Origin of the sequence: Streptomyces sp. NPDC001594, from assembly GCF_042893675.1 — a bacterium.
GTDB lineage: Bacteria > Actinomycetota > Actinomycetes > Streptomycetales > Streptomycetaceae > Streptomyces.
Genome location: NZ_JBIAVB010000007.1, coordinates 112,119 through 168,120, shown reverse-complemented (window position 1 = coordinate 168,120; position 56,002 = coordinate 112,119). Strand labels below are relative to the sequence as shown.

Sequence of the window (56,002 nt, the reverse complement as noted above, 5' to 3'; positions counted from 1 at the left end):
CTCTACGCCTCCGACGTCCCCGCCCTGATCACCGACCCCCGCGCCGACGCACTGCGCGCCTACCTCGCCGGCCTCGGCTCCGCCCGCATGGTCCCGCTCGTCGCCCGCGGCAAGGTGCTCGGCGCCGTCGCCGTCACCCGGCTGCGCAGCCGCGAACCCTTCGACGCGCAGGACTGCGTCCTCGTCGACGAACTCGTCGCCCGGGCCGCCCTCAACATCGACAACGCCCGCATGTACACCACCCAGCGGCACGCCGCCCTCACCCTCCAGCGCAGCCTCACCAACAGCGCCCTCCCCGAGGTCCCCGGCCTCCAGCTCACCGGCCGCTACCTGCCCGCCAGCGACCACGACGTCGGCGGCGACTGGTACGACGTCATCCAGCTGCCGCGCGGCCGCACCGGCCTGGTCATCGGCGACGTCATGGGCCACGGCATCCACGCCGCCGCCGTCATGGGACAGCTGCGCACCGCCGTGCGCACCCTCGCCCGGCACGACGTGCCCCCCGCCCGGATGCTCCGCTCCCTGGACGCCGCCGTCCGCGACCTCGGCGAGGACGAGATGGCCACCTGCGTCTACGCCGTCCACGACGCGGCCACCGGCTGCTGCGTCATCGCCCGCGCCGGGCACACGCCGCCCGCCGTGGTCGCCGCCGACGGCACCGTCGCCTTCCTCCAGGGGCCGCCCGGCACCCCGCTGGGCACCGGCGGCCAGGACTTCCGCACCGAGACGGTCCGGCTGCCCCCGGGCACCCTCCTCGCCCTCTACACCGACGGGCTGATCGAGGCCCGCGACCGGGACCTCGACGAGGGCATGGACCGCCTCGCCCGCGCCCTGCGGCAGCCCGCCCTGCCGCTGGAGGAACTGTGCGAGGGCGTCCTCGCCCGGCTGCTGCCCGCCGCCCCCCAGGACGACGTCGCGGTCCTGCTCGCCCGCACGACCTAGGCCGGGCGGCTTCCTACCAGGCCAGGTCCCCCAGCGCGTCCAGGTCCAGGCCCGGCGGCAGCTGCGGTTCCCCGCCCGCCGCGGGGGACAGCTCCGCCCAGATGACCTTGCCCCGTTCCGTGTAGCGGGTGCCCCAGCGCTCCGCGTACTGCGCGACGAGGAACAGCCCGCGGCCGCCCTCGTCGGTGGTGGCCGCGTAGCGCAGGTGCGGGGAGGTGCTGCTGGCGTCGGAGACCTCGCAGATCAGGTTCCGGTCGTGCAGCAGCCGGACCCGGATCGGCTCGTTCCCGTACCGGATCGCGTTGGTGATCAGCTCGCTCAGGACCAGCTCGGCCGTGAACGAGAGCTCCTCCATCCCCCACGCCTCCAGCTGCCCGGCCGCCGCCCGGCGCACCCGGGAGACCGCCGAGGGGTCGTCGGGCACCTCCCATTCGGCGATCCGGTGCGGATCCAGCCGCCGGGCCTCGGCGATCAAGAGGGCGATGTCGTCGCTGGGCGCCGGGAACAGCATCGCCGCCAGCACGTCCGCGCAGGCCTGCTCGGGGCTGCGGCCCGGCCGGGCCAGGGTCCGGCCCAGCAGCTCCAGCCCGGCGTCGAAGTCCCGGTCCCGGTCCTCCAGCAGCCCGTCCGTGAACAGCACCAGCCGACTGCCCTCGGGCAGCGCCAGCCCCGCCGCCTCGAAGGGCATCCCGCCCACCCCGAGCGGCAGCCCGGTCGGCAGCTCGGGGAACTCCACCCGCCCGTCGGGGTGGACCAGGGCCGGCCCCGGGTGGCCGGCGCTGGCCATCACGCAGTGCCCCGACACCGGGTCGTAGACGGCGTACAGGCAGGTGGCGCCAGTGATGCCGGCCGGCTCCTCCACCCCCTCGCCGGACTCCTCGCCCCCTGCCGGCTCGACGCCCTCCAGCTGGTCGATCCGGTCGATGAGCTCGTCCAGGTGCCCCAACAGCTCGTCCGGGGGCATGTCCAGGGTCGAGAAGTTGTGCACGGCCGTCCGCAGCCGCCCCATCGTCGCCGCCGCGTGCACCCCGTGTCCCACCACGTCACCCACCACCAGCGCCACCCGCGCCCCCGGCAGCGGGATCACGTCGAACCAGTCCCCGCCCACCCCCGCCTTCGCCGGCAGGTAGCGGAACGCGGTCTCCACCGCGCTCAGGTCCGGCAGCACCCGGGGCAGCAGGCTGCGCTGGAGGGTCACGGCGGTGGCGTGCTCGCGGGTGAAGCGGCGGGCGTTGTCGATGGAGACGGCCGCCCGCGCCCCCAGCTCCTCCGCGAAGGACAGGTCCTCCTCGTCGAAGGCCTCCGGGGTGTCCGCCGCCCGCCAGAAGTTCGCCATCCCCAGCACCACGCCCCGCGCCTGCAGCGGTACGGAGATCAGCGAGTGGAACCCGTACTCCAGCGCCACCCGCGTCCCGGCCGCGTCGGCCGCCCGCCAGCCCATCGCCGCGTTCAGGTCGGCGGCGAGCACCGCCTGCCCGGCGTCCAGGGCCTCCGCCATCGGGGCGTTCGGCACCGCGAAGAAGATCGTGTCGCCGACCGGCTGGAGCGGCTGGTCGGTGCGCACCCCCGTCATCGCCGCCCGCTGCATCCGGGCGTGCATCCCCGCCACCGGCGTGGGCTCGTCCCCGCGCAGCACCGGCTCCAGCAGCTCGACGGTGACGAAGTCCGCGAAGCGCGGCACGGCCACCTCCGACAGCTCCTCAGCGGTGCGCACCACGTCCAGGGTGGTGCCGATCCGCACCCCAGCGTCGTACAGCAGCTGGAGCCGTTCCCGGGCCACCTCGGCGCGGCCGGAGAGCGCGGCGAGCTCGGTGGTGTCGCGCAGGGTCATCACGCTGCCCGAGGGCCGTCCGGCGAAGGGCGCGGTGGGCCGTACGTTGACGGCCAGCAGCCGGTCGCCCGCCAGGTGGACCTCGTCCGTCGCCACCCGCCCGGACAGCAGCAGTTCCGCGGTGCGCGGATCGAGGCCCAGCTCGCCGACGTCCCGCTGTTCGGCGTCGGGCGGCAGGTCCAGCAGCCGGCGGGCCTCGTCGTTGGCGAGCAGCAGCCGGTGGTCGGCGCCCATGATGAGCACCCCCTCGCGCACGGCGTGCAGCACCGCCTCGTGGTGCTCGTTCATCCGGGCGAGTTCCGCGGCCCCCAGGCCCCGGGTCTGGCGCCGCAGCCGCCGGCTGACCAGGCCCGCCCCGGCGGTGCCCAGCAGCAGGGCGCCCACCGCCGCCCCGATCAGCAGCGGGAGCTGCCCCTCGACCACATGGCCCACGTTCTCGATCTCTATGCCGGTGGAGACCAGCCCGACCACCTTGCCCCGGTCGTCCCGCACGGGAACGACCGCCCGGACCGCGTCACTGGGCGCCCCCCGGAACACCTCGGTGAAGGGCTGCCCCGCGACCGCCCGGGCGAGGTCGCCGGTGGCCCGCTTGCCGATCAGGTCGGGCCGGGCGTCGGTGTAGCGGACGCCGTCGGTGGTCAGGACGGCGACGAAATCGAGCCCGGAGGCCTTGCGGGCGGCGTCGGCCAGCGGCTGGAGCTCGGCGGTGGGGTCCGGGGAGGCCAGGGCGGCGGGCAGCCCGGGGGCGTGCGCGAAGGCCTCGGCGGCGGCCAGCGAGCGGTTGCGGGCGTCCTTCTCGCCGTCGTAGCGGGCCTGGAAGAACAGGGCCAGCGAGGCCGCCGTGATCAGCAGCAGCACGATGAGCGCCTGGAGGGAGAAGACCTGGCCGGCGAGACTGTTCCGGGCCAGGGAGAGGCGCGCGAGCAGGCTCGCCGGCCGCGTCTCCCTGTGCCGACCCGAACGTCCGGTCATGAGCCATTTCTAACACTGTCACCGGTTGTGGGAGCGTTGGCCGCCGCCGTGCGGTACGCGCGCGGGCTGCGCCCGAAGGCCGCCGCGAAGCGCTGGCGGAAGGTGACCTCGCTGGCGAACCCCGCCCGGCGGGCCACCTCGGGCACCGGGTGGTCGGTGCGCTCCAGCAGCTTGCGGGCCTCGTCCAGCCGGCGGCTCAGCAGCCATTGGTGGGGCGTGGCGCCGGTGGAGGCCGCGAAGTGCCGGGCGAAGGAGCGCGGGGACATCCCCGCCCAGCGGGCCAGCGTGGCCACGTCCAGCGGCTCGTGCAGCCGGCGCAGGGCCTGCTGGCGTACGGCGGCCAGCGCCTCGGCGGTCCGGTCGGCGGCCGGGACGGGCCGGTCCAGGTACTGGGCGTGGTCCCCGGCGCGGAACGGGCCCGTCACCATCGAACGGGCGACGGCGGCGGCGGCCTCCGCCCCGTGGGCCTCGCGCACCAGGTGCAGGCACAGGTCGATGCCCGAGGCCACCCCGGCGGAGGTCCACAGCCCGTCGTCCTCCACGAACAGCGGGGCCTCCTCCACCAGCACCGCGGGGTACCGGGCGGCCAGCTGCGGGGCCAGCCACCAGTGCGTCACCGCCCGCCGCCCGTCCAGCAGCCCCGCCTCGGCGAGGACGAACGCCCCCGCGCACAGCGCCGCCACCGGCGTGCCCCGGGCGTGCACCCGCCGCAGCGCGGCCAGCACCGGCCCCGGCGTCGGGTCGGAGGGCTCCGCCAGCGCCGGCACCACGACCAGATCGGCCTCGTCGAGCCACTCCAGCCCCCGGTCGGGGGCCAGGGTGAGCCCGCCGGGCAGGGCGATGGGGCCGGGCTCCAGCGCGCAGCGGCGCAGCTCGAACGGGGGCACCCCGCTGCGGCTGCGGTCGGGTCCCCAGACCTCCGTGACGACGGCGAGGTCGAAGGCGCGGATCCCGGGCTGGGCGACGATCGCGACGCGGTGCATGCGGCCACTCTGCCAGAGCCCGTCCCGGGGTTCCTGCCAGGCTGGCAGGAACCCATCGTTTCGGGTCCCCGCCGCCCCTGGGGCGCCCGGCTCCCGCCGGACATGATCGAGCCATGACCGAGAACGCGATCGAGATCGCCCCCGACAGTGCCCTGATCGTCATCGACGTGCAGAAGGGCTTCGACGACTCCTCCTTCTGGGGCCCGCGCGACAACCCGGCGGCCGAGGGGAACATCGCCGCGCTGATGGACGCCTGGGAGGAGTCCGGCCGCCCGCTGGTGCTGGTCCGGCACGCCTCCCTGCGGCCCGGGTCCGTCCTCGCCGCGGACAGCCCCGGCCACGCCTTCAAGGACTTCGTCGCCGAGCGGGCCGGCCGGGAGTCCCTCCTGGTCACCAAGACGGTCAACTCGTCCTTCTACGGCACGCCGGACCTGGGGGAGTGGCTGACCGCCCAGGGCATCCGCCAGCTGGTGGTCGTCGGCATCCAGACCAACATGTGCGTCGAGACCACCGCCCGGATGGCGGGGAACCTGGGCTACGAGGTCCTCGTCCCGCTGGACGCCACCCACACGTTCGACCTCACGGGTCCGGGCGGCCTCACCCTGACCGCCGCCCAGCTGGCGGCGGCCACCGCCGTCAACCTCCACGGCGGCGGCTTCGCCCGCGTGGTCAGCACGGCCGAGCTCCTGACGGCGGCCGAGGCGTCGTAGCGGCACCGCCCCGAAATGCCGGGGCCCGGCACCCCACTAAGGGGTACCGGGCCTCGGGAGCGGCGGGCGGCCGGGTCAGAGGACCTCGGCGGCGATGTTCTCCGCGACACGCTCCAGCAGCGGACCGGCGTTGGGGATGGACTTCGCCGGGTCGGGCTCCAGGTCCGTCAGCGGGTACGCCTTGCGGATGCCCGCGGCCTCCAGCGCCTCCTGCCCCAGCAGCAGCCGCCCGCACACCGCCACCACCGGCTTGCCGGCGGCCCGCGCCGCGGCCGCGACACCGGCCGGGGCCTTGCCGTGCAGGGTCTGCTCGTCCAGGGAGCCCTCACCGGTGATCACCAGCGTGGCCCGCTCCAGCGCCGGGGCGAAGCCGAGCACCTCCAGCATCAGCTCGATGCCCGGCCGGAAGCTCGCGCCCAGCAGCAGCGCGCCGTAGCCGATACCGCCCGCGCCGCCCGCACCGGGGGAGGCGGCGAGCTCGGCGGCCTTGGGGCCGATCGCCTTCTCCAACACCCGCGCGTAGTGGCCGAGCGCCGCGTCCAGGGTCGCCACGTCCTCCGGCGAAGCCCCCTTCTGCGGGCCGTACACCGCCGCGCAGCCCTTGGGACCCGTCAGCGGGTTGTCCACGTCGCTGGCCAGGACGAAGTCCACGTCCGCGAACCGCGGGTCCACGCCCGACAGGTCCGCCGACGCCAGCGAGGCCAGCGCCCCGCCGCCCGGGCCCACCGGCTCGCCGTCCGCGTCCAGGAACACCGCGCCCAGCGCGGCGAGCATGCCCGCGCCGCCGTCGGTGGTGGCGCTGCCGCCCACACCGAAGACGATCGAGCGCGCGCCCGCGTCCAGCGCGGCCTTCAGCAGCTCGCCGGAGCCGTACGTGGTCGCCGTCAGCGCGGCGAAGGTCCCCGCCGGGAGCAGCTGCAGCCCGGAGGCCTCGGCCATCTCGACCACGGCGGTGCCGTCACGGAACGCGAACGCGGCCGTGACCGGCTCGCCGAGGGGACCGGTGACCCGGACCTCCCGGCGTTCGAACCCGGCCGCCACGGCGGCCGCGACCGTGCCGTCGCCGCCGTCCGCGACGGGGAGGGTCTCGACCTCCACGCCCGGTACGGCCCGGCGGAGCCCGGCCGTCACCCGCTCCGCGACCTGAACGGCCGTGAGCGAGCCCTTGAATTTGTCCGCGGCGATGAGCACGCGCGCGGCCTCAGTTACTGCTCCGTCCGTCACCTTGCTAATCCCTTGCTATCGAACAGTGCAGTCGCGCCGCCATGAGCTTATCCGGAGGATCCTCCTATGCCCATGAGTGGCCTGGGCCACATGCGGCGCGTCATGCACCTAAATAGGGATATATGCCTGCATAGTGTGGCCGCATGAGCGCGGAATCACTGGAACAGGCCCGTCCGGACGCCCCCGGCGCGGGGCCCGGCGGCGGCCCGCCGGACGACCGGCCCGACGGGGCGGTCGTCACCGTCGGGGTGGTCGCCGTGCTGGCCGTCGTCGCCTGGGCCGCGCTCGGCAAGGGCTCGTTCGACAGCGCCTCCGGCTCCGCCCTGGCCTGGGTGCTCGACAACTTCGCCTGGCTCTTCGTGATCGCCGCCGACCTCTTCCTCGTCCTGTGCGTGGTCCTCGCCCTCAGCCGCTTCGGCCGCATCCGGCTCGGCGCCGACGACTCCGAGCCCGAGTTCGGCAACCTCGCGTGGATCGCGATGATGTTCAGCGCGGGCATGGGCATCGGCCTGATGTTCTACGGGGTGGGCGAGCCGCTCACCCACTACCTCGCCCCGCCCCCCGCCAGCGGCGCCGCCCCCCGCACCGGCGACGCGGCCCGCGCGGCCCTGGACTACTCGTTCTTCCACTGGACCCTCACCCCCTGGGCCATCTACGGCATCGCCGGCCTCGCCCTGGCCTACGCCACCTTCCGCAAGGGCCGCGGCAACCGCCTCAGCTCCGCCTTCGTCCCCCTCATGGGCGCCCGCCGCGCCGCCGGATGGCCCGGCAAGGCCATCGACCTGCTCGCCGTCTTCGCCACCGTCTTCGGCACCGCCACCAGCCTCGGCCTCGGCGCCCTCCAGGTCGCCAAGGGCCTGAACCTCACCACCGGCGTCCAGGACTCGACCACCCTCGAGCTGGTCATCATCGGCTCCCTCTCCGCCGCGTTCGTGCTGTCCGCCTTCTCCGGCCTGCACAAGGGCGTCAAATGGCTCAGCACCCTCAACGTGGTGCTCGCCGCCGCCCTGATGCTGTTCGTCTTCGTGCTCGGCCCGACCGTCTACGTCCTCGACGTCATCCCGGCCAGCGTCGGCAGCTACCTGCACGAGCTGCTGCCCATGGCCAGCCGCACCGGCGCCTTCACCGACCGCGCCTGGCTCGGCGCGTGGACGATCTTCTACTGGGCGTGGTGGCTGTCCTGGGCGCCCTTCGTCGGCACCTTCATCGCCCGGATCTCCCGGGGCCGCACCATCCGCGAGTTCCTCGTCGGGGTGCTCCTCGTCCCCTCCGGCGCCACCGTCGTCTGGTTCTGCGTCATGGGCGGCACCGCCATCCGCCTGGACTCCACCGGCGCCGCCGACCTCGCCGCCAAGGCCAAGGAGGGCGCCGAGGCCTCCCTCTTCGGGATGCTCGACGCCCTGCCGCTCGGCACCCTCACCTCCTGGGTGGCCATGGCGCTGGTGATGACCTACTTCATCACCAGCGCCGACTCCGCCTCCCTGGTCATGGGCTCCCTCACCAGCCGCGGCTCCCTGCACCCGCCCACCTGGCTCGTCGTCACCTGGGGCGTGCTGATGGCCGCCGTCGCCGCCGTCCTGCTCGTCGCGGGCGGCCTGAAGTCCCTGCAGACCGCGACCATCCTCGTCGCCCTGCCGTTCGTGATCGTCATGCTGCTGCTGTGCTGGGCGCTCCTGCGCGAACTGCGCGAGGACCCCGGCGCCGGACCCGCCCGCCACCCCGCCCTGCACGGGCTGCGGGACGCCGTCCGCGCCATGGTGGGCGAGGCCGTCAGCGAGAGCGGCCCGGCCCGCCACCCCCGGCTCCGGCGCGTCGCCGAGACCCGGGCGCGGGACCGCGAGGACGGGCCGGACCCGCAGGGGTGAACCACCCGGAACGGGCCCCGGGCGGGCCCGTTAGGGTGGCGGCGTGACCACCACGGATGACTACGCCACCTACATCGCGAGCCTGCCCCGGGTGCTGGCCGGCGCGGCCGCCCTCTTCCGCGACGAGCGGGGCCGCGTCCTGATCGTGGAGCCCAACTACCGCGAGGGCTGGGCCCTGCCGGGCGGCACGGTCGAATCCGACCGGAACGAGTCCCCGCGCACCGCGGCCCGCCGGGAGAGCGCCGAGGAGATCGGCCTCGACCTGCCGCTGGGCCGGCTCCTCGCCGTCGACTGGAGCGTGGGCCCGGGCCGCCCGCCGCTGGTGGCCTACCTCTACGACGGCGGAGTGCTCGACGCCGAGCAGCTCGCCTCGATCACCCTCCAGGAGGCGGAACTGCTCTCCTGGAAGCTCGTCGAGCCCGCCGAACTCCCCGCCTACCTCCTCGGATCGCTCGGTCTGCGCACCCAAGAGGCCTGCCGCGTGCTGGAGTCGGGCGAGGGCACCGTGGAACTGGAGAACGGCCGGCCTGTCCCGCACTCCTCCACCCAGGGCAGAATCAACCGATGATCACGATGTACGCCTGGCCGAGCACGGCCGACGGTCCCGACGCACTTCCCATGGTCCACTTCACCACCGAGGAGCAGTCGGGCGGCGAACTCTCCCCCGAGGGGATGCCGGTCTGGCTCTTCGACACCGCCATCCGCGAGGGCGGCTGGGCCTCCTTCGAGGACTTCGAGGCCTGGTCCGCGCCGGCCGAGGGCTGGCAGGCCTTCTACCGGCGCGAGGACGACGTCCTCGCCGTCACCGGCCCGGGCCCCTGCGAGGGCTGGTACCAGGGCCGGCTGGGTGCCGACGACGAGTGGGTGAAGGCCGCCGCGACCCAGCAGAGCGTGGTCCTGCTCGCCGCGCCGGTCCAGCACCCGTCGCTCTACGCCTACGCCGTCGAAGCGGGCGCGGGCTTCGCCCTCCTGGTCCCCCTGGCGGTGGTCTAGGGGGCTGGGGCCTACCGGGTCCCGGCGCCGCGGCTCTCGAACTCCAGCAGGCGCACCTTGCGCTCGATCCCGCCGCCGTAGCCCGTCATCGAGCCGGAGGCGCCGATCACGCGGTGGCAGGGCACGATGATGCCCACCGGGTTCTTCCCGTTGGCCAGGCCCACCGCGCGGGAGGCGCCCGGCTTGCCCAGCTCCTCCGCCAGCCGCCCGTACGACCAGGTCTGCCCGTACGGGATCCGGACGAGCTGCTCCCAGACGCTGCGCTGGAACGCGGTCCCCTCCAGCTTCACCGGCACGGTGAACTCGGTCAGCTCCCCGGCGAAGTACGCGGCCAGCTGCCGCAGCACCTCCGGGAACGGCTCCTCGTCCGCCGCCACCCGCTCGCCGAAGGACTCCTCGTCCGGGCGGTGGCGCTGGCCGGTCATGTACAGCCCGCTGAGGACCCCGTCGGTGGCGACCAGGGTCAGCTCCCCGTACGGGCTGGCGACAACGGTGTGCTGCCTGCTGCTGTTCACGACTGTGCTCCTTCTCCTGCTGCGGGCATGCGGTTGATCGCGTGGTCGTCGGTCGCCCAGAGGTACTGGACGGCGTAGGCGCGCCAGGGCCGCCAGCCGGCCGCCCGGGCGGTGAGCGCGGCGGGCGTGGACGGCAGCCCCAGACCCCGGGCGGCCTTGCGGACGCCGAGGTCGGACGGCAGGAAGGCGTCGGGGTCGCCCAGGGCCCGCATCGCGATGACCTCGGTGGTCCAGGGCCCGAAACCGGGCAGGGCGTTCAGCCGGGCGCGGGCCGCCTCCCAGTCGCTGTCGATGCCCAGCGGCAGCGAGCCGTCCGCGAGCGCCGCGACCAGGGTGGTGAGCGTGGTGCGGCGGCTGCGCGGCATGGACAGCGCCTCGGGGTCGAGGCCCGCCAGCGCCTCCGGCGAGGGGAACAGGTGGCTCAGCCCGCCCTGCGGGTCCTCGACGGGCTCCCCGTAGGCGGTCACCAGGCGGGCCGCGTGGGTTCGCGCGGCGGCCGTGGACACCTGCTGGCCGAGCACCGCCCGTACGGCGAACTCCGCCGCGTCGACGGTACGGGGCACCCGGCGCCCCGGGGCCTTGTCCACGAGCGGGGCCAGCAGCGGGTCGGTGCGCAGCTGGTCGTCGACGGCCTCGGGGTCGGCGTCCAGGTCGAGCATCCACCGGCAGCGGCTGATGGCGATGGTCAGGTCCCGCAGGTCGGTCAGGGCGAGCCGGCAGCCGATGTGCTCGGGGCCGGGGGTGAGGGCGACGATCCCGGAGCCGTGCGGCAGGCGCAGGGTCCGCCGGTAGGCCCCGTCGCGCCACTCCTCCACGCCGGGGACGGCGGTGGCGACGAGGTGCCCGAAGAGGTTGTCGGGAGTGAGCGGGGCCCGGTAGGGCAGCCGCAGGCTGAGGGTGCCGGGGACGCGGGGCTCCCGCCTCCCCGCCCGGGCGGCGCGGGCCCGCAGCTCGCCGGGGGTGAGGGCGAAGACCTCCCGGACCGTCTCGTTGAAGTTGCGGATGGAGGAGAACCCGGCGGCGAAGGCCACGTCGCCCATCGGGAGCTCGGAGGTCTCGATGAGCAGCCGGGCGGTCTGCGCGCGCTGGGCGCGGGCCAGGGCGAGGGGGCCGGCGCCGAGCTCGGCGTTCAGCTGCCGCTCGACCTGCCGGGCGGAGTACCCGAGGCGCGCGGCGAGCCCCGGGACCCCTTCGCGGTCCACGACCCCGTCCTGGATGAGCCGCATCGCACGGGCGACGGCGTCGGCGCGGGCGTTCCACTCGGGGGAGCCGGGGCTGGTGTCGGGCCGGCACCGCTTGCAGGCCCGGTAGCCGGCCTGCTGGCAGGCGGCGGCACTGGGCAGGAAGCTCATGTTCTCGACCTTGGGCGGCACGGCCGGGCAGCTGGGCCGGCAGTAGATGCCGGTCGTCCGGACCGCGGTGAAGAACCACCCGTCGAAACGGGCGTCCTTCGACTGCACGGCCCGCACGCAGCGGTCGGTGTCGGTGTACATGGCTCCAGCATCCCGGCAGGCCGGGCAGCGGGCTGGCGGTTTTCCGACATCAAGCCTAACCGTCCCGGGGGCGGGTGTGCCGCTGCGCGGGGCCGTCCCCTACCCGCCCTTCCACCGTTCCCAGGGGCTCCGCCCCTGACCCGATACCGGACGCTCCGCGCCCGGTGCGCTCAAACTCCCCCAGACCCCCGCGCAGCCCCGCGTGGGAACGGAGAAGGCCCCGGGGGCCAAGTGGCACCCCGGGGCCTTCGAGACACACGCGCGGCAGCGCTACGGCAGCTGCGCCGCACGCGCCTCGCGCCGGTTGTGGCGGAACGTGTTCGCGCGACGGGTCGTCGCGAACAGCGGAATCGTCGCCGCCAGGGCGATCTGCAGCGCGCACCCCGTCTGGAGCAGCAGCTGCCCGCCCGGCGCGTCGAACGCCCACGCCGCCAGGAGCCCCATGGCCCCCACGATCCAGCTGAGCATCGCCGCCGCGAGAGCCCCCCGCGGCTTCGGGTACTCGACCCGGCTCACCATCAGCCAGGCCACGCCCACGATCGCCAGCAGGGTCGGCACGAACGGCAGCTCCAGCAGCACGATCGAGACGACCGTCAGCGCGCCGAAGGGGCTCGGCATGCCCTGGAACATGCCGTCCTTCATCGTCACGCAGCTGAACCTGGCCAGCCGCAGCACGACCGCCAGCAGCACCACGATCGCCGCCAGCGCCGACACCTTCTGGTGCGCGTCGTCGGCGACCATCCCGTAGACCAGCACGAAGTACGCCGGCGCGAGGCCGAAGCTGATCAGGTCGGACAGGTTGTCCAGCTCGGCGCCCATCGGGGAGCTGCGCAGCTTGCGGGCCACGATGCCGTCGAAGAGGTCGAAGACCGCCGCGAGGAGCATCAGTATCACCGCGGTCGCCGCGCTGTGCCGGGCCATGCCGGACTCGCCGCTGCCGGTGAGGTGCGGGATGAGGATCCCGGTGGTGGTGAAGTACACCGCCATGAATCCGCACGTCGCGTTGCCCAGGGTGAGCGTGTCCGCTATCGACAGCCGCAGCGAGAGCGGCATGTCGTCCTCGGCGGACTCCTCCGGGGCGGACTCGGGCACCCAGCCGGTGGCAGGAGTCTCGGGGTCAGTCACGGTCAATTCGGGTCACCCCCGCGGTGGTGGCCTGACCGACCTCGACCGCGACCTCGACGCCCTCCGGGAGGTAGATGTCGACGCGGGAGCCGAAGCGGATCAGACCGATGCGTTCGCCCTGCTCCACCTTGGTACCGGCCGGCAGGTACGGGACGATGCGACGGGCGACGGCGCCGGCGATCTGCACCATCTCGATGTCGCCGAGCTCGGTGTCGAAGTGCCAGACGACGCGCTCGTTGTTCTCGCTCTCCTTGTTGAACGCCGGGACGAACCCGCCGGGGATGTGCTCCACGGACGTCACCGTGCCCGCCAGGGGCGCGCGGTTGACGTGGACGTTCAGCGGGCTCATGAAGATCGCGACGCGGGTGCGCCCGTCCTTCCACGGCATGATGCTCTGCACCACACCGTCGGCCGGCGAGATGACGCGGCCCTGCGCGATCTCGCGCTCGGGGTCGCGGAAGAACCACAGCATGCCCGCCGCGAGAGCGGTCGTGGGCACGGCCACGGCGGCCCATCGGCCGGACTTGCGGGCCCGGGTCAGGCTGAGGGCCGCGGTGGCAACGGTCGGCAGAAGCCACGGCGATGCTCCGCGCGCGAGGCGTACGCCGAGTCGGCTGTCGCGAGGTGCAGAGGTTTGGCTGTGGGGCATGGATGACCTTCGTAGCGGGTGATTGCCGCGCCGCAAACGGGGGGACGGGACGGCGGCTTTACTGGAATGCTATCGGTTGCGCGCAACAACTGGGCAAGCCAGAAGCCGAGTCGATGGCCCCCAGCCAGTGACTGGCAGTGATCCTCCCACGGAAAACCGTGGGAAGAATCACTGCAAAAGGGACTTTCAGCCCTGGACTCGGTACTCCTCGAGCAGGCGGCGCCCGATGATCATTTTCTGGATCTCGGCGGTACCCTCACCGATCAGAAGCATCGGGGCCTCCCGGTAGAGGCGCTCGATCTCGTACTCCTTCGAGAATCCGTAGCCGCCGTGGATGCGGAAGGCATCTTCGACGACCTCCTTGCAGTATTCGGAGGCGAGGTACTTCGCCATGCCGGCCTCAAGGTCGTTTCGTTCCCCAGAGTCCTTTTTGCGTGCTGCGTTCACCATCATGGCATGGGCCGCTTCGACCTTGGTAGCCATCTCGGCCAGCTTGAACTGGATGGCCTGGTGCTGGGCGATGGCCTTGCCGAAAGTGTGACGTTGCTGGGCATAAGAGACACCCAGCTCGAACGCACGCTGCGCGACGCCGCAGCCACGGGCCGCCACGTTGACGCGGCCGACCTCGACCCCGTCCATCATTTGGTAAAACCCTCGGCCGGTCTGGCCGCCGAGTACCCGATTGGCCGGAATGCGCAGTCCGTCCATGATCAGCTCGGTGGTGTCGACGCCCTTGTAGCCCATCTTGTCGATCTTGCCCGGGATGGTCAGGCCCGGACGGACCTCACCGAAGCCCGGCTCCTTCTCGACGAGGAAGGTGGTCATCGACTTGTGCGGGGCCGTGCCCTCGGGGTGTCCTTCGTCACTCCGCACCAGGACGGCCACGAGGGTCGACGAGCCGCCGTTCGTCAGCCACATCTTCTGGCCGTTCAGGACGTACTCGTCGCCGTCCTTCACCGCCTTCGACGTGATCGCCGACACGTCCGAGCCCAGGCCCGGCTCCGACATCGAGAACGCGCCGCGCACCTCGCCCAGCGCCATGCGGGGCAGGAAGTGGTCCTTCTGCTCCTGCGTGCCGTGCTGCTTGAGCATGTACGCCACGATGAAGTGGGTGTTGATGATGCCCGAGACGGACATCCAGCCGCGGGCTATCTCCTCGACGCACAGGGCGTAGGTGAGGAGCGACTCGCCGAGACCGCCGTACTCCTCGGGGATCATCAGGCCGAAGAGGCCGAGCTCCTTGAGGCCGTCGACGATCTGCTGCGGGTACTCGTCGCGGTGCTCCAGCTCGGTCGCGACCGGGATGATCTCCTTGTCGACGAACTCCCGGACGGTCTTCAGGATCTCCTGCTGGACGTCGGTGAGTCCGGCGGTCTGGGCGAGTCGGGCCATGGCTACTTCTCCTGCGTCTTCAGCTCCGGGCGGCCGGGCTGTTCGCCGCCGCGCGCCTTGATGTACGTCTCGGTCGGGACCATCACCTTGCGCCGGAAGACGCAGACGAGGGTGCCGTCCTGCTTGTAGCCCTTGGTCTCCACGTACACGATCCCGCGGTCGTCCTTGGACTTCGACGGGGTCTTGTCGAGGACCGTGGTCTCGCCGTAGATCGTGTCGCCGTGGAAGGTCGGCGCCACGTGCCGCAGGGACTCGATCTCCAGGTTGGCGATGGCCTTCCCGGAGACGTCCGGCACGGACATGCCGAGCAGCAGGGAGTAGATGTAGTTGCCCACGACGACGTTCTTGCCGAAGTCGGTCGTGTTCTCGGCGTAATTGCTGTCCATGTGGAGCGGGTGGTGGTTCATGGTCAGCAGACAGAAGAGGTGGTCGTCGTACTCCGTGACCGTCTTCCCGGGCCAGTGCTTGTAGACGGCCCCGACCTCGAACTCCTCGTACGTGCGTCCGAACTGCATGGCCCTACGCCTCCGGGATCTCGAACTTGGTGGTGCGCTGCATGCCGGCGGCGCGGCCCTTGCCCGCGATGACCAGGGCCATCTTGCGGCTGGCCTCGTCGATCATCTCGTCGCCGAGCATGGCCGAGCCCTTCTTGCCGCCGGCCTCGGAGGTGCACCAGTCGTACGCGTCGAGGATCAGCTCGGCGTGGTCGTAGTCCTCCTGGGAGGGGGAGAAGACCTCGTTGGCCGCCTCGACCTGGCCCGGGTGCAGCACCCACTTGCCGTCGAAGCCGAGGGCCGCGGCGCGCCCGGCGACCTCGCGGTACCCGTCCACGTTCTTGATCTGGAGGTAGGGGCCGTCGATCGCCTGCAGGTTGTTGGCGCGGGCGGCCATCAGGATCTTCATCAGGATGTAGTGGTAGGCGTCCGCCGGGTAGCCGGGCGGCTGCTCGCCCACGACCAGCGACTTCATGTTGATGGAGGCCATGAAGTCGGCCGGGCCGAAGATGATCGTCTCCACGCGCTGGGAGGCCTGCGCGATCGCGTTGACGTTGTTGAGGCCCTGGGCGTTCTCGATCTGCGCCTCGATGCCGATCTTGCCGACCTCGAAGCCCATCGTCTTCTCGATCTGCGTCAGCAGGAGGTCCAGCGCCACGATCTGCTGGGCGTCCTGGACCTTCGGCAGCATGATGCAGTCGAGGTTCTGCCCGGCGCCCTCCACGACCGTGATCACGTCGCGGTAGGTCCAGTGGGTGGTCCAGTCGTTGACGCGCACCACGCGGGTCTTGCCGGTCCAGTCGCCGTTGTTCAGCGCGTCCACGATGGTGTGGCGGGCGCCTTCCTTGGCGAGCGGGGCGCAGGCGTCCTCCAGGTCGAGGAAGACCTGGTCGGCCGGCAGGCCCTGGGCCTTCTCCAGGAAGCGCGGGTTCGATCCCGGCACCGCGAGGCAGGAGCGGCGCGGCCGCAGCCGGTTCACGGGAGACGTGGGCGTGGTCATGCGGGGACCTCCAGAGGGTCGAGCTTGTTCGCTTTCCGGATCTCGTCGACGATACGGCCGATGATCTCCGTGATACCGAAGTCCTTGGGTGTGAACACGGCGGCCACTCCGGCCGCCTTGAGGGCGATGGCATCGGCGTTCGGAATGATGCCGCCGAGGACCACGGGGATGTCACCCGCCCCCGCCGTACGCAGGCGTTCCAGGACGTCCGGGACGAGCGCGCTGTGCGAACCGGACAGGATGGACAGTCCCACGCAGTGCACGTCCTCGGCCAGCGCCGCCGTCGAGATCTCCTCGGGCGTCAGCCGGATGCCCTGGTAGACCACCTCGAACCCGGCGTCGCGGGCCCGGACGGCGATCTGCTCGGCGCCGTTGGAGTGCCCGTCCAGACCCGGCTTGCCGACCAGCAGGCGCAGCCGACCGGAGCCCAGGTCCTCGGCGGTGCGGGCGACCTTCTCGCGGACCAGGGCCATCGGGGTGCCCTCCTCGGCGGTGACCGCCACCGGGGCCGAGGAGACCCCGGTCGGGGCGCGGAACTCACCGAAGACCTCGCGCAGGGCGTTGGCCCACTCGCCGGTCGTGACACCGGCGCGGGCGCACTCCAAGGTGGCCTCCATCAGGTTCTCGGTCCCGGCGGCGGCCTCCTTGAGCCGGTCCAGGGCCTGCATCACCGTCGGGAAGACGAAGGGGTCGCCGTTCCCCTGGCGGTCCGAGGACTCCTGCCGCTCGGCCCGCCAGCGGACGATCCGCTCCACGGTCAGCGCCTCGGTGGCCGGGTCGACCGTCATGATGGCGCCGTCCAGGTCGGCCGTCAGCGGGTTCTCCTCGGACTGCTCGAAGCAGTTCACCCCGACGATCTTGTCCTCGCCGGACTCGATCCGGGCGCGCCGCTCGGCGTGCGAGGCGACCAGCTCGCCCTTCAGGTACCCGGACTCGACGGCGGCCATCGCGCCGCCCATCTCCTGGATCCGGTCGATCTCGGCCAGGCAGTCGGCGACCAGGGAGTCGACCTTGGCCTCGATGACGTGGGAGCCGGCGAAGATGTCCTCGTACTCCAGCAGGTCGCTCTCGTGGGCGAGGACCTGCTGGATGCGCAGCGACCACTGCTGGTCCCAGGGCCGGGGCAGGCCCAGCGCCTCGTTCCAGGCGGGCAGCTGCACCGCGCGGGCGCGGGCGTCCTTGGAGAGGGTGACGGCCAGCATCTCCAGGACGATGCGCTGGACGTTGTTCTCCGGCTGGGCCTCGGTCAGGCCGAGGGAGTTGACCTGGACGCCGTAGCGGAAGCGGCGCTGCTTGGCGTCCTCGATGCCGTAGCGCTCCCGGGTGACCTGGTCCCAGATGCGGCCGAAGGCGCGCATCTTGCACATCTCCTCGATGAAGCGGACGCCCGCGTTCACGAAGAAGGAGATCCGGGCGACCACCTCGCCGAAGCGCTCCTCGGGCACCTGGCCCGAGTCGCGCACCGAGTCCAGGACGGCGATCGCGGTGGACATCGCGTACGCGATCTCCTGGACCGGGGTGGCCCCGGCCTCCTGCAGGTGGTAGCTGCAGATGTTGATCGGGTTCCACTTCGGGATGTGGTTGACCGTGTACGCGATCATGTCCGTCGTCAGGCGGAGGGACGGTCCCGGCGGGAAGACGTGCGTCCCGCGCGAGAGGTACTCCTTGACGATGTCGTTCTGGGTGGTGCCCTGGAGCTTGGCGATGTCCGCGCCCTGCTCCTCGGCGGCCACCTGGTAGAGCGCCAGCAGCCACATGGCGGTGGCGTTGATCGTCATCGAGGTGTTCATCTGCTCCAGGGGTATGTCCTGGAACAGCCGCCGCATGTCGCCCAGGTGGGAGACCGGGACCCCGACCCGGCCGACCTCGCCGCGGGCGAGGATGTGGTCCGGGTCGTAGCCGGTCTGCGTCGGCAGGTCGAAGGCCACCGACAGGCCGGTCTGTCCCTTGGCGAGGTTGCGGCGGTACAGCTCGTTGGACGCCTCGGCCGTGGAGTGGCCGGCGTACGTCCGCATGAGCCACGGACGGTCCTTCTGGCGCTCTGTCATCTCAGGCGATCCTTATGGCCTTTGAGCGGACTCAGACGTTGCGGAAGCGGTTGATGGCGTCGAGGTGCTTGGCGCGCAGCTCGTGGTCGCGCACGCCGAGGCCTTCCTCGGGGGCGAGGGCGAGGACGCCGACCTTGCCCTGGTGGAGGTTGCGGTGGACGTCGTAGGCGGCCTGGCCGGTCTGCTCCAGGGAGTAGACCTTGGAGAGGGTGGGGTGGATCTTGCCCTTGGCGATCAGGCGGTTGGCCTCCCAGGCCTCGCGGTAGTTCGCGAAGTGCGAGCCGATGATCCGCTTCAGCGACATCCACAGGTAGCGGTTGTCGTACTCGTGCATGTAGCCCGAGGTGGAGGCGCAGGTGGTGATCGTGCCGCCCTTGCGGGTGACGAAGACGGAGGCGCCGAAGGTCTCGCGGCCCGGGTGCTCGAAGACGATGTCGATGTCCTCGCCGCCGGTCAGCTCGCGGATGCGCTTGCCGAAGCGCTTCCACTCCTTGGGGTCCTGGGTCTGCTCGTCCTTCCAGAACTTGTAGCCCTCGGCGTTGCGGTCGATGACCGCCTCGGCGCCCATGGAGCGGCAGATCTCGGCCTTCTCGGGGGAGGAGACGACGCAGATCGGGTTGGCGCCGCCGGCCAGCGCGAACTGGGTGGCGTAGGAGCCGAGGCCGCCGCTGGCGCCCCAGATCAGGACGTTGTCGCCCTGCTTCATCCCGGCGCCGTTGCGGGAGACCAGCTGGCGGTAGGCGGTGGAGTTCACCAGGCCGGGGGAGGCGGCCTCCTCCCAGCTGAGGTGGTCGGGCTTGGGCATCAGCTGGTTGGACTTGACCAGGGCGATCTCCGCGAGGCCGCCGAAGTTGGTCTCGAAGCCCCAGATGCGCTGCTCGGGGTCGAGCATCGTGTCGTTGTGGCCGTCCGAGGACTCCAGCTCCACCGACAGGCAGTGCGCGACGACCTCGTCGCCGGGCTTCCAGGCGTTGACGCCGGGGCCGGTGCGCAGGACGACGCCCGCGAGGTCGGAGCCGATGATGTGGTACGGGAGGTCGTGGCGCTTGGTGAGCTCCGAGACGCGGCCGTAGCGCTCCAGGAAGCCGAAGGTGGACAGCGGCTCGAAGATCGAGGTCCACACGGAGTTGTAGTTGACCGAGGAGGCCATGACGGCCACCAGGGCCTCGCCCGGGCCGAGTTCCGGCACCGGGACCTGGTCCAGGTGCAGGGACTTGCGGGGGTCCTTGTCGCGGCTGGCGAGACCGTCGAACATCTCGGTCTCGTCCTTGTGCACGGTGATCGCGCGGTACGAGTCGGGCAGCGGCAGCGCCGCGAAGTCTGCGGCGGTGGCGGACTGCGACTGAATCGCGTCCAGGATGTCCTTCACGGTGTTGCCTCCGGCTGAGCGCTGATTGAGGGTGCGCTGAGGGGTGAGGGGTACGCGGTGCGTGGGTGGGAGCGTGGGGCGGGTACTGCGGTGCCGTCGGTCCGGCAGAGCGGCCGCGCCTGTGGTGGGGCGGGCGGGGGCCTGGTGACGCAGGCATCCGGGGCGCGTTCCGTGCCGATTGGGCGAGGACCGCGGGGACGTCCGGACGGGATTCAACGTATGGCACCCCGTGCCACTCGGCAAGGCACTACGTGCCAAGAATTTCTCTCAATTGCCGATTGACCTGCGCATATGAGCGATGATCGATCAGAGTTACCCGCGAGTAGGGGCAACTCGGACAAACAGCAGTGGCCGCCCCCGGAACGGGAGCGGCCACTGTGACGAGGGCGACTTACTTGTTCTTGAGCGCTTCTTCGATGGTCCGCATGACCTCGTCGAGCGGGGCGTCGGTCCGGGCCACCGCGACGAGCACCTCGCCCTCGGTGCGCACCGCGGTCTGCGGGGCCGCTCCGGCGCCGGCCAGGGTGCGGCCCGCGCCGATCCCGGAGCCGAAGGTCTTGCGCACGATGCCGAAGGCGTGGTCCAGCTGCGCCTCCACGTCCCCCTGGCCGCCGGCCCGCAGCCAGCGCCGCAGCACGTGGTTGTGCGCGGTCACCACCGCCGAGGCGGCCACCTCCGCCAGCAGCGGGTCGTCGTTGCCGTCGTGGGGCTCGGTCTCGTCGAAATGGGCCAGCAGGTAGCGGGTGAACAGCCGCTCGTAGCGGGCCACCGAGGCGATCTCCCGCTCCCGCAGAGCCGGCACCTCGCGGGTCAGCCGGTAGCGCTCCACGGACACCGCCGGCGAGGCGGCGTACATCTTCATGACCTCCTTGATCCCCCGGCACACCGTGTCGAGCGGGTGCTCGTGCGCCGGGGCCACGTCCAGGACCGCCTCGGCGCGGATCAGGGTGTCGTCGTGGTCCGGGAAGATCGCCTCTTCCTTGGAGCGGAAGTGCCGGAAGAAGGTCCGCCGCGCCACCCCGGCGGCCGCGGCGATCTCGTCGACCGTCGTGGCCTCGTACCCCTTCGTCGCGAACAGCTCCATGGCCGCCGCGGCGAGCTCGCGGCGCATCTTCAGGCGCTGGGCGGCCGCCCGGCTGCCCGCCGTCCCCTCCGGGGCGTCGGACGCCGAGGCGGCGCGGGGTGAGGTCTTGGCGGGCTGGGACATAGAGCGAAAGTACTTCATCCGGGCGGGCGCGCGCGCCGGAGGGGGGTGGGAGGGGGGCGGATGCGGGGGAGGGCCCGCACTGGGCTCGGGAGGGTATGTCCGCCGTGAGGGTCCGGCGGACCCGAGCAGCCCTCCCCACGCATCCTGCTCAGGGCCCGGCGGGTTACCGGCGGGCGTACTCACGGAAACCGCGGCCGGTCTTCCGGCCCAGGCAGCCCGCCGCCACCAGGTGCTCCAGCAGCGGCGACGGGGCCAGGCCCGGGTCGCGGAACTCCTGGTGGAGCACCTTCTCGATGGCCAGCGACACGTCCAGGCCGACCACGTCGAGGAGCTCGAAGGGCCCCATCGGGTAGCCGCCGCCCAGCTTCATCGCGGCGTCGATGTCGTCGAGGCTCGCGTAGTGCTGCTCGACCATCTTGACCGCGTTGTTCAGGTACGGGAACAGCAGCGCGTTCACGATGAACCCCGCCCGGTCCCCGCAGTCCACCGCGTGCTTGCGGACCTTCCCGCAGACCTCGCGGACCGTGGCGTGCACGTCGTCGGCGGTCAGGACGGTCCGGACCACCTCGACCAGCTTCATGGCCGGCGCCGGGTTGAAGAAGTGCATGCCGATCACGTCCTGCGGGCGCTCGGTGGCCCGTGCCACGGCGATCACCGGCAGCGAGGAGGTGGTGGTGGCCAGCACCGCGCCCGGCTTGCAGACCTTGTCCAGGCCCGCGAAGAGCTGCTGCTTGACCTCCAGGTCCTCGGCGACGGCCTCCACGGCCAGGTCCACCTCGGCGAAGGCCTCCAGCGAGCCGGCCGGGGTGATCAGGTCGAGGGTCTGCGCCGCGGCGTCCTCGGTCAGGCGGCCCCTGGACACCGCACGGCCCAGGGACTTCCCGATCGCGGCCTTCGCGGCCTCCGCCTTCTCCTGGCTCCGGGCGGCCAGCACCACCGGGTAGCCGGCCTGCGCGAAGACCTGCGCGATCCCGCTCGCCATGGTCCCGGAGCCGGCCACGCCGACCGAGTGGACCGGGCGGCCGGAGCCCAGCAGCGAGCCGTCCAGCGGGGTCTGCAGGTCGCGGACGATCTTGGAGCTGCCCGGGGCCTCGTACGTGTAGAAGCCGCGGCCCGCCTTCTGCCCGGTCAGGCCGGCCTCCACCAGGTGGCCCAGGATCGGGGCCGGGGCGTGCAGCCGGTCGCCGGAGGAGGCGTACATGGCCTCCAGGACGGTCCGGGCGGTGTCCACGCCCACCAGGTCGAGGAGGGCCAGCGGGCCCATCGGCAGGCCGCAGCCCAGCTTCATCGCCGCGTCGATGTCCTCGCGGGAGGCGTACTTGGCCTCGTACATGGCCGCGGCCTGGTTCAGGTAGCCGAAGAGCAGGCCGTCGGCGACGAAGCCGGGCCGGTCGCCGACCGCGACGGGCTCCTTGCCGAGCTCCCGGGCCAGGGCGGTGACCGCCTCGACCGCGACCGGGGACGTCAGCACGCTGGAGACGATCTCCACGAGCTTCATCGCCGGGGCCGGGTTGAAGAAGTGCAGGCCCAGGACGCGCTCGGGGCGCAGCGACTCGGCGGCGAGCCGGGTCACGGACAGCGCGTTGGTGCCGGTGGCCAGGAGGGTGTCGGGCCGGACGACCGCGTCCAGCTCCTCGAAGACCCGGTGCTTGAGGTCGTAGTCCTCGGGGACCACCTCGATCACCAGGTCGGCGTCGGCGGCGGCGGAGAGCTCGGTGGAGGTGCGGAAGCGGGCGAGGACCTCCTCGCGCTCCCGCTCGGTGAGCTTCTCCTTGGCCACCGAGCGGGCCGTGGCGGCCGCGAGGGCCCCGGCGGCCCGGCGGACGGCCGCCTCGCTGACGTCGATGCCGACGACCTCGCGGCCGGACCGGGCGAGGACCTCGGCGATGCCGGTGCCCATGGTGCCGAGGCCGACGACGGCGACGGTGCGCAGGGAGGAGGGGAGGGAGGAGGGACTGGACGTGGACGGAAGGTCCATCGCGGGACTCCAGTGGAATGAGGGTGACGACTGGGAGGGCGCGCGCGGTGCACGGTGCGCGCGGGGTGCCGTACGGCCCGTCGTGCGGGCGTACGGGGGCGGGGCATACGGGGCGGTCGGGAACGCGGCGCACGACGCCGTGCCCGGGGGCGTGCGTCGACGCGGTGCGTGGAGAGCCGTACGGCGTGCCGGGGTGGGGCTGCTGCCCTTCGAGGCGGCCCTGGTGGCCGTGCCCGGAGGACGGGCGCGGCGGGCCTGGCGGCACGACCCTGTCCCGGGGTCCTGCCGTGCGTACGGGTGGAGCGGTGAACCGACTGGCACGGGGCGGCTGCGTCACCAGGCCGGTCCCGTGCGTATGGAAGAGACAGTAACTCCGCGGTAACCCGCGCGCCAGAGCGCGGAGATGTGACCTGTACCGCCCAAATGTACCGATCATCGATGATCGATCAGCGGACGTCCGGAACTCCGGCGAACCGGGCGTGGCGCGGCGCGCGGAGCCCTAGGGTGGCCGCGTGAACGAGGTACTGGAACGCCTGCGGGCCGAGTCGGACGGATCCCCCGGGTACGAGGAGCTGCTGGCGGCCGGCCCCGACGGGCTGGCCGCCTCGCTGACCTCGGCCGGGCAGCCCCTGTGGGCCCGCGAGCTGGCCGCGTACCGGCTGGGCATGGCCCGGGACCGGCGCGCCTTCGAGACGCTGGTCCTGCTGCTCAACCACCGCGACCCCGCCCGCTGCGAGGCCGCGGCGCAGGCCCTCGGTGTGCTCGACGACCCGCGCACCGCCCGCGCGGCCGCCGCCCTCGCCACCAACACCCTGCGCACCGCCTACGCCCTGCACCCGGTGCGGCTGCTGGCCGCGCTGCGGGCGCCCGAGTCGGCCCCCGCCCTGATCTCGACCCTGTCGCGGCTGCTGGCCCCGCACGACCCGTACTGGCGGGTGGCGCTGGCCTGCGTCGAGGGCCTGGGCGCCCTGGCCGACACCCGGGCCCGCGACGTCCTGGTCCGCGCCCAGGCCCACCCCCGGCTGGCCCTGGCGGCCACGGACGCCCTCAACCGGCTGATGACCCACCACCCCGACGCGTAGTCCCTGGCCGGGCGGGCGTTCGAGGCGCTGGGGGAGGGTCTGGGGGCGGAGCCCCCAGGAAGCCTCAGCCGCGGAAGCCCAACAGGCCGTGCAGGGCGGCCCCGCCCGCCGAGGACGGGACCGCCCGCGTCTGCGTCGTCGGCTTCGGGGCCGGCTGCGCCGGGCAGGTGGCGTCGGAGGCCTGACCCGTCCTCAGGTACGCCGCCAGCTTCTCGTCCAGGCACTTGTTGCCCGCCAGCGCGATGCCGTGGTTGCCGCCGCCCTGCTCCACCACCAGCGCCGAGCCCGCCAGCCGGCGGCGCATGCTCACCGCCCCCTCGTACGGGGTCGCCGCGTCCTCCGTGGCCTGGAACAGCAGCGCTCCCGGGAGCGCGGTGTTCGTCACGTCCGGGGCCCGGAGCGGCTCCTCCGGCCAGAACGCGCACGGCGCGTTGTACCAGGCGTTGTTCCAGGTCATGAACGGCGCCTTGGCGTGCGTGCGCCACATGTCGGCCCGCCAGGTGTTCCAGTCCCTGGGCCACGCGGAGTCCCGGCACTGCACGGCCGTGTACACGCTGTAGGAGTTGCCCGCCGAGGGCTCCACCGCGCCGAACCGCTCGTACGCCGCCACCAGCGGCTTCGGGTCCTGCTTCACCGCGTACGCCGCGAACGCCTCGGCCAGGTGCGGCCAGTAGCCGTTGTAGTAGCCGCCCGGCATGTACGTGTCCTCCAGCTCGGCCGGGCCCACCTTCCCCCCGGCCGGGGTCCCGCGCAGCGCCTCGCGCATCGCGTACCAGCGCCGCTCGACGGCGGCCGGGTCGGTGCCCAGGTGGTACGTGGAGTCGTACTGCGCCACCCAGGCCAGGAAGGCCTTGTGGCGGGCGTCGAAGGCCTGGTCCTGGGCCAGGTTGTCCTCGTACCAGACCCCGCCGGGGTCGACCACGGAGTCCAGGACGAGGCGGTGCACCCGGTCCGGGTGCAGCTTGGCGTACACCGCGCCCAGGTAGGTGCCGTAGGAGTAGCCGAAGTAGCTGAGCTTCGGCGCCCCCAGCGCCGTCCGCAGCACCTCCAGGTCGCGGGCGGCCGAAACGGTGCCCACGTACGGCAGCACGTCCGCGTGCTTGGCCTGGCAGGACTCGGCGAACGAGCGCACCCGGTCCAGATTGGCCTGCTCCGTCGCCGCGTCCAGCGGTACCGAGTCCGGCCGTACGGGCTTGAAGTGCCCGGCCCCGCAGTCGAGGGCGGGCTCGCTCTTGCCCACGCCCCGGGGGTCGAAGCCGATCACGTCGAACCGGCCCGCCACGTCCTTGGGCAGGGCGGACGCGACGAACCCGGCCAGCGCGCGGCCGCTGCCGCCCGGGCCGCCGGGGTTGACCAGCAGGGGGCCCTGGAAGGAGGAGCCGGAGGCGGTGTGCGGGACCCGGGTCAGGGCCAGGGAGATCTGCCGCCCGGCGGGCCGCTCGTGGTCGAGGGGGACCTTGAGGGAGGCGCACTGCAGCGTCGGGTAGCGGGGGGTCGCGCAGCCGGTCCAGCGCAGCCCCGCGGCGGCCGGTGCGGGGGCCGGGGCGGCGGCGGTGACGGGACTCGCGAGGGCCGCGGCGACCGTGGAGATCGCCAGCAGCAGGGCGGCGCGCCTCTTCACGGGGCCGCGCTGCTTCGGGGGGTGCGGAACGGGGTGGAGCATGGGGCCTCCCAGCCGAGGGGTCTGGGCGGAATCGTCCCGGAAACCGCGCCCGGAAAGCGGGATTGGGCCGCCCATTGGCCCGATGTGATGACCCCTCGGGCGGCGTCCGGGTCACGGCGTCGCCCGCGGTGACGTGCCGGGAGTCCGCCCGGCCCGGCCCGGCCGGGCGCGCCGCGCGCCCCCGGACCGGCCCGCGCACCGCCGGTACCGGGGGCCGCAGATGGAGTACCGCCGGTGCCGCCGCGCCGACCCGGACGGGCCGGGATCCGCCCGGCCCGGATTTGGGCGGCCGCCCCGGAGGTGGTTGGCTTGCCGCGAAGAACGGACACAACTGCTGGAGGAACAGCTATGGCGCAGGTCGAGGCCACCACGGAGCGCATCATCGGGGCCGACGCGGAGACCGTCTTCGACGCGCTGGCGGACTACACCGGCACCCGGGGCAAGCTGCTCCCCGAGCACTTCAGCGAGTACGAGGTGCGCGAGGGCGGCGACGGCGAGGGCACCCTGGTCCACTGGAAGCTCCAGGCCACCAGCAAGCGCGTCCGCGACTGCCTGCTGGAGGTCACCGAGCCCACGGACGGCCAGCTCGTGGAGAAGGACCGCAACTCCTCCATGGTCACCACCTGGACCGTCACCCCGGCCGGCGAAGGCAAGTCCAAGGCCGTCGTCAGCACCGTCTGGAACGGCGCGGGCGGCATCGGCGGCTTCTTCGAGCGCACCTTCGCGCCCAAGGGCCTCGGCCGCATCTACGACACCGTCCTCGACAACCTGGCCCGCGAGGTCGAGGCCTGACCGCCTGACCCCGGCCGCCGGCCGCCGTCAGGGCAACTCCCCACGCGCGGCTCACCGGTTCGGGTGGAATTCCCGGACCCCCGGCGGACGTCCCGGCCGCCCCGGCCGCACCCGCGTCAAGCCCCGCCCCCGCGCCCCGCGCGTCCCGGGCGCGGCCCCCGGGCCGGGGCGCGCCCGGACGGCTAGGGTGGGGCTCCTGTCGACCCGACACCACCGGGGGGCCCGATGAAGATCCTCATCTCAGCCGACATGGAAGGCGCCACCGGCGTCACCTGGCCCGCCGACGTGCTGCCGGGGACCCCGCAGTGGGAACGCTGCCGGTCCATGTTCACCTCCGACGTCAACGCCGCCGTCCTCGGCTTCTTCGACGGCGGCGCCGACGCGGTCCTCGTCAACGAGGCCCACTGGACCATGCGCAACCTGCTGCTGGAGAAGCTCGACGCCCGCGCCGAGATGATCACCGGCCGGCACAAGTCCCTCTCCATGGTCGAGGGCGTCCAGCACGGGGACGTCGACGGCGTCGCCTTCGTCGGCTACCACACCGGCGCCGGCGCCGAGGGCGTCCTCGCCCACACCTACCTCGCCAACTCCCTCACCGGGGTCTGGCTCGACGGACTGCGCGCCAGTGAGGGCGTCCTCAACGCCCATGTCGTCGCCGAGTACGGCGTCCCCGTCATCCTCGTCACCGGCGACGACCTGACCTGCGCCGACGCCGCCGGCTACGCCCCGGACGCCCGCACCGTCGCCGTCAAGGACCACGTATCGCGCTACGCGGCGGTCTGCCGCACCCCGGCCCGCACCGCCGCCGACATCCGGGCCGCCGCCACCGAGGCCGTGAAGCTCGCCGTCCGGCACGAACCGGTGCGCGGCGGACCGCACACGACGGAGGTGGAGTTCGACGCGGAGCACCTGTCGATGGCCGCCACCGTCGTCCCGGGCGTCGAACGGACCGGCGAACGCCGGATCGCGTACACCAGCGGGACCATGTACGAGGCGATCCGCACCTTCAAGGCGGTCACCACGGTCGTCTCGGCGGCTCTGGAGGAGCAGTATGGCTGACATGCAACGGCTGAACGGCGGCCCCGGCGCGGCGGGCCCCCCCGCGACGGACCCCCACGCCCCGGCCGACGCCCTGGACGCGGCGGCGTTCGAGGAGGTGGTCGCGTTCACCTCGGAGCTGATCCGCATCGACACGAGCAACCGGGGCGGCGGCGACTGCCGGGAGCGGCCCGCCGCCGAGTACGCCGCCGAGCGTCTCGCCGCCGCCGGGCTGGAACCCGTCCTCCTCGAACGCACCCCGGGCCGCACCAACGTGGTGGCCCGCCTGGAGGGCACCGACCCCTGCGCCCCCGCCCTCCTCGTCCACGGCCACCTCGACGTGGTCCCCGCCGAGGCCGCCGACTGGAGCGTCGACCCCTTCTCCGGAGAGGTCCGCGACGGGGTGGTCTGGGGCCGCGGCGCCGTCGACATGAAGAACATGGACGCGATGGTGCTGGCCCTCGTCAGGGCCTGGGCGCGCACCGGCGTCCGGCCGCGGCGGGACGTGGTCATCGCCTTCACCGCCGACGAGGAGGACAGCGCCGTCGACGGCTCCGGCTTCCTCGCCGACCACCACCCGCACCTCTTCGAAGGCTGTACCGAGGGCCTCAGCGAATCCGGCGCCTTCACCCTGCACACGGGAGCCGGCCGGGCCCTCTACCCCATCGCCGCCGGCGAACGCGGCACCGCCTGGCTGAAGTTGACCGCGCACGGGACCACCGGGCACGGCTCCAAACCCAACCGGGACAACGCCGTCACCCGCCTCGCCGCCGCCGTCGCCCGCATCGGGGCGCACGAGTGGCCACTGCGCCTCACCGACACCGTCGCCGCCTGCATCACCGAACTCGCCGCCGTCCAGGGCCTGTCCGTCGACCCGCGCGTCCCCGGCACCGACCTCGAAGCGGTCCTCGGCAAACTCGGACCGGCCGCCGCCCTCGTCGAGGCCACCCTGCGCAACAGCGCCAACCCGACCATGTTCAGCGCCGGTTACAAGCTCAACGTGATCCCCGGCCGCGCCACCGCCCACGTCGACGGCCGCACGCTGCCCGGCGGCGAGGCCGAGTTCGCCGCCGTCCTCGACGAACTCACCGGCCCCGGCGTCGACTGGGAGTTCCACCACCGGGAGGTCGCCCTCGAAGCCCCCGTGGACGGCCGGACCTACGCCGTCCTGCGCGAGGCCGTCGAACACTTCGACCCCGACGGGCACGCCGTCCCGTTCTGCATGGCGGGCGGCACCGACGCCAAACAGTTCTCCCGCCTCGGCATCACCGGCTACGGATACTCCCCGCTCAAGCTGCCGCCCGGCTTCGACTACTGGTCCCTCTTCCACGGCGTGGACGAACGGGTCCCCGTCGACGCCCTGCACTTCGGGGTCCGCGTCCTGGACCGCGCCCTGCGGACCCTGTGATGGGGGCCCGGTGATGGCCGCGGCCGCCCCCTGCGCCCCCTACGGCAGCTGGCCCTCGCCGCTCACCGCCGCCCAGGCGGCCGCCCACGACGGACGCCCCGAGTACGTCGGCACCATCGGCCCCGAGGTGTGGTGGACCGAACCCCGCCCCGAGGAGGGCGGCCGCCGCACCCTGGTGCGCCGGCCCGCCGACGGCGGCCCCGCCCGGGCGGTGCTGCCCGCCCCCTGGAACGTGCGCAGCCGGCTCACCGAGTACGGCGGCCTGCCCTGGGCGGGGGCCGAACGGGCCGACGGGGGACCGCTGGTGGTCTTCGTGCACCACGCCGACCAGCGGCTCTACGCCTACGAGCCCGACGCCCCCGGCGCACCGCCGCCCCGCCCGCTCACCCCGCTCTCGGCGGTCGGCGGCGGGCTGCGCTGGGCCGACCCGGTGCTGCGCGGCGGCGAAGTCTGGTGCGTGCTGGAGGAGTTCACCGGCCCCGCCCCCGGCGACGTACGCCGCGTCGCGGCCGCCGTCCCGCTGGACGGCTCCGCCGCCGCCGACCGGTCCGCCGTACGGGAGCTCACCGGCGACCGGCACCGCTTCCGCACCGGTCCGAAGCCCTCCCCCGACGGGCGCAGCGCGGCCTGGCTGGTGTGGGACCACCCCCGCATGCCCTGGGACGGCACGGAACTCCAGCTGGCCGACGTCCGCCCCGACGGCACGCTCGGCCCGGCCCGCACGGTCCTCGGCGGGCCGGACGAGGCCGTCGCCCAGGCGGCGTGGGCGGCCGACGGGAGCCTGCTCGCGGTGAGCGACCGCAGCGGCTGGTGGAACCCCTACCGGGTGGACACCGGCGGCGGCGGGCCCGTCGCCCTCTGCCCCCGCGAGGAGGAGTTCGGCGGCCCCCTGTGGAAGCCGGGGCTGACCTGGCTGGCGCCGCTGCCGGAGGGACCGGTGGCCGTCCTCCACGGCCGGGGCTCCTGCGTCCTCGGCGTCCTCGACCCCGACAGCGGCGACCTCGTGGACGCCGCCGGCCCCTGGACGGCCTGGCAGCCCGGCCTCGCCGTCAGCGGCACCCGCGTCTACGGGGTCGCCGCCAGCCCGCGCAGCGCGTACGAGGTCGTCGAGCTGGACACCGCCACCGGGCACGCCCGGGTGGTCGGCGCCCCGGCCGCGGACCCCGTGGACCCGGCGTACTACCCCGAGCCGCAGAGCCGTACCTTCCCCGGCCCCGGCGGCCGTGAGATCCACGCCCACGTCTACCCGCCCCACCACCCCGCCCAGCGCGCCCCCGCCGAGGAGCTCCCCCCGTACGTGGTGTGGGCGCACGGCGGCCCCACCGACCACGTCCCGCCCGTACTGGACCTGCACATCGCCTACTTCACCTCGCGCGGCATCGGCGTCGTCGAGGTGAACTACGGCGGCTCCACCGGCTACGGCCGCGCCTACCGCGAGCGCCTGCGCGAACAGTGGGGCGTGGTGGACGTGGAGGACTGCGCGTCCGTGGCCCGCGCCCTGGCCGACGAGGGCACCGCCGACCCCGCCCGCCTCGCCATCCGGGGCGGCAGCGCGGGCGGTTGGACGGCCGCCGCCTCCCTGGCCGCCGGCGGCCCGTACGCGTGCGCCGCGGTCATCTACCCGGTCCTGGACCTGCGGGGCTTCGCCGCCGAGACCCACGACCTGGAGTCGCACTACATCGACGGGCTGGCCGGCCCGCCGCAGACCCTGGAACTGCGCTGCCGGGAACGCTCGCCCGTGGCCCGCGCCGACCGGATCACCGCCCCGTTCGTCCTCCTCCAGGGGCTGGACGACCCGGTCTGCCCGCCCGCCCAGGCGGAACGCCTGCTGGCCGCCCTGCGCACCCGGACCCCGGTGGTCCCGCACGCGTACCTCGCCTTCGAGGGCGAGGGCCACGGCTTCCGCCGGGCGGAGACGATGGTCCGTGCCCTGGAGGCCGAACTCTCCCTCTACGCCCAGGTCTTCGGCCTGGACAGGCCGGACGTGCCGCGGCTGGAACTGGACGGGGGCTGAAGCGGCGCCTCAGGCCGGACCGCGGGGGGCGGGGCTCAGGCCGTCTGAAGCCAGACGCGCAGCGGGCCGATCGGGGCGAACCCGGCGCGGACGGCGGCGTCCAGGCCGTCCCCGTGCTCGTAGCCCACCACCGGCAGGCCGGGCCAGTGGCGGGCGGCCGCGTCCAGGGCGGCGGGCCAGGCGGAGTCGATGTCCTCGCCGCTCCGACCGAACACGTTCGAGACGCCCACCACACCGCCGCCCGTGCTGAGGACGGCCCCGGCCGCGATCCGGCCCTCGACGTAGCCGGCCAGGAAGACGATGCCCTCCCGCACCAGCCCGGGGTGGAACAGTCCCGTACCCTCCCCGCCGGACCAGGCCGCCTCCCAGGCCCGCAGCTGCCCGTGGGGCCCCTCGACCTCGTCCCACTCCGGCCCGCCCCCGGCGGAAGCGGCGGCGGCCGGCGCGGCGGCGGCCCCCGCCGGGCGGTGGATCCACTGCGCCTCGAACAGCACCTCGAACCCGGCCGGGGCCAGGTCGAGCGAGGCGAAACTGTCCTTCACCGAGCAGCCGGGCGTGGCGGTGTCGACCCCGGCGAGCACGTCGGCGGCCGACGCCGCGGGGGTGAGCGTGACGGCGTCGGGGTACAGCGGCGGAGTACGCCGGGGACTGCACCACAGGGTGCGGCGGAAGTGCCCGCCACGGGAAACGGCCCCGCACCACTCGGCGTTGTTGCGGGCGGCGGCACGGAGCAGCCCGGAGATGTCCGGTTCGTTGATCACACCCGGGATGCTGCCACGGCCCGTAGCCTGGAGCGATGCCATATTCCACGTCCCCGTACCTGAGCGAGGGCGAGCGGGTCGGGCTGCGCCCCTTCCGGCCCGCCGACGGACCGGAGTTCACCGCCCGGGTCCGCGAGAGCCGCGCGCTGCACGAACCGTGGCTGTACCCGCCGGACACCCTCGACGCGTACGAGCCGTACGCCGCCGGCCTGGCGGAAGGCGGACTCCGGGCCGGCTTCCTGGTCTGCGAGCTCACCGGCGGGGCCATCGCCGGGTTCGTCAACGTCAACAACATCGTGCGGGGCGCCTTCCAGTCCGGGGCGCTGGGGTACGGGGCCTTCGCGCACGCGGCGGGGCGGGGGCTGCTGGGGGAGGGGCTGGACCTCCTCCTCGCCCACGCCTTCGCGGACACCGGCCTGGGGCTGCACCGGCTGGAGGCGAACATCCAGCCGGGGAACACGGCGTCGATCGCCCTGGTGCGGGGGAGGGGGTTCCGGCTGGAGGGCCTGTCCCCGGACTTCCTCCACGTCGCGGGCGCCTGGCGCGACCACGAACGCTGGGCCCGCACCGCCCCGGCACCCTGACGCCGCGCGGCGCCCCCCCGCGCCCGCACCCGGACACACGCTCGGCCGCGCCCCTTTGCGTAATCCTGACCGGTGGTCATGCGCGGAACCCCTGTGCACCGGCCCCACCGCCGTGTTCCATTCCCCCATGGCCACCACCGTCCGACGTGTCCCACTGATCCTCCCCGCCGCCCCCCTGGGCCCCGACAACCCCCTGCCCGCCCTCCGCGCCCCCGACGGGGTGCACGACCTGGACGAGCGCTCGCGCGCGGGGCTGCCGCGCGACATGGCCCGTCAGATCGGGTACGAGCCGCTGCGCTCCCTGCTCCCGGTCCGGATCCGCGACGGGTACGGACGGCGGCGCGAGGAGCGGGAGTTCGAGGCGGTCGTCATCGACAACGGACGGCTGCGCGCCACCGTGCTGCCCGGCCTCGGAGGGCGGATCCACTCCCTCGTCCACCTCCCCACCGGCCGTGAACTCCTCTACCGCAACCCGGTGTTCCAGCCCGCGAACTTCGCCCTCAACGGCGCCTGGTTCTCCGGCGGCGTCGAGTGGAACATCGGCGCGACCGGCCACACCGCCCTGTCCTGCGCCCCGTTGCACGCCGCGCTGGTGCCGGCGCCCGACGGCGGGGTGATGGTGCGGCTGTGGGAGTGGGAGCGGCTGCGCGACCTGCCGTTCCAGGTGGACCTGTGGCTGCCGGAGGACTCGGACTTCCTGTACGTCGGGGTCCGCGTGCGCAACCCGCACGAACGTCCCGCCGCCGTCTACTGGTGGTCCAACACCGCCGTCCCCGAGAACTCCGGCACCCGGGTGCTCGCCCCCGCCGAGGAGGCCTGGCACTTCGGGTACGAGCGGGCGCTGCGCCGGATCCCCGTACCCCGGTGGGAGGACGCGGACCGCAGCTACCCGCTGGACAGCACCTACCCCGCCGACTTCTTCTACGAGGTCGAGCCCGGCGCCGCCGCCCGGCCCTGGATCGCCGCCCTCGACGCCGACGGGCACGGCCTGGTCCAGGCCTCCACGGGGCTGCTGCGCGGGCGCAAGCTGTTCGTGTGGGGCGCGGGTCCGGGCGGCCGGCGCTGGCAGGAGTGGCTGACGGAGCCCGGCACCGGCGGCTACGCGGAGATCCAGGCCGGGCTCGCCCGGACCCAGCTGGAACACGTACGGCTGGACGCCGGGGCGGAGTTCAGCTGGCTGGAGGCGTACGGGCCGCTGTCCGCGGACCCCGCCGCGGTGCACGGCGACGACTGGGCGGCGGCGCGTGCCGCCGCCGGGTCGGCACTGGACGCGGCGCTCCCGCCCGGCACCCTGGACGCGGCCCACGAGGCGTGGCGGCGCGGCTCAGCCGACGCCGAGCCGGACGGCGGGCCCGCGGAGTGGCTGGCGCGGGGCTCGGGCTGGGGCGCGCTGGAGGTGCTGCGCGGGGGCTACTCCCTGCCCGGCACCCCGTTCCCCGAGGCCGTCCTGGAGGAGGCCCAGGAACCCTGGCTGGCGCTGTGGCGGACCGGCGTCCACCCGACGCCGCGGCGGGTGGTCCCGCCGGGGCCGAGCCTGGTCGCCGCGCACTGGCGCGACATGCTGGAGACCGCCCCGGCGGACCCGCTGACCGAGTACCACCTGGGCGTGGCCCAGTGGCACGCGGGGGACACGGCCCAGGCCGTACGCAGCTGGGAGCGCGGGCTGGCGCTGGCGCCGTCGCGGTGGCCGCTGCTGAGGTGCCTGGCGGTGGCGGACGCGCTGGCCGGGGATCCGGAGCGGGCGGCCGACCGGTACGCGGAGGCGTTCGAGGACCTGGCGGCGGAGAGCGGGGGCGGCGAGGCGTGGACGGCGGCGGAGTCGGCGCTGGGCCGCGAGGCGATGACCGCCCTGCTGGCGGCGGGCCGGCCGGCGGGGGCGCGGGCGGTGTGGGAGCGGCTGCGGCCCGACCTGCGGGAACAGGGGCGCTTCCGGCTGCTCGCCGCGCGGCTGCTCGCGGCGGAGGGGCACGTGGGGGCGGCCCGGCGGGTCTTCGAGGAGGGCTTCGAGGCGGCGGACCTCCGGGAGGGGGAGGAGACGCTGGAGGAGGTCTGGTCGACGGTCTCGGCCGCCCCCCTCCCGGCCCCGTACGACTTCCGCATGCGGCCTCCGACGTAGCCCCCGGGGCTGGGGGCTCCGCCCCCAGACCCCGATTGAGCGCACCGGGCGCGGAGCGCACGGTGTCGGGGTCCGGGTCCGGGGCGGAGTTCCGGTGAGGGGGAGAGGGGTGGGGCGGGGACGGCTCCGCGCAGCGGGGTTACGGCGACCCCGTCAGGCTCGGCACAGCAGCTCGCCGTTCAGGACCGAGAACCACGCGTCGGCCGCCGCCCCCCACTCCCGCCACGCGGCGGCGACCCGCTCCAGGTCGCCCCCCACGGCGTGCCCCCCGCCCACGGCCACCTCCGCGTACGACGACGCCGTCGTCCGGTCCGCCCACAGCGCGGACCACCACGCCACCTCCTCCGGCGCCGCATAGCACCAGGCCGTCGCCGACGCCCGCACCTCGGTGAAGCCCGCCGCCCGGGCCCACGACAGCAGCCGCCGCCCGGCGTCCGGTTCGCCGCCGTTCGCGCGGGCGACCCGCCGGTACAGCTCCTGCCACTCCTCCAGCCCCGGCGTGGCCGGGTACCAGGTCATCGCCGCGTAGTCGGCGTCACGCACGGCCACGATCCCGCCCGGCCGGCACACCCGCCGCATCTCCCGCAGGGCCCGTACCGGGTCGCCCACGTGCTGCAGCACCTGGTGGGCGTGGACCACGTCGAAGGCGTCGTCCGGGAAGTCCAGCGCGTGGACGTCCGCCACCGCGAAGTCCACCGCCCCCTCCAGCCCCCGCTCCGCCGCGTACGCGGCCGCCGCCTCCAGGACGTCCGCCGCCGCGTCGACCGCCGTGACCCGCCCGCCGGGAGCCACCAGTTCCGCCAGGTCCGCGGTGATGGTGCCCGGGCCGCAGCCGACGTCCAGCACCCGCATGCCGGGGCGCAGCTCGCCGATCAGGTAGGCGGCCGAGTTGGCGGCGGTGCGCCAGCGGTGCGAGCGCAGCACCGACTCGTGGTGGCCGTGCGTGTAGACGGCCGTCTCGTGCGCCTGGACCTCGCTCATGGTGGGCTCCTCCTCGTCGTCGAAGTGCTGTGATCACCGTAGGGGATTCGCCCGCGATGCGAGATCCTCGTTTTGACATGTGGACACCCTCCTTTCATGCCAAGGGGATTGGCCGGGCCCACGGCAGGGCAGTGGCAAGGGGGTGCGGGGACGAGGACAGTGGGCCGCAGGGGGACGCCGAGGACGGTGAGGACGATGCCGCAGAGCCTGCCGGAGAGCCTGCCGGAACAGCACGCCGCGGCTCTTCGGCTGTTCGGTGAGCGGGTGCGGGCGGTCGCGGACGGCCAGTGGGCGGCCCCGACCCCCTGTAGCGAGTGGACCGTGCGGGACCTGGTCAACCACGTCACGGGCGAGCAGCTCTGGACCGTGCCGCTGGTCACGGAAGGGCGGACGGCGGCGGAGGTCGGCGACGAGCTGTCCGGGGACCTGCTCGGCGAGGACCCCGTGGGGGCGTGGGAGCGGGCCGCGGCTGCCGCGCGGGCGGCCTTCGCCGCGCCCGGCGCGCTGGAGCGCACGGTCGGGCTCTCGTACGGGCCGACGCGCGCGGCGGCGTACTGCGCGGAGCTGACCGCCGACTGCGTCGTCCACGCCTGGGACCTCGCGCGGGCCGTCGGCGCGGACGACCGGCTGCCGGCCGGCCTCGTCGAGTTCTCCCTCAAGGAGGTCATGCCGTACGCCGACGGGCTCGCCGCGAGCGGGCTGTTCGACGCGCCGCTGGAGGTGCCGGCCGGGGCGGACGCCCAGACCAGGCTCCTGGCCCTGCTGGGGCGGCGCGGATGACGCTCCCGGGGCGGGTAGGGGTGGGAAGGATGCGCGGACCACGCACGCGGGTAGCGGGCATTACGGCGGAAATAATCGTATAAAGGGCACGTCTCAAGGGTGCGGGTAGCGGGTAGCGGGAAGGCGGGCACGTGGCGGGGATGGCCGAGGGGACGACGGAAGGACCGGCCGGGGCCGGGGTATGGCGCCTGGCGCCGGAGGGGCGCGGCCCGGTCAGGTACGGGCCGCCGGCCCCCGAACCGGGCCTGCCCGTCCTGCCGGAGCTGCGGGCGGTCCTCGCCGGGGCGGCGGACCGGGCCGCGCCCGAACCCCCGGGTGGCGGCGAGGCCGTACGCGAGGCCGCCTGCCGGCACTGGGGGCGGCGCGGCCTCGCCACCGAGCCGGAGTACGTGGCCGCCGGGCCCGGCGCGCCCGCCCTGCTGCTCGCGCTGCTCGGCGCGTACGGCGGCGACGTGATGCTGCCGCGCCCCTGTCCCGCCTGGTGGACGCCGCAGGTCCGGCTGCTGGGACGGCGGGCCTACCACGTGCCGACCCCGGCCGAGTGCGGCGGCGTACCGGACCCGTACGCCCTGCTGGAGACCGTACGGCGGGTGCGCGCCGAGGGCGGCGACCCGCGCGTGCTGCTGCTGTCGGTGGCCGACGACCCGACCGGCACCGTGCCGCCGCCCGAGATGCTGCGCGAGGCCTGCGAGGCGGCCGAGACCGCCGGGCTGTTCGTGGTCAGCGACGAGAGCTGGCGCGACACCGTCCACCGGCCGCACGACACGCTCGTGCTGAGCCCCGCCGAGATGCTGCCGGACACGGCGGCCGTGCTGATGGACCTGTCCGGCGCGCTGCTTCCGGGCGGCTGGCCCGCCGCCGTGGCCCGCTTCCCGGCCACCCCGCGCGGTACCTGGCTGCGCGCCCGCACCCTCGACATCCTCACCGCCACCGGCGCCCTGCCGGCCGGCCCGGTCGCGGCGGCCGCCGCGCACGCCCTGGAGGAGCCGGACGCCGTCGCCGGGCGGGCCTACACGGCGGCCGCCCTGCACGGTGTGGTGGCGGCGGCCGTGCACCGGGAGCTGCTGGCCGTCGGGGCGCTCGCCCGGCCCCCGCAGGCCGGGCGCCACCTGTACGCGGACCTCACCCCGCTGCGCACCGGCCTGGCCCGGCACGGGGTGGGCGACGCGATGGAGCTGGAGGACTGGCTCGGCGCGCGGCTCGGCTCGCCCACGCCCGGCGGGCAGCGGTTCGCGGACGAACTGGGCGCGCTCCGCGTCCGGCTGTCGACCGGCCCGCTGCTGGGCGCCACCCCGCAGGAACGGCTCGTCGCGCTCGGCTCCCGCGCACCGCTGGAGCTGCCGCACGTCCGGGGCGCCCTCGACCTGCTCGGCTCGGTGCTGGCCGGGCTGGCCGACTGAAGCCCGACGCCCAGCCCGCCCGGCCGCCGCTGAACGGAGACCGCCAGATGAGGGACCACCCGCAGCCCCCGCCCCCCACCGCCCCCGCCCCGCCCGGCCCCCCGCCCGCACCCGCGGGCCCGTCCCCGTCCGACGCGCCCCGTCCCGAGACCGCCCTACCCCCGGCCGCCGGCCCCCGTCCCCGGCCCCTCGGGGAGGTGCGGAGCTGGCCGCGGTCGTTCGGGGACCGGCTGACCACACCGCTGCCCGGGGTGCGGGCCTTCGCGCGGCTGGCACGGGAAGGGGCCTTCCGGCCGGGCCCCGAGGGGCTCAGGGGGATCCCCGACCTGCCGTACCGGCCCGCGCCGCTGCCCGCCGTGGGGCCCGGCGAGGTCGGTGTGACCTGGGCCGGGCACGCCTCCTGGGTGGTGCGCACCGGCGGGCTGACGGTGCTGACCGACCCCGTCTGGTCCCGGCGGATCCTCGGCACCCCGGCCCGGATGACGCCCCCGGGAGTGCCCTGGGAGCAACTGCCGCCGGTGGACGCCGTGGTGATCAGCCACAACCACTACGACCACCTCGACGCCCCCACCCTGAGGCGGCTCCCCCGGGACACCGCCCTGTTCGTCCCCGCCGGACTCGTCCGCTGGTGCCGCCGCCGGGGCTTTCGCCGGGTGACCGAGCTCGACTGGTGGGAATGCGCCGAACTGGGCGGCGTACGCTTCGAGTTCGTCCCCGCCCACCACTGGTCCAAGCGCTCCCTGCTGGACACCTGCCGCACCCTGTGGGGCGGCTGGCTGCTCACCGACCGGGCCGGCGGCGGCCGCACGGTGTACTTCGCGGGGGACACCGGCTACGGACACTGGTTCGGCGAGATCGGCGCCCGCCACCCCGCCATCGACCTCGCGCTCCTGCCCATCGGTGCCTACGCCCCGCGCTGGTGGCTGCGCGACGTGCACGCCGACCCGGAGGAGGCCGTACGGGCCTTCCTCGACCTCGGTGCCCGCCGGATGGCGCCGATGCACTGGGGCGCCTTCGTCCTCTCCGCGGAACCGGTCATGGAACCCCTGCACCGGGTCCGGGCCGCCTGGGCCCGCGCGGGCCTGCCCCGCGAGGACCTCTGGGACCTGCCGGTCGGCGCCTCCCGCACCCTCGGCGCGGCCGCCGGGACGGCGGGCCGGGGCCCTTCCGCCGCGCGTGAGGCCCCGTAAGATCGACTTCCATGGACCTCCCCAGCGCGGAATTGCGGATGACCGCCCCGCCCCCGGGCCGGGTGACCCTCTCGGACCGCCGCACGCGCCGCAGTTGGGAGGTGGAACTCGCCCCCTACCGGCTCGCGGTGTTCCCCGTCACCCAGGCCCTCTACGCCGAGGTCACCGGCGCCCGCCCGAGCACCGCCCGCGGCGACCGGCTGCCCGTCGAGGGCGTCTCCTGGTGGGACGCGGTGCGCTTCTGCAACGCCCTCTCCCTGCGCACGGGCCTCACCCCCGCCTACGCCCTCCAGGACGGACGGGCCGCCTGGGACCACACCGCCGACGGGTACCGGCTGCCGACCGAGGCCGAATGGGAGCACGCCTGCCGCGCCGGCACGGACGGACCGCACTACGGCCCCCTCGACGAGATCGCCTGGTACCGCGCCAACTCGGCGGAGACCCTCCACGAGGTCGGCGGCAAACGGCCCAACCCCTGGGGCCTGCACGACATGCTCGGCAACGTCTGGGACTGGTGCTGGGACGTCTACGACCCCGAGGTCTACGGTGACTACCGGGTGCTGCGCGGCGGCGGCTGGTTCGACGAGCCCTGGAGCCTGCGCGCCTCCGCCCGCCGCCGCAGCCACCCCGACTTCCGGGTCGACGACGTGGGGTTCCGGCTGGCCAGGTCCGGTCCGGCTGACATGCCCCTGTCGTAGATCACCGGCCTGGCATACCGTGCCACCACGGAACATCCCCGTGGAGGAAGGCGCGTACGCACGTGGACGACGGTGAGCTGCTGTTCCTGGGCGCGGCCCGGCAGGCGGAGCTGGTAAGGGCGGGGAAGGTGACGGCGCGGGCCCTCGCGGAGGCCTCGCTGCGCCGGATCGAGGCGATCGACCCGCGGCTGGGCGCGTTCCGCGTGGTGCGTCCCCGCGAGCAGGTCCTCGCCGAGGCCGATGCCCGCGACGCCGCCCTGGCGGCCGGCGCGGAACTGCCCTTGGCGGGCGTGCCCGTCGCGGTCAAGGACGAGCTCGACGTGGCAGGGGAGGTCACCACCTTCGGCGGCGCCGCCAACCTCACCCCCGCCGCCCGCGACAGCGAGGCGGTGCGGCGGCTGCGGGCGGCCGGCGCGGTGGTCGTCGGCAAGACCGCGATGCCGGAGTTCGGACAGTGGCCGTTCACCGAGTCCGCCGCCCACGGACGCACCCGCAACCCCTGGGACACCACCCGCACCCCCGGCGGATCCAGCGGAGGCAGCGCCGCCGCCGTCGCGGCCGGCCTGGTCGGCGCCGCGCTCGGCGGCGACGGCGGCGGGTCCATCCGCATCCCCGCCGCCTGCTGCGGCCTGTTCGGCCTCAAACCGCAGCGCGGCCGCGTCCCCACCGCCCCGCAGCCCCACCTCTGGCACGCCCTCGGCACCATCGGCCCGCTCACCCGCGGCGTGGCCGACAGCGCCCTGCTCTACGACGTCCTCGGCGGACCGGCGGAGGGCGACCGCTGGGCGGCCCGGCCCACCGCCACCAGCTTCGCCCGGGCGGCCGCCACCGAGCCGGGCCGGCTGCGGATCGCCTGGTCGGCCAAGCCCGCCGTGCCCGGGGTACGCCCCCACCCCGAGCACGTGGCCGCCCTGCGGCGGACCGCCCAGCTGCTGCGCGAACTGGGGCACGACGTACGGGAGGTGACCCCGCACTACCCCGACGCGACGGCGGCGTTCCTCCCGCAGTTCTGCGGGGGCGTGCGGGCGGAGGCGGCGGTCGTGGAGCGGCCGGAGCTGCTGGAGCGCCGCACCCGGCAGACCCTGCGGCTGGCCCGGCTGGTCCCGGAGGCCGCCGTGGAACGGGCCGTACGGGCGGGGGAGCGGCTGGCGGTCCGGGCGGCGCGGGTCTTCGCGGGGGCGGACCTGCTGCTCACCCCGACCCTCGCCGCCCGGCCGCGGGCGGTCGGCGCGCTGGACGGGGCGGGGCTGGCGGGGGCGCTGCTGCGGTCGCGGCCGATGGTGGCGTACACCGCGCTGTGGAACGTCACGGGGCACCCGGCCGCGTCCGTCCCGGCGGGCTTCGGGACGGACGGCCTGCCGCTCGCCGTCCAGCTGGTCGGGCGGCCGCACGACGAACCGACCCTCCTGAGCGTGGCCGCCCAACTGGAATCCGCCCGCCCCTGGACCTCCCGCGTCCCGGCCCTGGCCACCTGAGCCCCGCTGCCCGCCCTTCGCCTCACACGCCGAGGGCTGATCTCAGCCCCGCCGACGTGTGAGGCGCGGGGTCTGGGGGCGGAGCCCCCGGAGAACGGGTGAAGGGCGGGTAGGGGACCTCCGCCCCGCGCAGCGGCGCCTTCCGGCCCCGGTCAGGTGTCGTCCCCCGTGGCCGGGGCGGGGCCGGGAAGGAAGCGGCCCGCCTTCAGGGCGAGTTGGCTCGCGAAGTACGCCGCCGCGTCCGGCCGCATCCGCGCCAGCGCCACCATCCCCGTAATGATCACGTCGCACACCTCGTCGTGCACGTCCTCCCAGCTGTGCGAGCGCCCCTTCCGCGGGTTCGACCCGGTCGCCCCGATCACCGCCTGCGCGGCCTCCCCGAACTCCTCCCCGATCTTCAGCACTTGCAGGACATGGCTCTGCGGCGCCACCACCCCCCGCTCGGCCGCCGCCGCCTCGAAGCGGGCGGCGAGGGCGTGGACCGTCTGCCACGCGGAGTCGGTACCACCGCGGAGTTGATCCGTCATCGGCCGTCGTCACCCCTGTCGTCCCGGAGGGCAGGAGCCTACCCCTCCCGCCGCCGCCCACCCCCCAGCCGCCGCCACACCCCCGGCCCCGCGCTGACCAGCACCGTCAGGACCACCGCCGCGGCCACGCCCTTCCACGGCTCGGAGAACAGCGAGCCGCCCAGGATCCCGATCAGCCCGTACGTCACCGCCCAGGCCAGGCAGGCGGGCGCGTCCCCCCGGGCGAACCGCCGCAGCGGCAGCCCGCCCAGCAGACAGGCCAGCATCACCGGGATCCGGCCCGCCGGAACCAGCCGCGACAGCACCAGGACCAGCACCCCGTGCTCCTCCAGCCCCACCCGCGCCCGCTCCAGCCGCTCCGGCGCGGCCCGCCGGCGCAAGGACTCCAGCATCCGCGAGCCGCCCCGCGAACGCACCCCCCGCCGCCCCAGCCAGTACAGCGCGACGTCCCCGGCGAAGGCCGCCGGCGCCGCCACCGCGCACACCACCAACACCCCCAGCGGCAACGTCCGCTGATGGAACGCCACCACCGCGGCCGAACTCACCAGCGCCCCCGTCGGGATCACCGGCACCAGCGCCCCCAACGCCACCAGCACGAACAGCGCCGGGTACCCCACCGCCCGCTGGGTGGTCTCCGGCGGCACCCGCCCGGCCACCTCCGCCGCCCCCTGCAGCCACCCCGTCACGGCAGCCGCACCCGTTCCCCGTGCGCCGGGACCCGTACCGCCACCTTCGGCGCGAGCACCCCCGCCAGCCGGGCGAACTCCCCGCCCGGCGCGTGGAACTCGTGCGGCCGCACCGCGTCCATGCCGATCGGCCAGTACGTCCCGTAGTGCACCGGGACCGCGGCCAGCGGCGCCAGCCGTGCCAGCGCCCGCGCCGCCCCCTCCGCGTCCAGGTGCCCGGGCCCCAGGTACGGCCCCCAGCCGCCCACCGGCAGCAGGGCCACGTCCAACGGCCCGGTCTCCTCGGCCATGGTGTCGAACAGCCCGGTGTCCCCGGCGAAGTACGTCCGGGCCGCGCCCTGCACCACGTACCCCAGGGCCCGCACCCGCCGCGGTCCGAACGGCACCCGCCGCCCGTCGTGCCGGGCGCTCACCGCCCGCACCCGTACGCCCTCCCCGACCGGGACCTCCTCGCCCGCGACGACCTCCGTCACCACCAGGCCCCGCGCCCGCGCCAGCCGCCCCAGCCCCGGCACCGCCCGGCGGGCCCCGCGCGGCACGACCAGCCGGGTGCCGGGCGCCAGCCGGGCCAGCGACGGCAGGTGCAGGTGGTCGGCGTGCAGGTGCGACACCAGCACCGCCTCCGCCTCGGCGGCCTCCGGCGGCGGCACCGCCCCCCGACGGCGCCGCAGATGGGCCAGCCGCCGCGCGAACAGCGGGTCCGTCAGCACCCGCACCCCCGAGTCCCGCACCGTACAGGTGGCATGCCCCCACCAGGTGATCTCCACCGGCACCCCGCACCCCCTTTCCCTCGCCCCCTTGAGCCTAGGCCCTGTCCGGCCGGATTCGCCTGGAAGCGGAACTCTCCCGCCCCCTCCTCCCCGGGCCCGGATCGGAGTAGGGTTCGGCGCCATGGATGCGCTGCGCGTGGCCGCGATCGCCAGCCTGGCCCCGCTCGAAGACCTCGATGCCGACCCCTTCGCCGTGGACACCCGGAGCCAGCACGCCATGTGCGCGCGCTGGGCCGCGGCCCAGGGCTACGTGGTCACCCGGCAACTGCTCTTCTACGGGCTGCGGGCCGATCACTGCGGGCTCTGGAGCGACGTGGACGCCGGCCAGGTCGACCTGTTCGTCGCCCCCAACCGGAGGGTCCTGACCCGCGCGCTGCGCTCCGTCGAGGAGTTCGCCGCCGAGTGCGCGCGGCGCGGCGTCCGGCTGGAGACGGCCGGACTCGACGAGCCCAGCTACACCCCCGCCATGAAGGCCGAGGTGCACCGCAGGCTGTCCATGCCGACCGCCGGCTACGACGGCACCTGAGACGCCGTCCGGTCCCGTCCCGTCCGCCCCCTCCCGCCCGTCCCCGTACTCCCGTGCGCCATCCGTGACGCGCGGCCTGACGCGCCGCCCTGTGCGACGCTGGCGAGGGGCCCGCGGGCGCGGCGCGGGACCGGGGCACCCCGGAGGGGTCCGGGGGAGACACGAGGCGGGTGCGTCATGGGGCGGTGGCGGGAGCGGTGGCGGGCCATGGGCGGCGCGCTGGTGCGGGTGCTCCTCGTGTGGGCGGTGTCCACGCTCACCCTGCTCGTGCTCGCCGCCCTCCTGCCCGACTTCCGCCTCCAGTCCGCCGACGGAGACAGCGTCACCCGGGTCGGGCTGACCGCCGCCTGGGGCGCCGGCGCCTTCGGCCTGCTCACCGCCCTGGTCTGGCCGGTCGTCGTACGGGCCCTGCTGCTGGTGCCCGCCCTGGTGCTCGGCCTGCTCGTCTTCTTCCTCAACGGCTCCCTGCTGCTCATGGCCCTCAGCCTGATCCCCGACGACCGGGGGGCGGCCGCCGCCCCCGAGACGGCGGTGGTCGTCGCCGCCGCCATGTCCGCCGTCGCCTCGGCCACCTCCACCGCCCTCGCGGTCCGCGACGACGAGGCGTACCGGCGCCGGCTGTACCGGCTGGCCGCCCGGCGCCGCCGCCGGCGCGGACCACCCCCCGGCGGCGGCCCGGGACTGGTCTTCCTCCAGCTCGACGGAGTCGGCTACCGGGTGCTGCGCCGGGCGGCGGCCGAGGGGCTGATGCCCACCGTCGCCGACTGGCTGGAGCACAGCCACCGGGTCATGCCCTGGCGCACCGACTGGTCCAGCCAGACCGGCGCCAGCCAGCTCGGCATCCTGCACGGCACGAACTTCGACGTACCGGCCTTCCGCTGGTACGAGAAGGACACCGGCGAGGTGATGGTCTGCAACCGTCCCACCAGCGCCGCCGAACTCGAGCGCCGGGCCGTGGCGCGCACCCGCGACGGCGGACTGCTCACCCTGGACGGGGCCGGCCGCGGCAACCTGTTCAGCGGGGGCGCCGACCAGCTGGCGCTGGTGCTCTCCGTCGCGGCCCGGCGCGGCCGCGCCAACCGCTCCCGGGCGGGCTACTTCGCGTACTTCTCCGACCCGGCCAACGCCGTCCGCACCGCGCTGTCCTTCGTCGCCGAGGCGGCCCGGGAGATCGGCCAGTCGCTGCGCTCCCGGCTGCGCGACGAGCACCCCCGGGTGGCGCGCGGCGGGCTCTACCCGCTGATCAGGGCCTTCGCGACGGTCGTCGAACGGGACGTGGTGGTCTCGGCGGTGATCGGCGACCTGCTCGCGGGCCGGTCGGCCGTCTACGCCGACCTGGTCGCCTACGACGAGGTCGCCCACCACTCGGGCCCGCACGGGCGGGACACCGACCGGGTGCTCGCCCGGCTCGACCGCAGCCTCGCCCTGATCGCGCGGGTCGCCGAGCACGCCCCGCGCGAGTACCGCTTCGTCCTGCTGTCGGACCACGGCCAGAGCCCGGGGGAGACCTTCGCGGGCCGCTACGGGCTCGGCCTGGAGGAGCTGGTCCGGGCGGGCTGCGGGCTGCCCGTCCCCCGCCGGGCCGGCCGCACCCGCAGCGGGGCCGAGGCCCGGGCGGCGGTGCTGGCGGCCCTGCACCGGCCGGTGGAGGAGGGCGGCGAGGGCGCCCGCCCCGGGCCGGGACCGGACCCGGTGGTGCTCGCGTCCGGCAACCTCGGGCTGATCTCCTTCCCCGCCCTGCCGGGCCGGGCCTCCCGCCGTTGGATCGAACGGGCCCACCCCGCCCTCCTGCCCACCCTGGCCGGCCACCCGGGGGTGGGCTTCCTGCTGGTCGACGGGGAGGTGCTGGGCCCCGGCGGAGCCTCGGCGCGGCTCGACGTCCCCGGGGCGGCGGAGGAACTGCTGTCCGCGTACGGGCCGGGCGCGGCCGACGCGGTCCGCCGGACGGACTCCTTCCCGCACGCCGCCGACATCATGGTCAACTCGGCGTACGACCCCCGGACCGGGACCGTGCACGCCTTCGAGGAGCAGATCGGCTCGCACGGCGGCCTGGGCGGGGAGCAGGGGCGCCCCTTCCTGATGTGGCCCACCGACCTGTCGGCGCCCGGACCGGACCTGGTGGGCGCCGAGGCCGTGCACGAGGTCCTGCGGCGCTGGCTGCGCGAGTCGGACGGCCCCCAGGTCCCCCTCCAGATGCGGCAGGACGATCATCGGCAGGAGGATCACCGGCCGGAGGGCGAATCTAGCGGAGCCTTTCCTTCCGTAGCCGGTGCGGCGCCGGACGAAACCCGGTGATTTGGTGCCGGCTTCCCCGTGGTCAACCATGTGTTCACCTGCCCACCATGTGAGACACCCCGAGGCGCACCACCGATGACCAGCACCGCAGCCCCGCCCGCCGAGCAGAGCACCGCCCCCGGGGCCGCCGGAACCCGTACGCCGGTCACACCCGGACAGGGGCCCGCCCCGGCCGACCGCCACGCCCGCCGTTTCGGCCTCCCCGTCGCGATCTGCCTCGTCATGGGCAACGTCATCGGCGGCGGGATCTTCCTCCTCCCGGCCTCGGTCGCCCCCTTCGGCACCATCAGCCTGCTGGCCTTCGCCGTCCTGACCCTCGGCGCGATCGCCCTCGCGCTGGTCTTCGGCCGCCTCGCCCAGCGCCACCCGCAGACCGGCGGCCCCTACGTCTACGTACGGGCCGCCTTCGGCGACTTCGCCGGCTTCCTGGCCGCCTACAGCTACTGGATGACCGCCTGGGTCTCCAACGCCGCCCTCGCGGTGGCGTCCGTCGGCTACCTCGCGGTGCTCTTCCCGGCGGTGGGGGAGCACAAGTGGTCGATGTGCCTGGCCGCCCTCGCCGTCCAGTGGCTGCCGGCCCTCTCCAACCTGGCCGGCACCCGCTACGTGGGCGCGGTCCAGGTGGTCGCGACCGTCCTGAAGCTGGTCCCGCTGCTGCTCGTCGCCGTCGGCGGGCTGTTCTTCTTCGACCCCGCCAACCTCGGCCCGTTCCAGGCCACCGGCCAGAGCCCGGTCGGAGCGGTCTCCGCCTCCGCCGCGATCCTGCTGTTCAGCTACATCGGCGTCGAGTCCGCCGCGGTCAGCGCCGGCGAGGTCCGCGACCCGGCCCGCAACGTCGGCCGGGCCACCGTCCTCGGCACCGTCGGCGCGGCCACCGTCTACCTGCTCGGCACCCTCGCCGTCTTCGGCCTGGTGAACCACGACGAGCTGGTCTCCTCCGAGGCCCCCTTCACCGACGCCGTGAACGCGATGTTCGGCGGCACCTGGGGCGGCACGCTGGTCGCCGGCGCCGCCGTGATCTCGATGGTCGGCGCCCTCAACGGCTGGACGCTGCTCGGCGCGCAGACCCCGTACGCGGCCGCCAAGGACGGGCTCTTCCCGAAGGTCTTCGAGAAGAAGCAGCGCGGGGTCCCGGTGGCCGGCGTCCTCGTCACGGTCGTCCTGGCCTCGGCCCTGACCGTCTACAACTACACCGCGGGCTCCGCGGCGGTCTTCGAGGCCCTGGTCCTGATCACCACCTTCACGGCGACCGTCCCCTACCTGCTCTCCACCGCCGCCCAGCTGTACTTCCTGGCCTCGGGCCAGTCGGAGCGGGTCCGGCGCGGGCAGCTGGTCCGTGACGGCGTCCTGGCCGGCGTGGCCTTCGCCTTCTCCATGTGGCTGGTCGCCGGATCCGGGTACGCGGCCGTCTACCAGGGCGTCCTGTTCCTCTTCGCGGGCGTCCTGGCCTACGCCCTGATGTCCGCCCGCAAGCGCCGCGCGGCCGCCTGACCGCGACCGGGCCGCCCGCACGAACGGTGAAAAGAGCACGGAGGCCCGCGCCGAACGGCGCGGGCCTCCGTGCTTTCGCCTGTCCCCGGAGGATCAGTCCAGGTAGTCGCGCAGCACCTGCGAACGCGACGGGTGGCGCAGCTTCGACATGGTCTTGGACTCGATCTGGCGGATGCGCTCACGGGTCACCCCGTAGACGCGGCCGATCTCGTCCAGCGTCTTCGGCTGGCCGTCGTTGAGGCCGTAGCGCATGGAGACCACGCCCGCCTCGCGCTCCGAGAGCGTGCCCAGGATCGACTGGAGCTGCTCCTGGAGGAAGGTGAAGGACACCGCGTCCGCGGGCACGACCGCCTCGGAGTCCTCGATGAGGTCACCGAACTCGCTGTCGCCCTCCTCACCCAGCGGGGTGTGCAGGGAGATCGGCTCACGGCCGTACTTCTGGACCTCGATGACCTTCTCCGGGGTCATGTCGAGCTCCTTGCCCAGCTCCTCCGGGGTGGGCTCGCGGCCCAGGTCCTGGAGCATCTGGCGCTGCACGCGGGCGAGCTTGTTGATGATCTCGACCATGTGCACGGGGATGCGGATGGTGCGGGACTGGTCGGCCATGGCGCGCGTGATCGCCTGCCGGATCCACCAGGTCGCGTACGTGGAGAACTTGAAGCCCTTGGTGTAGTCGAACTTCTCCACGGCGCGGATCAGGCCGACGTTGCCCTCCTGGATCAGGTCCAGGAAGAGCATGCCGCGGCCCGTGTAGCGCTTGGCCAGGGAGACCACGAGGCGGAGGTTGGCCTCCAGCAGGTGGTTCTTGGCGCGGCGGCCGTCCTCGACGAGGATCTCCAGCTCGCGCTTGAACGCGGGCTTGTGGTCCTCCTCCTCTTCGAGCTTGTACTCGGAGAAGAGACCCGCCTCGATGCGCTTGGCGAGCTCGACCTCCTGCTCGGCGTTGAGCAGCGGCACCTTGCCGATGAGCTTGAGGTAGTCCTTGACCGGGTCGGCGGTGGCGCCGGCGACCATGACGGTCTGCGCCGGGGCGTCGTCCTCGTCCTCGTCGGACAGCACGAACCCCTGGGCGCCGGCCTTGGGGGCCTCTTCCTCGGGCTCGTCGGCGAGGTCCTCGACCGCCCAGTCCTCGCCCTCGACGGCCGGGGTCTCGGCGTCGTCGGCGTCCTTGGCGGTGGTCTTCTTCGCGGCGGTCTTCTTGGTGGCCGTGGCCTTCTTGGCCGCGGTCTTCTTGACCGTGCGCTTCTTGGGCTCGGCGGCGGCCTCGGCCGACACCTCCTCCGCGGCGGCGGCCGACGGAGCGGATATCGCCGCGGCGGCGGCCGGGGCGGCGGCCGAGGCCTTGCGCGCGCCGATGGGGCGCGGCGCGGCGGCCGCCTTCTTCGTCACGGTGCGGGCCGGGGCGGCGGCTGCCTTGCGGGGCTTCTTGGCAGCAGCCTTCGTGGCGGGGGCGGCGCTGACGTGGAGGGCGACGCCCTCTTCGTCCAGGACCTGGTTCAGGCTGCGCAGGACCCGCTTCCACTGGTCCACCGGGATGCGACCGGCCTCGAAGGCCTGGCGCACGTCGTCACCGTTGATGTGACCCTGCTCGCGGCCGCGCTCGACGAGCGCGACGAGGGCCTCCGATTCGGCGATCTCCGGAGGGAACGTACGGGACGGGCTGAGCGACACAAGGAGCCTCTCGTTGCGAACAGATTAAGGGGTGAGCGGGAATCATCGCGCGGACTCGGGAAACAGTCCCCATGGGGGGCTGTATTCCGGGGCCGCGCGAGGACACCTGTCGGTTCATCGCATGCCCGAGTCGATTCGTTACGCGCTGAATTGAGTGACCTGCGCCACGCTGTGGCCGGGCAACCGATCCGGCGCGCTCACCCTCCCCTCGATCCGGTCACTCCGGCTTGCGGGCCTCGATGAGGAACCGGGCGGTGTGCGCGACGAACGGACCCTCGCGTTCGATCCGTTCGTGGAGCTCGCGCAGCCGGTCGCGGTACTGCCCGACCGTGAAGCCGGGAACCATCCAGATCACCTTCCTCAAGAAGTAGATCACGGCTCCGATGTCGTGGAACTCCGTACGCAGCCGCTCGGAGCGCAGGTCGGTCACCTCCAGGCCCGCCTTCCGTGCGTCGGCCCGCGCGTCGTCGGGGTGGCGGGCGCGCCGGACCTCCTCCGGCTGGGGGCCGAGGAAGTACTCGACGAGCTCGAAGACGCTGGCCGGGCCGACCTGCTGCGAGAAGTAGGTGCCGCCCGGGGTCAGCACCCGGGCGATCTCCTCCCACCAGATGGTCACCGGGTGCCGGCTCACCACCAGCTCGAAGGCGCCGCCGCCGAAGGGCAGCGGCGGCTCGTCCGCGTCCGCGACGACCACGGCGCCCAGCGGGTGCAGCAGCCGGGTGGCCTTCTCGATGTTGGGCGGCCAGGACTCCGTGGCCGCCGTCAGCGGCGGCAGCGGCCCCGCCCCGGCGAGGACCTCACCGCCCCCGGTCTGGATGTCCAGGACCGAGCGGACCCGGGACAGGCGCTCGCCCAGCATCCGCTGGTAGCCCCAGGACGGCCGCTGCTCGGTGGCCCGGCCGTCGAGCCAGGAGAAGTCCCAGCCGTCGACGGAGACGGACTCCGCCTCGGCGACGAGATGGTCGAAAGTGCGCGTCATGTCTCGATCGTCCCAGGCCGGGCCCCGGTCATCCACCGGATAAGCCGGTGGACGGTTCGATTACAGTGGGAGCAGGGCCGTGACTGGCGTTCGGGTGGATCACCACCGGGGAGCGGCCCGGCGTACGCACCTCCCCGTACGTCGAGTGCCGCGCGCCTGGGCGACCGCGATCCGCGAACAGCGATCCGCAGCGACGTTCAGGAGACCCCGTGACGACTGCCCCCTCGGCCACCGCCCAGCTCATGGACGGCACCGCCCTCGCCCGCCGCATCTCCGAGGAGACCGCCGCCCTCGCGGCGAAGATCACCGAGCGCACCGGCACCGCCCCCTGCCTGGCCACCGTCCTGGTCGGCGAGGACCCCGCCTCCGTCACCTACGTGCGCATGAAGCAGAACCGCTGCGCCAAGGCCGGGATCACCTCCCGCCACGTGGCCCTCCCGGCGGAGACCACCACCGAGGAGCTCGTCGCCACGATCACGGCCCTCTCGGAGGACCCCGAGATCAGCGGCATCCTGCTCCAGCACCCGGTCCCGCACCACATCGACGAGCGGGCCGCCTTCGAGGCCATCGCCCCCGGCAAGGACGTCGACGGGGTCACCATGCACTCCTTCGCCGCCATGGGCTTCGGCCTGCCCGGCTTCGTCTCCTGCACCCCCGGCGGCATCATGCGCCTGCTCGCCGAGTACGAGGTGGACCTCACCGGCAAGCACGCCGTCGTGGTCGGCCGCAGCGCGATCCTGGGCAAGCCCGCCGGGATGCTGCTGCTGGAGCAGAACGCCACCGTCACCTACTGCCACTCCCGCACCAAGGACCTCTCCTCGATCGTCCGCCAGGCCGACGTGCTGGTCGCCGCCGTGGGCAAGGCCGAGTTCATCCGGGGCGAGGACATCAAGGAGGGCGCCGTCGTCCTGGACGCGGGCTACAACGAGGGCAACGTCGGCGACGTCCACTTCGAGTCCGCCGCCGCCCGCGCCTCCCTGATCACCCCGGTGCCCGGCGGTGTGGGCCCCATGACCATCGCGGTCCTGCTGGAGCAGACCGTCCACGCCGCGGCCGCCCAGGCCGGCCTGGACCTCGCGGACCTCTGAGCCGGCCCCGAGCCCCGCTCCCCGCTCCCCGAGCGCCCCGGACCCCGGCGGTCCGGGGCGCTCGCCCGTTCTTCCCCGGCACGGAGCGCACGGAGGCCTTGCCGGCGCCTCACCGGGAGGCGGGGCCCGCGGGCCCCGCCTCCCGGGGCGGACCCGCCGGGCCCTCGGGGCCGCCCGCCGGGCCGGCGCCGCCCGCCGTCGCGTCCAGCCCGGCGACCGCCCGCTCGGCGGCCGTCAGCGGCGGGCCCTGGAGCATCCCCCGGGAGGGGGACCGCAGCACCCTCCAGAGCACCTCCGGGCGGAACCAGGCGGTTGGTGCGCTGGACATCGTGATGACCTCGAAGAAGGCGGCCGTGAGCGGCTCCTCGACGGTGGCTCCGGCCATCAGCCGGTTCACGTACGCGTCCAGCAGGCCCCGCCCCGGCCTCGGGCGCACACCGGTGGCTCCCGGGTAGAGGACGTCCTGCGAGGTGGCCAGGCTCCAGGCGGCGGCCACCTGCGGGGTGAGCGCACGCTGCGCCGCCCTGCCGAAGCCGGGCCGCGCCAGCCCCCCGGACCGCAGCAGGGCGCGGACGGCGAGCAGCCCCTTGGCGGCGACCGACATGCCCTGCCCGTAGAGCGGGTTGAAGGTCGCCACCGAGTCCCCCACGGCGAAGAAGCCGTCGGGCAGGGCCGTCCGCTCGAAGTACAGGCGCCGGTTCGCGGTGCCCTGGGTGACGGCCACGTCCGTCAGGGGGGTCCGCCCTTCCAGCAGCCGCCCCACGACCGGGTCCCGCAGGTCCTTGGCGAACGGGACGAAGGCCTCGGGATCGCCGGTCGGCTGCCCGCCCCGGGTACCGGAGAGGGTGGCCTGCCACAGGCCGTTCTCGATGGGGACGATCGTCGCGGTGCGGCCGGGCACGGGAACCCGGGGGTCGGACTGGACGTTGACGATGGGGAAGCCCAGGGCGTGCGCCCCTTCGGGCGCCCGGAAGATCCGTGTCGCGTAGACCAGCCCGGAGTCGACCTCGGCCTGTGGGACGACGCCCGCGCCGAGGTCCTCCAGCCAGAGCCGGGAGCGCGAGCCGCGCCCGCCCGCGTCGACCACGAGGTCGGCGCGGAGCAGCCGGCCCGCCTCCTGCGGCGTGTCGACGCGGACCCCGGTGATCCGCGCGGCCGTGCCCTCCAGGCCGCGCACCCGGCTGCGCTGGAGCACCGTGACCCCGGGCAGCGCGGTCACCCGGGCGCGGACCACGGAGTCCAGCAGGTCGCGGCTGCAGGAGACGGTGAACTGCTTCTCGCCGTAGCGCGGCAGCCAGCCGTGGGCGGTCATCGTCACCACGTCGGTGGGCAGCCGGCGCCGGATCGCCCCGGCCGCCGTCCAGGCGTCCGTGATGCCCGGCAGTATCTCCTCGATGGCGCGCGCCCCGCCCGACCACATCACGTGCACGTGCCGCGCCTGCGGCAGCCCGCGCCGGGGCTCCGGGCCCTCGGGGAGGACGTCGGCGTCGACGACCGTGACCCTCGCGTGCTCGGCGAGGACGGCCGCCGTCAGCAGGCCGGCCATGCTGGCGCCTATGACGACGGCGTGGCGCGGTCGGGAGGACTCGTCCCGGCCGGGCGCATCGCGGCGGGTGGCGGCTCGCACCGGGAGGTTCTCCGTATGTCGACTGGACGTTCGAGGGGGCTCGGTGCGGTGCAGCCTAGCCCCCGGCCCCGCGCCGTTCCAGCGCATCCCCAACATTCGCGCCATACGGACGAGTAGGTTTTCAGCCGCCCCGGAATGTCCCGTTCAGGACCGGTGGGCCGTCATGACCTGCGAGGTAATCGACCTCGCCCGCCCCCGGCGGCACAGTGGAGCCACCGGGTCCCGGGGCCGCGCACTCGTCCCCGGGACCCGCCCCCGGCCCACCGGCTCAGCCCAGGGCGCGCAGGTACTTCACCGTCGCCGGGTCCGCCGGCAGGAAGGTCTCGATCGCCAGCTCGGCGACGGTCACGTCCATCGGCGTGTTGAAGGTGGAGATCGACGACACGAACGACAGCAGGTGCCCGTCGTGCTCGATGCGCAGCGGCAGCGCGACGTACGGCACGGGCCCTTCCGGGCCGGCGCCGCCGGGCCGCTCCGCCACCGGGTACGCGGCCACCTCCTCGTACAGGGCGCGCAGCGGCGCCGAGCGGTCCAGCGCGATCTGCCGTTCCATCTGGGCCAGCAGGTGCCCCCGCCACTCCCGCAGGTTGTGGATCCGCCCGGCGAGGCCCTCCGGGTGCAGGGTGAGCCGCATGGCGTTCAGCGGCGGCGCCAGCAGGTGTTCCGGCAGCCCGTCCAGCAGCATCGCGACGCCCCGGTTGGCCGCGACCACCGTGTACGTCCCGTCCACCACCAGCGCCGGGTACGGCTCGTAGCCGGTCAGCAGCCGCTCCAGCCCCTCGCGCAGGACGCCCATGGCCGGGTCGTCGAGCGGGGTGTGCGCGTACCGGGGCGCGTAACCGGCCGCCAGCAGCAGCGCGTTGCGCTCCCGCACCGGGACGTCGAGGTGGTCGGCGAGGCGCAGCACCATCTCCTCGCTGGGCCGGGAGCGGCCCGTCTCGATGAAGCTGATGTGCCGCGCGGAGGAGTCCGCCCGGCCCGCCAGTTCCAGCTGGCTGAGCCCGCGCCGCACCCGCCAGGCGCGCAGCAGGGGACCCGCGGAGGGGGCGTCCCCCGAGGTCGAGGTCGTCATGCCCACGACGTTAACCGAGGAGCGCCGGCCGGGGGGACGCACCCGGGCGCACCGGCGCGGGAAGGGTTCACTCCGGCGCGCACCGTGGAAAACTGACCGCACATCACGGACGCGGACGAGCAACGAGCACGAGGAGGCTGCGGATGCCCAGTGAACCGCTCTCGCAGAAGGAGATCGAGGACCGGCTCCGGGAACTGCCCGGCTGGGCCTTCGAGGACGACCGGATCCTGCGCACCTACCGGGTGGACACGCACCGCGCCGCCAGCGCGCTCGTGGCCCACATCGCGGTGGTCCAGGACGAGTTGAACCACCACTCCGACCTCACCCTCGGCTACAACACCGTCCGCCTCGCCGTGAACAGCCACGACGCCGGCGGCCGCGTCACCGAGACCGACTTCGCCCTGGCCGAACGCGTGGAGGCGCTGGCGCCGGCCCACGGCGCGAACTGACCCCGGCCCCCCGCCCGGGCGGGGGGCCGCTCACGCCGGCTCCAGCCGCCACCACTGCGACGGCGAGTCGGCGTCCTCGGCCTGCCGGGCCCGGCCCTGGCCGTCGGCCTCCAGCAGCAGGCCGCTGATGCACGCCACCAGCGAGACCACGCCCGGATCCTCCAGGTGCTCCTCGACCACCCACTCCTGGGCGCCGAAGGCGTTGGCCCGCCACACCTGCACCCGCGCCCCGCTCTCGGTCGAGGCGTTCGCGACGTCGAGGCGCCGGCCGTTGTCCTCGCTCACCACGTGGAACACCCCGGCCCCGCTGTGCGTCGGCGCGAGCCGCCACCGCCGGGCGGCCTCCGGCGCGGGCGGCCCGTCGGGACCGACCCGCACCCGGGAGGAGCCCTCCAGCTGGAGCACCAGCCCGCTGCCCTCGTTACGGATCAGGTAGACCCCCTCCCGCGGGCCCGGAGGGCCGGGGCGGCGGCCGGAAACGGCCGAGGAGGCGGCGGAACCGGCGGAGCGGGGAGCGTCCACGTCCACGTCCGCTTCAGACGTCGAAGACGGCCGGGTCCGGACCGATGCGGCGCCCCTCCGCGCCCAGCGCGTCCAGCGCCGCCATGTCCTCGGCGTCCAGCTCGAACCCGAACACGTCCAGGTTCTCCCGGATCCGGGACGGGGTCACCGACTTCGGGATCACGATGGTGCCCAGCTGGAGGTGCCAGCGCAGCACCACCTGCGCCGCGCTGCGCCCGTGCCGGGCGGCCACGGCGGCCACCGCCGGGAGCTCCAGCAGCTCCTTGCCCTGCCCCAGCGGGGACCAGGCCTCGGTCGCGATGCCCAGCCCGGCGTGCAGCGCGCGCAGTTCGGGTTGCGGGAACAGCGGGTGCAGCTCGATCTGGTTCACCGCCGGGACCAGGGGGCTCTCGGCCCGCAGCCGCTCCAGGTCCGCCGGGCGGAAGTTCGACACGCCGACGGCCTTGGCGCGGCCGCTCGCCGCGATCTCCTCGAAGGTCTTCCAGATGGTGAGGAAGTCCTCGCGCATCGGGCGCGGCCAGTGGATCAGGTACAGGTCGACGTGGTCCAGGCCCAGCTTGCCGAGCGAGTCGTCGAAGGCGCGCAGCACCGCGTCCCGGTCCCAGCGCTGCTCCGGCCCGTTCCACAGCTTGGTGGTCACGAACAGCTCCTCGCGCGGCAGCCCCGAGCCGGTCACCGCCCGGCCGGTGCCCCGCTCGTTGCCGTAGACGGCCGCGGTGTCGACGCTGCGGTAGCCGGCCTCCAGCGCCGTCCCGACGACCCGTTCCGCCTCGGCGTCGGGGACCTGCCAGACGCCGAAGCCGAGCTGGGGCATGAGCGTGCCGTTGTTGAGCTTGATGTTCGGGACCTGGTGCACGGTGGGTGTTCCTCGGGGTCGGTGCGGTGCGGGGTGCGCGCGGGCGCACGGGGGCCACAACCGGCCCCCCCGCACACCGTATTCCCGCCACCGGGCACCCCGCCCCCGCACCACCCGGACGGCTCAGCCCGCGCCCTCCCCCCGAGCCCGGTCAGGAAGGGTAGAGCCCCGCGATCTCCTGCGCGTACGCCGACTCGATCGCCCGCCGCTTCAGCTTCAGCGAGGGCGTCAGCAGTCCCCGCTCCTCCGTGAACTGCCCCGCCAGCACCCGGAAGGCGCGGATCTGCTCGGCCTGCGACACCAGGGTGTTGGCCGCCACCACCGCCCGCCGCACCTCCGCCGTCAGCGCCGGATCCCCCACCAGCTGCTCCGCCGGCCGCTGTGCCAGCCCGCGCATCGACAGCCAGTGCGCTATCCCCTCCATGTCCAAGGTCACCAGCGCCGTGACGAACGGCCGGTCGTTGCCCACCAGGACGCACTGGGACACCAGCGGATGCGAACGCACCCGCTCCTCCAGCGCCGCCGGCGCCACGCTCTTGCCGTTCGAGGTCACCAGGATCTCCTTCTTGCGCCCGGTGATCGTCAGATAGCCGTCCCCGTCCAGCCGCCCCAGGTCCCCGGTCGCCAGCCAGCCTTCCCGCAGCACCTCCTCCGTCGCCCGCGCGTCGCCC

The 56,002-nt window shown here is 74.3% G+C and carries 49 protein-coding genes and 1 riboswitch (2 of these 50 only partly in view); of the genes, 22 read left to right on the top strand and 27 right to left on the bottom strand.

Annotated features, from left to right (window positions below):
* Positions 1-942 carry the 3' portion of a SpoIIE family protein phosphatase gene (locus ACFY0O_RS16560; protein WP_388947387.1) on the top strand. The gene continues 1,119 nt to the left of window position 1, outside the view, so only the last 942 of its 2,061 coding nucleotides appear in the window; its start codon lies off the left edge, out of view; the stop codon is at positions 940-942.
* A 13-nt stretch (positions 943-955) separates the two neighbouring features.
* Here ACFY0O_RS16560 and ACFY0O_RS16555 read toward each other — a convergent pair whose 3' ends face one another.
* A complete protein-coding gene (locus tag ACFY0O_RS16555; RefSeq protein WP_388947386.1) occupies positions 956-3,745 on the bottom strand; it encodes a SpoIIE family protein phosphatase in 2,790 nt (929 codons plus the stop codon).
* Entirely contained in the window at positions 3,742-4,728 is a 987-nt protein-coding gene (locus ACFY0O_RS16550) for a helix-turn-helix domain-containing protein (protein WP_358894865.1), read from the bottom strand. The genes ACFY0O_RS16555 and ACFY0O_RS16550 overlap by 4 nt, the downstream gene beginning before the upstream one ends.
* A gap of 113 nt (positions 4,729-4,841) precedes the next feature.
* Here ACFY0O_RS16550 and ACFY0O_RS16545 point away from each other — a divergent pair, with 113 nt between their 5' ends.
* Positions 4,842-5,438, top strand: coding sequence for a cysteine hydrolase family protein (locus tag ACFY0O_RS16545; RefSeq protein ID WP_388947385.1), 597 nt, complete (start codon positions 4,842-4,844; stop codon positions 5,436-5,438).
* A 75-nt stretch (positions 5,439-5,513) separates the two neighbouring features.
* Here ACFY0O_RS16545 and ACFY0O_RS16540 read toward each other — a convergent pair whose 3' ends face one another.
* Positions 5,514-6,662, bottom strand: coding sequence for a glycerate kinase (locus ACFY0O_RS16540; RefSeq protein ID WP_388947384.1), 1,149 nt, complete (start codon positions 6,660-6,662; stop codon positions 5,514-5,516).
* 143 nt (positions 6,663-6,805) lie between these two features.
* Between ACFY0O_RS16540 and ACFY0O_RS16535 the strand changes: the two genes are divergently transcribed.
* The 3 genes from ACFY0O_RS16535 to ACFY0O_RS16525 are packed head-to-tail and all read left to right on the top strand — an operon-like array spanning position 6,806 to position 9,520.
* Positions 6,806-8,527, top strand: coding sequence for a BCCT family transporter (locus tag ACFY0O_RS16535; RefSeq protein ID WP_388947383.1), 1,722 nt, complete (start codon positions 6,806-6,808; stop codon positions 8,525-8,527).
* Positions 8,528-8,570: 43 nt separating this feature from the next.
* Positions 8,571-9,095 carry an NUDIX domain-containing protein gene (locus tag ACFY0O_RS16530; protein ID WP_388947382.1) on the top strand — a complete coding sequence of 175 codons (525 nt, stop codon included), beginning with the start codon at positions 8,571-8,573 and terminating at the stop codon, positions 9,093-9,095.
* Positions 9,092-9,520 carry a hypothetical protein gene (locus tag ACFY0O_RS16525; protein ID WP_079430546.1) on the top strand — a complete coding sequence of 143 codons (429 nt, stop codon included), beginning with the start codon at positions 9,092-9,094 and terminating at the stop codon, positions 9,518-9,520. The genes ACFY0O_RS16530 and ACFY0O_RS16525 overlap by 4 nt, the downstream gene beginning before the upstream one ends.
* Before the next feature lie 11 nt (positions 9,521-9,531).
* Here the strand turns inward: ACFY0O_RS16525 and ACFY0O_RS16520 are convergent, their stop codons facing one another.
* The 11 genes from ACFY0O_RS16520 to ACFY0O_RS16470 all read right to left on the bottom strand — a co-directional run bounded on the left by ACFY0O_RS16520 (position 9,532) and on the right by ACFY0O_RS16470 (position 22,790).
* Complete coding sequence (locus tag ACFY0O_RS16520; RefSeq protein WP_388947381.1) at positions 9,532-10,035, bottom strand: methylated-DNA--[protein]-cysteine S-methyltransferase; 504 nt, start codon at positions 10,033-10,035, stop codon at positions 9,532-9,534.
* Complete coding sequence (locus tag ACFY0O_RS16515; RefSeq protein WP_388947380.1) at positions 10,032-11,528, bottom strand: AlkA N-terminal domain-containing protein; 1,497 nt, start codon at positions 11,526-11,528, stop codon at positions 10,032-10,034. Before ACFY0O_RS16515 ends, ACFY0O_RS16520 begins: the two co-directional genes overlap by 4 nt.
* 270 nt (positions 11,529-11,798) lie before the next feature.
* The gene (pssA, locus tag ACFY0O_RS16510) at positions 11,799-12,659 is read right to left on the bottom strand and encodes a CDP-diacylglycerol--serine O-phosphatidyltransferase (RefSeq protein WP_237293154.1); all 861 of its coding nucleotides are present in this window, start codon (positions 12,657-12,659) and stop codon (positions 11,799-11,801) included.
* Positions 12,646-13,302 carry a phosphatidylserine decarboxylase gene (locus ACFY0O_RS16505; protein WP_045951332.1) on the bottom strand — a complete coding sequence of 219 codons (657 nt, stop codon included), beginning with the start codon at positions 13,300-13,302 and terminating at the stop codon, positions 12,646-12,648. Before ACFY0O_RS16505 ends, pssA begins: the two co-directional genes overlap by 14 nt.
* Positions 13,303-13,488: 186 nt before the next feature.
* Positions 13,489-14,694, bottom strand: a complete 1,206-nt coding sequence (locus ACFY0O_RS16500) for an acyl-CoA dehydrogenase family protein (RefSeq protein WP_358894858.1) — start codon at positions 14,692-14,694, stop codon at positions 13,489-13,491.
* A gap of 2 nt (positions 14,695-14,696) precedes the next feature.
* Positions 14,697-15,209, bottom strand: a complete 513-nt coding sequence (locus ACFY0O_RS16495) for a MaoC family dehydratase (RefSeq protein WP_100862510.1) — start codon at positions 15,207-15,209, stop codon at positions 14,697-14,699.
* 4 nt (positions 15,210-15,213) lie between these two features.
* Positions 15,214-16,188, bottom strand: coding sequence for a CoA ester lyase (locus tag ACFY0O_RS16490; protein WP_123511815.1), 975 nt, complete (start codon positions 16,186-16,188; stop codon positions 15,214-15,216).
* Positions 16,185-18,236 (bottom strand): protein meaA, encoded by a 2,052-nt coding sequence (locus ACFY0O_RS16485; protein WP_388947379.1) that lies wholly within the window; start codon positions 18,234-18,236, stop codon positions 16,185-16,187. Before ACFY0O_RS16485 ends, ACFY0O_RS16490 begins: the two co-directional genes overlap by 4 nt.
* A gap of 31 nt (positions 18,237-18,267) precedes the next feature.
* Complete coding sequence (ccrA, locus tag ACFY0O_RS16480) at positions 18,268-19,605, bottom strand: crotonyl-CoA carboxylase/reductase (protein WP_388947378.1); 1,338 nt, start codon at positions 19,603-19,605, stop codon at positions 18,268-18,270.
* A gap of 391 nt (positions 19,606-19,996) precedes the next feature.
* Positions 19,997-20,812 (bottom strand): TetR family transcriptional regulator, encoded by an 816-nt coding sequence (locus ACFY0O_RS16475; protein ID WP_388947377.1) that lies wholly within the window; start codon positions 20,810-20,812, stop codon positions 19,997-19,999.
* A 163-nt stretch (positions 20,813-20,975) separates the two neighbouring features.
* Complete coding sequence (locus ACFY0O_RS16470) at positions 20,976-22,790, bottom strand: 3-hydroxyacyl-CoA dehydrogenase family protein (protein ID WP_388947376.1); 1,815 nt, start codon at positions 22,788-22,790, stop codon at positions 20,976-20,978.
* A 512-nt stretch (positions 22,791-23,302) separates the two neighbouring features.
* On the opposite strand from ACFY0O_RS16470, the gene ACFY0O_RS16465 reads away from it, so the two are divergent.
* A complete protein-coding gene (locus ACFY0O_RS16465) occupies positions 23,303-23,872 on the top strand; it encodes a HEAT repeat domain-containing protein (RefSeq protein WP_388947375.1) in 570 nt (189 codons plus the stop codon).
* Positions 23,873-23,936: 64 nt separating this feature from the next.
* On the opposite strand, the gene ACFY0O_RS16460 is transcribed toward ACFY0O_RS16465, so the two are convergent.
* Positions 23,937-25,535, bottom strand: a complete 1,599-nt coding sequence (locus ACFY0O_RS16460; RefSeq protein WP_388947374.1) for an alpha/beta hydrolase — start codon at positions 25,533-25,535, stop codon at positions 23,937-23,939.
* A gap of 348 nt (positions 25,536-25,883) precedes the next feature.
* Here ACFY0O_RS16460 and ACFY0O_RS16455 point away from each other — a divergent pair, with 348 nt between their 5' ends.
* From ACFY0O_RS16455 to ACFY0O_RS16440, 4 genes are all read left to right on the top strand, one after another.
* Positions 25,884-26,327 (top strand): SRPBCC family protein, encoded by a 444-nt coding sequence (locus tag ACFY0O_RS16455; RefSeq protein ID WP_042813038.1) that lies wholly within the window; start codon positions 25,884-25,886, stop codon positions 26,325-26,327.
* 225 nt (positions 26,328-26,552) lie between these two features.
* A complete protein-coding gene (locus ACFY0O_RS16450; protein ID WP_358899257.1) occupies positions 26,553-27,386 on the top strand; it encodes a M55 family metallopeptidase in 834 nt (277 codons plus the stop codon).
* Between the two features lies 1 nt (position 27,387).
* Positions 27,388-28,773: a M20/M25/M40 family metallo-hydrolase gene (locus ACFY0O_RS16445; RefSeq protein WP_388947528.1), complete on the top strand. Its 1,386-nt coding sequence runs from the start codon at positions 27,388-27,390 to the stop codon at positions 28,771-28,773.
* A 13-nt stretch (positions 28,774-28,786) separates the two neighbouring features.
* A complete protein-coding gene (locus ACFY0O_RS16440) occupies positions 28,787-30,787 on the top strand; it encodes a prolyl oligopeptidase family serine peptidase (RefSeq protein ID WP_388947373.1) in 2,001 nt (666 codons plus the stop codon).
* Positions 30,788-30,822: 35 nt separating this feature from the next.
* Here ACFY0O_RS16440 and ACFY0O_RS16435 read toward each other — a convergent pair whose 3' ends face one another.
* Positions 30,823-31,548, bottom strand: a complete 726-nt coding sequence (locus ACFY0O_RS16435) for a hypothetical protein (RefSeq protein ID WP_388947372.1) — start codon at positions 31,546-31,548, stop codon at positions 30,823-30,825.
* A 35-nt stretch (positions 31,549-31,583) separates the two neighbouring features.
* On the opposite strand from ACFY0O_RS16435, the gene ACFY0O_RS16430 reads away from it, so the two are divergent.
* Complete coding sequence (locus ACFY0O_RS16430; protein ID WP_388947371.1) at positions 31,584-32,132, top strand: GNAT family N-acetyltransferase; 549 nt, start codon at positions 31,584-31,586, stop codon at positions 32,130-32,132.
* 127 nt (positions 32,133-32,259) lie between these two features.
* Entirely contained in the window at positions 32,260-34,248 is a 1,989-nt protein-coding gene (locus ACFY0O_RS16425; RefSeq protein WP_388947370.1) for a DUF5107 domain-containing protein, read from the top strand.
* A 153-nt stretch (positions 34,249-34,401) separates the two neighbouring features.
* Here ACFY0O_RS16425 and ACFY0O_RS16420 read toward each other — a convergent pair whose 3' ends face one another.
* Positions 34,402-35,229: a methyltransferase domain-containing protein gene (locus tag ACFY0O_RS16420; protein WP_388947369.1), complete on the bottom strand. Its 828-nt coding sequence runs from the start codon at positions 35,227-35,229 to the stop codon at positions 34,402-34,404.
* A gap of 195 nt (positions 35,230-35,424) precedes the next feature.
* On the opposite strand from ACFY0O_RS16420, the gene ACFY0O_RS16415 reads away from it, so the two are divergent.
* The 5 genes from ACFY0O_RS16415 (at position 35,425) to ACFY0O_RS16395 (ending at position 40,772) form a co-directional block, all read left to right on the top strand.
* Positions 35,425-36,009, top strand: coding sequence for a TIGR03086 family metal-binding protein (locus tag ACFY0O_RS16415; RefSeq protein ID WP_388947368.1), 585 nt, complete (start codon positions 35,425-35,427; stop codon positions 36,007-36,009).
* 140 nt (positions 36,010-36,149) lie between these two features.
* Complete coding sequence (locus tag ACFY0O_RS16410) at positions 36,150-37,409, top strand: aminotransferase class I/II-fold pyridoxal phosphate-dependent enzyme (protein ID WP_388947527.1); 1,260 nt, start codon at positions 36,150-36,152, stop codon at positions 37,407-37,409.
* A 47-nt stretch (positions 37,410-37,456) separates the two neighbouring features.
* Complete coding sequence (locus tag ACFY0O_RS16405; RefSeq protein WP_388947367.1) at positions 37,457-38,599, top strand: MBL fold metallo-hydrolase; 1,143 nt, start codon at positions 37,457-37,459, stop codon at positions 38,597-38,599.
* 11 nt (positions 38,600-38,610) lie between these two features.
* Entirely contained in the window at positions 38,611-39,297 is a 687-nt protein-coding gene (locus ACFY0O_RS16400) for a formylglycine-generating enzyme family protein (protein ID WP_388947366.1), read from the top strand.
* A 62-nt stretch (positions 39,298-39,359) separates the two neighbouring features.
* A complete protein-coding gene (locus ACFY0O_RS16395) occupies positions 39,360-40,772 on the top strand; it encodes an amidase (protein WP_388947365.1) in 1,413 nt (470 codons plus the stop codon).
* A 152-nt stretch (positions 40,773-40,924) separates the two neighbouring features.
* Here ACFY0O_RS16395 and ACFY0O_RS16390 read toward each other — a convergent pair whose 3' ends face one another.
* The 3 genes from ACFY0O_RS16390 to ACFY0O_RS16380 are packed head-to-tail and all read right to left on the bottom strand — an operon-like array spanning position 40,925 to position 42,758.
* Complete coding sequence (locus ACFY0O_RS16390) at positions 40,925-41,299, bottom strand: MazG-like family protein (RefSeq protein WP_388947364.1); 375 nt, start codon at positions 41,297-41,299, stop codon at positions 40,925-40,927.
* A 38-nt stretch (positions 41,300-41,337) separates the two neighbouring features.
* Positions 41,338-41,985: a DedA family protein gene (locus tag ACFY0O_RS16385; protein ID WP_388947363.1), complete on the bottom strand. Its 648-nt coding sequence runs from the start codon at positions 41,983-41,985 to the stop codon at positions 41,338-41,340.
* A complete protein-coding gene (locus tag ACFY0O_RS16380) occupies positions 41,982-42,758 on the bottom strand; it encodes an MBL fold metallo-hydrolase (protein WP_388947362.1) in 777 nt (258 codons plus the stop codon). Before ACFY0O_RS16380 ends, ACFY0O_RS16385 begins: the two co-directional genes overlap by 4 nt.
* A 118-nt stretch (positions 42,759-42,876) precedes the next feature.
* Here ACFY0O_RS16380 and ACFY0O_RS16375 point away from each other — a divergent pair, with 118 nt between their 5' ends.
* From ACFY0O_RS16375 to ACFY0O_RS16365, 3 genes are all read left to right on the top strand, one after another.
* Positions 42,877-43,281, top strand: a complete 405-nt coding sequence (locus ACFY0O_RS16375) for a hypothetical protein (protein ID WP_358897092.1) — start codon at positions 42,877-42,879, stop codon at positions 43,279-43,281.
* Between the two features lie 177 nt (positions 43,282-43,458).
* Complete coding sequence (locus ACFY0O_RS16370) at positions 43,459-45,576, top strand: phage holin family protein (protein ID WP_388947361.1); 2,118 nt, start codon at positions 43,459-43,461, stop codon at positions 45,574-45,576.
* Positions 45,577-45,651: 75 nt separating this feature from the next.
* Positions 45,652-47,067: an amino acid permease gene (locus ACFY0O_RS16365; protein WP_388947360.1), complete on the top strand. Its 1,416-nt coding sequence runs from the start codon at positions 45,652-45,654 to the stop codon at positions 47,065-47,067.
* A 93-nt stretch (positions 47,068-47,160) separates the two neighbouring features.
* Here ACFY0O_RS16365 and ACFY0O_RS16360 read toward each other — a convergent pair whose 3' ends face one another.
* Positions 47,161-48,738, bottom strand: coding sequence for an RNA polymerase sigma factor (locus ACFY0O_RS16360; RefSeq protein ID WP_388947359.1), 1,578 nt, complete (start codon positions 48,736-48,738; stop codon positions 47,161-47,163).
* Positions 48,739-48,955: 217 nt separating this feature from the next.
* On the bottom strand, positions 48,956-49,717 hold the full coding sequence (locus tag ACFY0O_RS16355) for a methyltransferase domain-containing protein (protein ID WP_388947358.1): 762 nt from the start codon (positions 49,715-49,717) through the stop codon (positions 48,956-48,958).
* Between the two features lie 69 nt (positions 49,718-49,786).
* Positions 49,787-49,886, top strand: a riboswitch (ZMP/ZTP riboswitch).
* A gap of 73 nt (positions 49,887-49,959) precedes the next feature.
* Between ACFY0O_RS16355 and ACFY0O_RS16350 the strand changes: the two genes are divergently transcribed.
* Positions 49,960-50,805 (top strand): bifunctional 5,10-methylenetetrahydrofolate dehydrogenase/5,10-methenyltetrahydrofolate cyclohydrolase, encoded by an 846-nt coding sequence (locus ACFY0O_RS16350; protein WP_388947526.1) that lies wholly within the window; start codon positions 49,960-49,962, stop codon positions 50,803-50,805.
* 109 nt (positions 50,806-50,914) lie between these two features.
* Here the strand turns inward: ACFY0O_RS16350 and ACFY0O_RS16345 are convergent, their stop codons facing one another.
* Positions 50,915-52,432 carry an NAD(P)/FAD-dependent oxidoreductase gene (locus tag ACFY0O_RS16345; protein ID WP_388947357.1) on the bottom strand — a complete coding sequence of 506 codons (1,518 nt, stop codon included), beginning with the start codon at positions 52,430-52,432 and terminating at the stop codon, positions 50,915-50,917.
* Between the two features lie 268 nt (positions 52,433-52,700).
* The gene (locus ACFY0O_RS16340) at positions 52,701-53,504 is read right to left on the bottom strand and encodes a helix-turn-helix domain-containing protein (RefSeq protein ID WP_388947356.1); all 804 of its coding nucleotides are present in this window, start codon (positions 53,502-53,504) and stop codon (positions 52,701-52,703) included.
* 143 nt (positions 53,505-53,647) lie between these two features.
* Between ACFY0O_RS16340 and ACFY0O_RS16335 the strand changes: the two genes are divergently transcribed.
* A complete protein-coding gene (locus ACFY0O_RS16335; RefSeq protein WP_388947355.1) occupies positions 53,648-53,953 on the top strand; it encodes a 4a-hydroxytetrahydrobiopterin dehydratase in 306 nt (101 codons plus the stop codon).
* A gap of 30 nt (positions 53,954-53,983) precedes the next feature.
* Here ACFY0O_RS16335 and ACFY0O_RS16330 read toward each other — a convergent pair whose 3' ends face one another.
* The 3 genes from ACFY0O_RS16330 to ACFY0O_RS16320 all read right to left on the bottom strand — a co-directional run.
* Positions 53,984-54,385, bottom strand: a complete 402-nt coding sequence (locus ACFY0O_RS16330) for an RICIN domain-containing protein (protein WP_388947525.1) — start codon at positions 54,383-54,385, stop codon at positions 53,984-53,986.
* Between the two features lie 103 nt (positions 54,386-54,488).
* Complete coding sequence (locus ACFY0O_RS16325) at positions 54,489-55,331, bottom strand: aldo/keto reductase (protein WP_388947354.1); 843 nt, start codon at positions 55,329-55,331, stop codon at positions 54,489-54,491.
* Between the two features lie 151 nt (positions 55,332-55,482).
* Positions 55,483-56,002 carry the final stretch of an AMP-dependent synthetase/ligase gene (locus tag ACFY0O_RS16320; protein WP_388947353.1) on the bottom strand. Its footprint extends 1,304 nt past the window's final position, so only the last 520 of its 1,824 coding nucleotides appear in the window; the start codon falls outside the window, past its right edge; the stop codon is at positions 55,483-55,485.

Excerpts from the sequence above, each read along its gene's own strand:
- ACFY0O_RS16400 (WP_388947366.1), top strand. The coding sequence starts at position 38,611 with ATGGACCTCCCCAGCGCGGAATTGCGGATGACCGCCCCGCCCCCGGGC.
- ACFY0O_RS16370 (WP_388947361.1), top strand. The coding sequence starts at position 43,459 with ATGGGGCGGTGGCGGGAGCGGTGGCGGGCCATGGGCGGCGCGCTGGTG.
- ACFY0O_RS16535 (WP_388947383.1), top strand. The coding sequence starts at position 6,806 with ATGAGCGCGGAATCACTGGAACAGGCCCGTCCGGACGCCCCCGGCGCG.
- ACFY0O_RS16490 (WP_123511815.1), bottom strand. The coding sequence starts at position 16,188 with ATGACCACGCCCACGTCTCCCGTGAACCGGCTGCGGCCGCGCCGCTCC.
- ACFY0O_RS16405 (WP_388947367.1), top strand. The coding sequence starts at position 37,457 with ATGAGGGACCACCCGCAGCCCCCGCCCCCCACCGCCCCCGCCCCGCCC.
- ACFY0O_RS16525 (WP_079430546.1), top strand. The coding sequence starts at position 9,092 with ATGATCACGATGTACGCCTGGCCGAGCACGGCCGACGGTCCCGACGCA.
- ACFY0O_RS16500 (WP_358894858.1), bottom strand. The coding sequence starts at position 14,694 with ATGGCCCGACTCGCCCAGACCGCCGGACTCACCGACGTCCAGCAGGAG.
- ACFY0O_RS16485 (WP_388947379.1), bottom strand. The coding sequence starts at position 18,236 with ATGACAGAGCGCCAGAAGGACCGTCCGTGGCTCATGCGGACGTACGCC.
- ACFY0O_RS16410 (WP_388947527.1), top strand. The coding sequence starts at position 36,150 with ATGGCCGAGGGGACGACGGAAGGACCGGCCGGGGCCGGGGTATGGCGC.
- ACFY0O_RS16420 (WP_388947369.1), bottom strand. The coding sequence starts at position 35,229 with ATGAGCGAGGTCCAGGCGCACGAGACGGCCGTCTACACGCACGGCCAC.
- ACFY0O_RS16545 (WP_388947385.1), top strand. The coding sequence starts at position 4,842 with ATGACCGAGAACGCGATCGAGATCGCCCCCGACAGTGCCCTGATCGTC.
- ACFY0O_RS16505 (WP_045951332.1), bottom strand. The coding sequence starts at position 13,302 with ATGCCCCACAGCCAAACCTCTGCACCTCGCGACAGCCGACTCGGCGTA.
- ACFY0O_RS16475 (WP_388947377.1), bottom strand. The coding sequence starts at position 20,812 with ATGTCCCAGCCCGCCAAGACCTCACCCCGCGCCGCCTCGGCGTCCGAC.
- ACFY0O_RS16365 (WP_388947360.1), top strand. The coding sequence starts at position 45,652 with ATGACCAGCACCGCAGCCCCGCCCGCCGAGCAGAGCACCGCCCCCGGG.
- ACFY0O_RS16350 (WP_388947526.1), top strand. The coding sequence starts at position 49,960 with ATGGACGGCACCGCCCTCGCCCGCCGCATCTCCGAGGAGACCGCCGCC.
- ACFY0O_RS16390 (WP_388947364.1), bottom strand. The coding sequence starts at position 41,299 with ATGACGGATCAACTCCGCGGTGGTACCGACTCCGCGTGGCAGACGGTC.
- ACFY0O_RS16335 (WP_388947355.1), top strand. The coding sequence starts at position 53,648 with ATGCCCAGTGAACCGCTCTCGCAGAAGGAGATCGAGGACCGGCTCCGG.
- ACFY0O_RS16340 (WP_388947356.1), bottom strand. The coding sequence starts at position 53,504 with ATGACGACCTCGACCTCGGGGGACGCCCCCTCCGCGGGTCCCCTGCTG.
- ACFY0O_RS16440 (WP_388947373.1), top strand. The coding sequence starts at position 28,787 with ATGGCCGCGGCCGCCCCCTGCGCCCCCTACGGCAGCTGGCCCTCGCCG.
- ACFY0O_RS16555 (WP_388947386.1), bottom strand. The coding sequence starts at position 3,745 with ATGACCGGACGTTCGGGTCGGCACAGGGAGACGCGGCCGGCGAGCCTG.
- ACFY0O_RS16460 (WP_388947374.1), bottom strand. The coding sequence starts at position 25,535 with ATGCTCCACCCCGTTCCGCACCCCCCGAAGCAGCGCGGCCCCGTGAAG.
- ACFY0O_RS16355 (WP_388947358.1), bottom strand. The coding sequence starts at position 49,717 with ATGACGCGCACTTTCGACCATCTCGTCGCCGAGGCGGAGTCCGTCTCC.
- ACFY0O_RS16415 (WP_388947368.1), top strand. The coding sequence starts at position 35,425 with ATGCCGCAGAGCCTGCCGGAGAGCCTGCCGGAACAGCACGCCGCGGCT.
- ACFY0O_RS16495 (WP_100862510.1), bottom strand. The coding sequence starts at position 15,209 with ATGCAGTTCGGACGCACGTACGAGGAGTTCGAGGTCGGGGCCGTCTAC.
- ACFY0O_RS16515 (WP_388947380.1), bottom strand. The coding sequence starts at position 11,528 with ATGTACACCGACACCGACCGCTGCGTGCGGGCCGTGCAGTCGAAGGAC.
- ACFY0O_RS16550 (WP_358894865.1), bottom strand. The coding sequence starts at position 4,728 with ATGCACCGCGTCGCGATCGTCGCCCAGCCCGGGATCCGCGCCTTCGAC.
- ACFY0O_RS16430 (WP_388947371.1), top strand. The coding sequence starts at position 31,584 with ATGCCATATTCCACGTCCCCGTACCTGAGCGAGGGCGAGCGGGTCGGG.
- ACFY0O_RS16455 (WP_042813038.1), top strand. The coding sequence starts at position 25,884 with ATGGCGCAGGTCGAGGCCACCACGGAGCGCATCATCGGGGCCGACGCG.
- ACFY0O_RS16470 (WP_388947376.1), bottom strand. The coding sequence starts at position 22,790 with ATGGACCTTCCGTCCACGTCCAGTCCCTCCTCCCTCCCCTCCTCCCTG.
- ACFY0O_RS16375 (WP_358897092.1), top strand. The coding sequence starts at position 42,877 with ATGGATGCGCTGCGCGTGGCCGCGATCGCCAGCCTGGCCCCGCTCGAA.
- ACFY0O_RS16450 (WP_358899257.1), top strand. The coding sequence starts at position 26,553 with ATGAAGATCCTCATCTCAGCCGACATGGAAGGCGCCACCGGCGTCACC.
- ACFY0O_RS16445 (WP_388947528.1), top strand. The coding sequence starts at position 27,388 with ATGCAACGGCTGAACGGCGGCCCCGGCGCGGCGGGCCCCCCCGCGACG.
- ACFY0O_RS16425 (WP_388947370.1), top strand. The coding sequence starts at position 32,260 with ATGGCCACCACCGTCCGACGTGTCCCACTGATCCTCCCCGCCGCCCCC.